The following is a 56,718-nucleotide window of genomic DNA, read 5'->3' as shown; positions in this document are numbered from 1 at the left end:
CTGCCAGCGGCGCTGCCCAGAACAGCCACAACTGATCGAGCGCCCAATCGCCGACGAAGAGCGCCGGCCCCGTCGAACGCGCGGGATTGAGCGACGCGTTGGTCACAGGTGTAGCGACGATGTAGCTCAACGTCAGCCACACGCCTGTTACCAGTGGACCAAGCAATCTCGCCGATCTGCCGTCTGATGTCAGCATGCGCGCCATGACGAACGCGAAGGACATCGCCAGTTCAACGGCCAAAGCCGAGTGGAATTGAAAGTCGGCGGGAGAGTGATCGCCATATCCGTTGGCGCCAAATTCGCTAGCCGCAAGCGCGAAGCCGGGTCGGCCGCTTGCGATATAAGCAAGCAACGCAGCGCCAGCGATCGCGCCGAGAACCTGCGCGGCAATATACGGAGCGAGATCGCGAACGGGAAAACGCTGAGCCGTCACGAAGCCGACAGTGACGGCGGGATTGAAGTGAGCGCCTGAAAAACGCCCGAACACATAGATCGCCGTAGCCAGCGCAAATCCGAATGCCAGCGGCACGACCAGCACGCTGCTGCCTTGCAAACCCGCATTGAGCACAGCCGTGCCGCAACCCACGAATACGAGCCACGCCGTTCCGGCACCCTCGACGATCAACCGCTTCCCCAGCCCTGACATGCACCCTCCCGTAACTGCGCCACCCGATAAGTCCACGGGCTGGTTTCATTGATGCGCTCGGTGTCGATTGATTTGCATGGCGAATCAATGGCATGGCGCCACGCCCCGCGAATCGGGGACAACAGAGAATTGTTTGCCTGGCTGAAAAAAGGTGGAATCAGACAAGTCCGAAAAGCGGCGACACATTCAAGGGCCACTTGAGGCTCGCGATATGCGCTCACGTGAGCCCGATCTGGCAGGCGTAATCGATGACGTCGGCTTCCGTTTCCAGCCCCAACTTACGCATCGCGTTGCGCTTTTGTGTGCTGATCGTCTTGGCGCTGCGGTTGAGCCTGACGGCAATCTGACCGATCGTCATACCGCTTACGTACATCGTGAACACTTTCCACTCGCCTGCACTTATGACACCCACCCTGGGCTGAGGCGCGCCCGCCTGCGCGATTGCGGTGCGGGCGTGATCGGACAGATAGCCCTGCCCGGTCAGTGCAGCGTCGATTGCATGAACGAGCGACGACGTGATGTCGCGCTTGTCGACGACGGCCGCAACGCCGTGCTGCAGCAGGCCCACCAGGATGGACGCCTGATGGATCATGGTTAGCACCACGATGGGCAACTGTGGCGCGTGATACAACAAACGCCTCAGAAACTGGATCGCATTGCTCTCGCCGTCGATACCCGGCATGCCGATATCCGACACGACGACGTCACACGCGCACGAATCGAGCAAATCGGCGAGTCCTTGCGTATCGGACGCTTCGCCGACAATCGACACATGCGTGATCTGATTGAGCAAAAACCGGATGCCATCGCGCACACAGGCGTGGTCATCGGCCATGATGACGCGAATCTTGTTTTCCATCTTTTTGTATTCTTGTTAGTCGACCGCCGTCGCATATCGCGCTTCCCCTCGGACGGTCGCCTTGCCCACGTTCGCAATGCCAGTGCGTCAGGCTCTTGCGGCCATCCGTCCTTCGGCGCCTGATTGGTCGCCAGGCACGAGACCATGCTCGACTGCGAACCTGAACAGATCGGCATCGCTTTGCAGCGACAGCTTGCGCATCGCCGTGCATTTCTGCGCGCTGATTGTCTTGACGCTTCGTCCGAGCCTCAGTGCGATCTCGGTCACGCCGCGTCCCGACGCATAGTGCGTCAGCACTTCGAGTTCACGTCTCGATAGAACCTGTCGTACGTAGTCGATGCGGCGCGACAGCGTGGCTTCGGCCAGCAGCGCACGAATCGCTGGACCGATATAGCATTCGCGCGCCAGCGCTGTAACGATCGCCACGTGAATGAGATCGATGCGATCGCGCTTGCTGATCACGGCACCCACGCCAAGTCCAATCGCTTTTTGCAGCACCTCGGCCGCGACCTCCATGGTCAATACAACCACAACCACATCGGGATGACGCTCCCTGAAACGACGGACCATTTCGACACCGTCGCCATGCGTGCCACCCGGCATATACAGATCCATGACGACGAGATCACATTCGACGCGCTGTGCCTCGGCGAACAGTTCGGATGAGTCTGTTGCTTTACCCACCAGCTCGATGTTCGGAAAGCCCGACATCAGGTTCTCCATCGCGAGCAGGACGAGCGGATGATCGTCGGCAATGATGGTGCGGATCGGCAGTGTCACGTCCTTTCTGATGTTCACGTCGTGGGTCCCTCCTGTGCTCTAGCTTGGTATCGATGTAGTGGGCGCGATGCCCGCGAGAATCAGACATTCAACTGCACGCAGACATAAGAGTTCTCTGAAATTGACGAATCGGATAATTAGTTAGCAATCCGCTATATGTCTCTGTACAAGACCGTATGCGCGCACGAACGCGAAGAGTCCAGGGTCGTTGCTGACGCCGAGCTTCGCCATCGCGTCGCGCTTCTGCCGGCTGACCGTCCTGACATCGCGCCCGAGTTCGCGAGCAATCTCCGAGATCGACTTGCCGCGCACGAACATCCGGATGACTTCGGCCTGACGCGGCGACAGATGGCGCATGGGTGACATGCCAAGCGGCTCGCCGCTTGCGTCCGCCAGGGTTTGCAGGATCGACCGGCTGACGTATGAGCGACTCATGCCCGCTGAGCGGATGGCCGACGCGAGTTCGTCCATCGATTCGCTCTTGTTGAGCATGCCTATCACGCCGTCCGACATGATCGAGCGGAGAATGGCGGCGTTGGTCAGACTCGTCAGCACGACGATGCGTACTTCCGGCCAACGCGTGCGAATGCGCCGAATGAGTCGCAGACCGTCGTCGGAGTCGCCCGACGAATCGGGCATGGTCAGGTCCGTTACGAGCACGTCGCATGGCGTCTTCTCCATCAATTGCACGAGTGACGAAGGACTCGTCGCCTCACCGACGACAGTGAAGCCTCCTTGCGCCATCAGAGTGGCCCGGATACCGAGCAGAACAAACGGGTGATCGTCTGCCAGCATGACTCGAAGGTTCACTGTTGCCGCCTTGCCTGTTATTGGTTTATCTCTGTCAGCGCCGAAACGCCCTTTTCAAAGTAACGTCGAAACGGGCCCGCTTTACGGCTACGCTTGCGACATATAACGAATCGTGTTCCGACCAACAGAATCAAAACATCCGCCGGGAAAATGGAATATCAGAGAGTTCCGAATCAATGTCTGATTCAAAGATAATTTGAAAATTTCGTTGAGAATTACCGCTTTCAAACGATTTCGTGCTGAATACGCTTATCCATTTTCAGCGAATGTTTTCCGAAATTTCAAAACGGCCGTTAGGAAGCAGCCGCACGAACACGGCCGACGCGCGGAGCCGTAACGCTTGGCGCACCTCATTCATGGCGTCCTGCCTATGCACGCTTGGATTCGATATTGAAAAATAGGCAACTCGCATCTTCACGGCCGCCAAATATACGCGCGAAAGAGAAAGCCCCTGGAAGCACGAATCAGAAAAACCGACTTCTAAAATAAATCTGACTTTCATGACAGACAATTCAGACTTGACGGAAGGCTTTTCGGTCACCAGATTAATTCGACGAATCGCGCATAAATCAATAACCGAAAAAATAAAAAAACGTTCAGCACGTGGCTGAACGCCTAAACCAAAATCCTGTAAATACGACCCGACGATCACGCCCTGACACGCGATCCATACCCTGCAGCACGCGACGGGCGCGGAAACACCGGCAACGCGAGCAACGCGCAGGCGCTCGCAATCGCCCACACGGCCGGCCACGACATTGCGGCGAGCAGCGGAGGAATCGCGAGCGGCGTAACAAACAGCGTCATGAACGCGCAGGTATTGCCCATCGCGAGAGCCGTGCCCGCGCGGCGCGTCCCGGCGAGCGTCGCGAGTTCGGTGTAGGCCACGCCATGCCAGGCCGAGGCGCTCACGCCACCGAGCACGATCATCACCGCGAGCGCGACGGTCGTCCATCCGTGCCTGCCGCCCACACCCGCAGCGATCAGCGCAAGCAATGCGAAGAGCAGTGCCGTGAGCACACTGCAAGCGCGCATGTACTGGCGCCTGTTGCCGTGCTGGTCGGTCCATCGGCCGCTCCACACGCGCGCGACGGCCGCGCCCGTCTGCACGGCGGCCATCGTCGCGCTGATCGCGAACACGCCTGCGTGGCCGAAGTCGTGCAGAAAGACCGTCGCGAACGTGACGACGGCGAGTTGCGGCACGCACAACACACCGATACCCAGCGCCACGCGCCACACGCCGATGTCGCGCAGCGGCGAAACAGTCTGTGGCTGTGAAGCGGCGTTTTCGTCGTCGATGGTCGCTTGATGGGTTGCGGGCGCAGCCGCGACGGGCGGCTCATGCAGCCAGCGCCACGCGAACCACGCCGTCACGGCGCACAAAGCAGCAAGCACGCCGTACACAGCGACGAACCCAAGGTGCGCAGCGAGCGCCGGGAGCATGATCGCGCCGAGTCCTCCGCCTGCGGGCACGGCCGTTTGCCGGATGCTCATCGCGAGTCCGCGCTCGCCTTCGCGAAACCATGCCATCACCGCGCGTCCGCTCGACCCGTTGACGCTTCCGCCGAGCAGCCCGACAGCAAGCAGTCCAAGAGCGAGCGGCACGATACCCGGCGCACGGGTGCCGTGAGGCACGACGAAGCCCGCCATCGCGGCGAGCGCCGCTGCCGTCGTCAGCAGGCCGAGCAGCAACACACGCCGATCGCCCCACCGGTCGGTGAGCAGTCCCCACGGCAGTTCGCTGACCGCGATCCCCAGGCCCAGCATGCCTAGCACGAGGCCCAGCCCGCCATTGCCGATGTGATATCCGTGGCGCAGAAACACGGCCGTCGTCGGAATGCCCGAGAACGCTGCCGAAAAACTCGCGTTCGCCGCAAAGCCGACACCGAGCACCTTCCATCGATGATTGGCGCGCACGCCGCCTGAACTTCCAGTTTCGTCAACCACTTGCCCCACGATCGCCTCCGCATCCGTTCCGTTGACGGCTATCGTAGGGTTGGACGATCAATCGGAAAAGCGGGAAAATGAGATGCCATCCATCGGAGAATCCGAAACATGAACCAGCGTGCGTTCGACCTCGCGCAATTGCGCACCTTCGTCGCCGTCGCGGAAGCGGGCAGCGTGTCGGCGGGTGCGGAACGCGTGTTCCTGTCGCAATCGTCGGTGAGCGAGCAATTGAAGAAGCTCGAAGAGCGCGCGGGTCAGCCTCTGTTCCTGCGCGGCAAGCAAGGCGTCACCGCGACGCCGGCGGGCGCGAAGCTGCTCGATCACGCGCGCCGTATTCTGGCGATGAGCGAAGCGGCGTTCGAAGACCTGCAAGGCCGGTCGCTCGACGGCGAGTTGCGCATCGCGATCACCGACTACTATCGTCCGCACGATGTCGCGCGCGTGCTGAAGATGTTCTCCGAACAGCATCCGCGCCTGCGTCTGCATGTGACCGTGCTGCCGAGTGCGGTAATCGACAGCAGCGTCGAAGACGACACCACGTTCGATATCGGCCTGTCGCTGCGCATCATGATGCCAGGTACGAAGCGCGCTACGGGTACCAACGCGCGCGCATCGAGCACCGTCGTGCGGCGCGAGAAGCTCGTATGGGCGATGTCGGCCGACGCCGATCCGCAGCATCTCGCCGCCCCTTTTCATCTTGTGCTGCTGCCTTCGACATGCCAGTTGCAGCGCTTCGTCGTCAGATTGCTCGACGAACGCAATGTGCCGTACCTCGTGTCGCATTCGGCCTCTGGCATGGCCGGGCTTCAACTCGCGCTGAAGGCAGGTCTCGGCATCTCGTGTCTGAATGAATCGTCGATCGGTTCGGGCATGGTGCCGTGTCCGGCGACCATCGGCCTGCCTCAGTTGCCTTCCGTCGAATTCCATCTGTTGCCGGCGCGTCCGGGCGAAAGCGCACTGGTCACCAATGCGCGCGCAGCGTTCATGCGGCTGCTTGCATGAACGCAACGGACATGTCCGCAAACGGGACAACGACCGCATTTCGTGCGGCATTCCTTTTGGCATTCGTTGAAAGCACGCAGATTGCCTCCTATGATGGTTGCAATGCCAGCGTCATCGCGATGCTCTAGCTTGTCGGTTCTGCGGCAAGCCTGGTCGTGTGCTCAGTCAAAGCCGCTTCGCAGCCGCACGAGGCAGCGGACGGGTAAAACATCGTAAAGGCTGGCAAAACCGTCCCCTATTCTGCATGTTTTTGCGAACTTGAATACACTGTCGGCGCCGCGCGTCGGACGGACAAGAGCAGCAGCCATTCGATTGACATAGATCACATACGTGACTGAGGCGACCAAGCAGTATTGAAGAGAGCGACCCGCCTCTTCAAAGGGTGTTCAAACAACGAATCTAGAAACCCATTTCTCTACGAGGCCACTCGTGCATCGCAGAACCGTCGGCTCTTCGATCCTGTTGCTGATTTGCGCCATCTGCACCCTGAGTGCGCGGCCTTCGATTGCGGCCTCGAACGACGTACCGCCGCCGTCGGCCATGGACGAAAAAATGCACGCCTGCACGACCTGCCACGGCGTGCAGGGCCAGGGGCGCAACAACGACTACTTCCCCCGCATCGCCGGCAAGCCCGCGGACTATCTGTTCAACCAGCTCACTGCATTCCGCGACGGCGGCCGCACGTATCCGCCGATGGGCTATCTGCTCGCGTTCCTGCCCGACGACTATCTGCGCAAGATCAGCCAGTACTTTGCCGATCGCCAGCCGCCTTATCCGAATCCCGATACCAATCCGTTGCCGCAAGCGACGCTCGACTACGGCAAGCAGCTCGTCATGCAAGGCGATACCAAACGCGGCATCCCCGCGTGCGCCGCGTGCCACGGCGAGCGCCTGACGGGACAGCAGCCCGGCATCCCCGGTCTGCTCGGTCTGCACGCGAGCTATATCGCCGGACAGATGGGCACATGGCGCTCCGGCACCCGTCATGCGCTCGCGCCCGACTGCATGCACTCGATCGCCGTCAAACTGAACGACAAGGACATCACCGCGGTCTCGAGCTGGCTCGCGCGCCAGCCGCGTCCCGCCGATCCGCGTCCCGTGCCGCGACTGCCCGGCAAGCTGCCATTGGCATGTGGGAGCCAACCGGAATGAAGACTCTCTCCTCTCGCTCCGTGAATCGCATGCAACGTGCGGCTCGCCTCACGCACCGCGCGACGATGTCACTGCTCGCAGGCACCGCGCTTGCACTCGCCGCCATCGCCGCGCAATCTCCGTTCGTCACAGCTGCCTATGGAGCGGGTGCAGCCGCGCCCACGGCCGCAGGCGCCCGTCCCGAACAGGTCGTGCGCGGCGAGTATCTTGCGCGTGCGGGCGATTGCGTCGCGTGTCATACCGCGCCGCGAGGCAAGACGTTCGGCGGTGGCCTCGCGATGGAAACGCCGTTCGGCACGCTCTACACGCCGAACATCAGCCCCGACAACGAGTACGGCATCGGCAAGTGGACGGCCGACGACTTCTTCAAGATGATGCGCACGGGCAAGAGCCCGGACGGCAAGCTGATCTATCCCGCGATGCCGATCGCGCAATACACGAAGGTCACGCGAGAAGACTCCGATGCGATCTTCGCGTACCTGAAGTCGGTCGAGCCCGTGCATCAGGCGAACCGCAAGCATGAGCTGCGCTTTCCGTTCAACCAGCGCGAGCTGCTGATCGGGTGGCGTTCGCTGTACTTCCGCGAAGGCGAGTTCCAGCCGAACCCGACGCGCTCTGTCGAATGGAATCGCGGCGCGTATCTCGTCGAAGGGCTCGGCCACTGCACGATGTGCCACACGAAGATCAATCTGCTCGGCGGCTCGTCGAAGAGCGAGCAGTTCGCGGGCGGCCTGATCCCGGTGCAGAACTGGTACGCGCCGTCGCTCACTTCCGACAAGGACGGCGGCCTCGGCGACTGGAGCATCAAGGACATCGTCGATCTGCTGCAGGCAGGCATTTCGGATCGCGGCGCAGTCTATGGCCCGATGGCGGAAGTGACGTACCACAGCCTGCAATACATGACCGACGACGACGCTAAGGCGATGGCCGTCTATCTGAAGACGCTGCCCGACAACGATCCGGGCCGCAAGACGGGTCCGTCGGCGACCGTCAAGCCCGCCGTGTTCGAATCCGGCCAGCACATCTACATGACGAAGTGCGCGATGTGCCACGGCGACAACGGCGAAGGCAAGCTCCAGCATTACCCGCCGCTCGCGCGCAACCAGTCCATTGAAATGGATTCGGCCGTCAACCCGATCCGCATCGTGCTCAACGGCGGCTTCCCGCCGGGCACTCGGCGCAATCCGGAGCCCTATGGCATGCCGCCGTTCGCGCAGGAACTGAACGACGTCGACGCCGCCGCTGTCGTCACCTACATCCGCACGGCCTGGGGCAATCACGGCCAGCCCGTGACGGCGAAACAGGTCAACGAGTTGCGCAAGGCGCCGCTGCACTGATCACGCTTCACTGACACCAACCCTGTCCTCGGAGACTTCGCAGATGGACCCTAACGATCACTCCGGCGACCACTACGCCAACGCTTCGGACGACGAAGTCGAACGCATCGTCGCGCAAGGACCGAACGGCGCGATCGCGGTCGCGGGCGTCGCCGCCGTGGTCGTCCTCGCGATCTGGATCGGCTTCTACTTTCTCGTGTTTCTGCCGCGTGGCGTCATTCACTGATCATGTCGACCCAACCTTCCCATTCTCCAGACAGCGGTCATGCCGTCTCCGTGCGTTCGGAGCGGCGCTGGGCGTACTTCGTCATCGCGATCATCGTGTTCATGCTCGTCCTCGTCGTGTACTCGGGGCTGCACTGGGCCATGATGCCGCCGTCGCGCGTCGAGACCGTCGATCCATCGCGGCTGCAGATGTCGGGTGAATTCGTCGAGAGCAATCTCGGCAGCGCTGTCGAGCCCGACGGCTCCGTCATCGTGCGTTTCATCGCGCAGCAGTACTCGTTCACGCCGCAATGCCTGCTGGTGCCCGCCGACACCGACATCACGTTCCGCACGACGAGCGCCGACGTCGTGCATGGCCTGCTCGTCACCGACACGAACATCAACACGATGGTCATGCCCGGCTATGTCGCGACGTTTTCCTCCTCCTTCGACAAACCCGCCGATCATCTGATGCCGTGCCATGAGTTCTGCGGCTTCGGTCATCAAACGATGTGGGCGCACGTGAAGGTCATCGACAAGGCTGCCTTCTTCGAACAGGCAAAACAACATCGGAGGCTCAGCTGTGTTTCACGCTAAGCGACTCGTTCTCGCGCACTTCTGGCTCGCGTTCATCTCGTTCGGTGTTGCGCTGCTGCTGGGCGCATGGCAGATGCTCGTGCGCAGTCCGCTGCATCCGTGGATCGGCGAACCGGAGCTTTATTACCGTTCAGTGACGGCGCACGGCACGGTGATGGCCTATGTGCTGCCCACGCTCGTCGCGATGGGCTTCGGCTACGCGATCGTCGAACTCGCGCTGCAACAGGCGCTCGTCGGCTTGAAGTGGGCATGGGCCGCGCTGATCATGCTCGCGATCGGCGCGGTGATGGCGATGGTGCCCGTCGCGGCCGGCCAGGCGTCGGTGCTCTTCACGTTCTATCCGCCGATGATCGGCAGCCCGTTCTATTACCTCGGCGTCGTGCTCGTCGTCGTGGGCTCGTGGATCTGGGTCGCGCTGATGGGCATCAACCTGCGCATCTGGAAGCGCGCGAATCCCGGCAAGCCAGTGCCGCTCGCGATGTATGCGAACGTCGCGGGCGCGTATCTGTGGGCGTGGACGGCCGTCGGCGCGGCACTCGAAATCCTCTTCCAGATCCTGCCCGTCGCGCTCGGCCTCAAGACGACCATCGACGCCGGCCTCGCGCGCGTACTGTTCTCGTGGACGCTGCACGCGATCGTCTACTTCTGGCTGATTCCGTCGTATATCGCGTACTACACGCTGGTGCCGCGCGCGATCGGCGGACGGCTGTACAGCGACTCGATGGCGCGCGTCTCGTTCGTCCTGTTCCTCGTGTTCGCAATGCCGATCGGCATTCACCATCTGTTCGCCGATCCGCAAGTGGGCGCGGGCTTCAAGTTCGTGCATGCCGTGTTCACGGGCATGGTGTCGGTGCCGACATTGCTCACCGTGTTCACGATCTGCGCATCGGTGGAAATCGCCGGGCGGCTGCGCGGCGGCAAGGGCGCGTTCGGCTGGCTTAAGGCTCTGCCGTGGGACAACCCGATGATGCTCGTCATCACGTTCTCGTTCATCATGCTCGGCTTCGGCGGCGCGGGCGGACTCATCAACATGAGCTATCAGCTCAACGAGACGGTTCACAACACGCAGTGGATCACGGGCCACTTTCACCTGATCTTCGGCGGCGCAATCGTCATCATGTACTTCGCGATTGCGTATGAACTGTGGCCGCAACTGACGGGCCGCGCGATCGGCTCGCTGAGCCTGATCCGCTGGCAACTGTGGCTGTGGTTCGTCGGCATGATGGTGGTCACGCTGCCCTGGCACTACGTCGGCCTGCTCGGCGCGCCGCGCCGGATGGCCTATTACGACTACAGCAATCCCGCGATTGCGCCGCAAGGGATCTGGGTTGCGGTTTCGGCATTCGGCGGACTGATACTCGTGATCTCCGGTCTGCTGTTCCTCTACATCCTCGCGAAAGCGCAGTTCGGCGCGATAGAGCAGCCGAAGCAGTTCCGCTTCAGCGCGCCCGTGCATCCCGTCGAGCGCGTGCCGGCCGCGCTGAACAGCTTCGGCCTGTGGGTCGCGCTGATGATCGGCCTGACGGTCGTGAACTACAGCGTGCCGATCGCGCAATTGCTCGGCTTGCAACAGACGTCCGTGCCGGCCGTCTCAGTGGGAGCACGGTGATGAGCGATGACCGCGTATTCAGCTTCAGCAACCGATGGTTCACGTCGAGCGTCGGCGGCGTGATTGCGATTGCTGTCGTGTCGATTCTGATCGGCTTCATCTGGCTGCCGTCGAAGCATCCCGACTTCACGCAACGCGGACTCTGGGCGACGATTTGCAGCGCGGCGGGCGCGCCGTCGTCGTGGTACTCGCAGAACGAGAACATCGCGGGCCCGGCGCCGAGCAACGTGATCGTGCTGCCGCCCGCGCCGCCGTTGAGCCGCCCGAGTCCCGATGCCGTTTCGGTCGGGCGCGGCGCGACGCTCGCGCAGAACTGCTCGATGTGCCACGGCGTGGAGAGCCTGATTCAGGTCACGGCACCCGTGCTCGCCGGACAATACGCAGACGTGGTCTACAAGCAGCTGCGCGACTATCAGAGCGGCCAGCGCATGAACTCGATCATGCCGCCTATCATCCGCAACCTGAACGACCGCGATCTGCACGATCTCGCGAACTACTACTCGACGCTGCCGCGCCCGCCCGCCGTCGAAAAGGGTACTGTCGACGACGCGAGCATCCGCAAGCTCGTCAACGAAGGCTCGCCGATGCGCAACATCGCGCCGTGCGCCGCGTGTCACGGCGAGCGCGACCGCAAAGGGTCCGCGCCGTGGCTGGGCGGGCAGTCGTCGGTGTATATGGCGGCGCAGTTGCGCGCATTCGCCAACGGCGATCGTCATAACGACGTCAACGAGCAGATGCGCAACGTCGCGCGCAACATGACGCCGGAGGAAATCGACGGCGTGGCGAAGTACTACGCGGTGCGGCCTTAAGGCACTAAGGCCTCAATGCCCTAAGCCGCCGCGCACATTGCGCTAGAAAAACAAACGGCCGTGCAAGCGTTGAAGGCTTGCACGGCCGTTTTGTTTTGTCCGGTGATGAAGCGCGAATTATTGGCGCTTCTCCTCCTTCTCCTCTTCTTCACGCGCCTTCATCCACAGGCGATGCAAAGACATGAACTGCGTCTTCGCAATTCCATTCGCCAGCGTGCCTAGACCGCTTCGGCCGTCTCCAGCGATACGTCCAGATCCGGCTTCTGCGCGACCGCGCGACGCGCAACGGCAGGCGACGAGGCCCGCGCGCTATCGGTGCGGAACACGGAAACGGCCTCAGTGAGATGCCGCGCCTGCTCTTCGAGCGAACTCGCGGCTGCTGCGGCCTGCTCGACGAGCGCGGCATTCTGCTGCGTCACCTCATCCATCTGCGCGACGGCGACGTTCACCTGATCGATACCCGTGCTCTGCTCGTTTGCCGCTTCGGCGATCTCGCTCATGATCGCGCTGACACGCGCAATCGCATCGACGATCTCCGTCATCGTCGAGCCCGAACGCTGGACGAGATCGGCGCCCGCCGTCACACGGTCATTCGACGCGCCGATCAAGCCCTTGATCTCCTTCGCCGCTGCCGCGCTGCGCTGCGCAAGCGAACGGACTTCGCTCGCGACGACGGCAAAGCCGCGCCCCTGTTCGCCTGCGCGCGCGGCTTCGACGGCAGCGTTCAGCGCGAGGATATTCGTCTGGAACGCAATGCCCTCGATCACGCCGACGATATCGGCGATACGCCGCGAGTCGTCGACGATCTGCTGCATCGTACCGACTACCTGCTGCGTAAGTTCGCCGCCTTGCGCCGCGAGCGTCGATGCGCCTTGCGCAAGCGAGCTGGCCTGCTTCGCGTTGTCGGCTGTCTGCTTGACGGTCGACGTGAGTTCCTCGATGCTCGCCGCCGTTTCTTCGAGCGAGGCCGCCTGCTCTTCCGTGCGCTGCGACAGATTCGTATTGCCCGCCGCGATTTCGCTCACGCCTGTGTCGATCGAATCGGTGCTGTGGCGCACCGTGTTCACCGTCGCGATGAGTGACTCCTGCATCCTGCGCAGTGCCGCGGCGAGACGGCCCATTTCGTTGTCGCCCGTGTTTTCGATGCGGCCCGTCAGGTCGCCGTGCGCGATGCGCTGGAACTGCTCGATGGTGGCATCGACGGGATGCACGATCGCGCGAACCATCACGATGCGTCCGATCCACGAGAAGATCAGCGTGCCCGCCATGCCGATTGCGACTGCGATAGTCACGGCATAGAAGAGCTGCTGCGCATCCTGATAGCGCTTTTCGGCGTGATCCAGTTGCACCTTTTCGAGCGTCAGCATCGGCTTTTCATAGGCGCTATAGAGCGGCGACAGTTTGTGCCCCTGCAACTGGTGGAACGTCGCCTTGTCTCCTGCCTTGAGCGCCGCCATTGCAGGTTCGACGCCTTCGTGCAGGAACGTGTCGCGCTTTTCCTGCATCTCCTTGATGAGCCGCTGCTCGTCGGCATCATTGCTCGCATTGCGAAGGAAATTGGCGAGACGTTCGTTGGACACCTTCAGATACGTATCGAACCGCTTGAGTACGGCGTCGGCGCCTTCCTGATCATTCAGTTCGTTGAGCGATGAATACGTCGCGAGCGAGAGACGCAGGCGAAGCAGCTGACCCGCGCTGCCTTCGAGATCCGCAACGGCGGGCGTGTCGACCGTATACATCCGCTGCAACGACGCATTGCTCGCACGCAGCGATAGCAGCCCCGCCGCCGCGCCGATCAGCAATACGATGCCGAACAGCACAATCATCAACGTGAGGTACGTGCGAATCGAAAGACCTTTCAACATGAAGCATGTCTCCTATGGCCGCCTGACGGGAATCTCCAGAGTTCCGTGGCAGAATCGCTGCGCCCAGGCCGCCAGGCAAGGTCCGCAACCCGATTGAACATTAAGCAGATGCACCACACTGCCAGTTACGGCTGATTTGCCGAAAACTTTATGGCCTGTCGGGAGGCTCTCTGTCGGAAGGCCGCCGGACTTGATCTCCCGCAACCTCGCCCGGAAACGTCGGGCGTGTCGTGGATCAGCCGACCTTGAGTCCGCCCGCAGCGTCGAAGATCTCGCGCAGCCATTGCGTGAACGCGCGCACGCGCGACGACAACTGGCGGCTTTGCGGATAGAGCACCGTGACGGGCATCGGCGGCGGCGGAAACTGCGGCAGCACGACGACGAGACTGCCTGTGGCGAGCTCGTTCAGCACCCGATAACGCGGCACCTGTACGAGACCGAGTCCGGTAACAGCGGCGCCCGTGTACAGATCGGCGCCTGTCACCGACACGATCGCCTCGAGATTCACTTCGACCACACGTTCGTCGACGGTGAATTCGAGCGGCATTGCACTGCCCGTCGCACTCGATATGTAGTTGACGGCGCGATGCGTCGCGAGCGCGGCGAGATCCGCCGGCAGGCCATGCCGCTCCACATACGTGGGGCTCGCGAGCGTCACCTGTTCGAGCCGCGCGACGCGCCGACCGACCATCGACGAATCCTGCAGGTTGCCCGCCCGCAGCACGCAATCGACGCCCTCGCGCACGAGATCGACGAGCCGGTCGTCCTCGCCGATATGCAGCTCGATGCCCGGATAGCGTTCGAGAAAGTCCGGCAGCGCCGGGACGATGAAATGCCGCGCGAGCGTGCCCTGTAAGTTCACGCGCAACAGTCCCTTTGGCGCAGCATTGCGGAACGAGCCTTCGGCCTCTTCCATGTCGGCGAGCAGACGCACGCACCGCCGGTAATACGCTTCGCCGTCGGGCGTGAGTCGCACGGTGCGCGTCGTGCGCTCGAGCAGCCGCGCGCCGAGCCGCTGCTCCATCCGCTTCATCAGATTCGTGACGGTGGCACGTGGAATCTGCAGATCGTCGGCGGCACGCGTGAAGCTCTGCCGTTCGGCGATGCGGACAAATACCTGCATTTCCTGGAATCGGTCCATGGCGGCTTGCTCCGCAGTCTGGCGTGAATTGTTGAAGCAAATGGAATGATGATAGCAAGTATCGGCCGATTATCTCTTCCACGAAATATCCGATCATTCTTTCACCGAATCACTACTTCGAGGAACGGGATCATGAACAACGTGAAGAATGCCAAGGTGGCTATCGTGACGGGCGCATCGCGCGGCATCGGCGCGGCCCTCGCACGGCGGCTCGCCAGCGATGGATTTGCCGTCGTCGTCAACTACGCGGCGAGTTCGAAGGAAGCGGACGCTCTCGTCGAGGAACTGAAGGCGCAAGGCGCGGCTGCGATCGCAGTGAAAGCGGACGTGTCGAACGCCGACGACGTGCGCAACATGTTCGAAACGACCGAGCAGCAACTGGGCAAGGTCGACGTGCTCGTCAACAACGCGGGCATCATGAAGGTGCTGCCGCTCGCCGACACCAGCGATGCGCTCTACACGCAGACCCTCGACATCAACATGCGCGGCACTTTCAATACGTTGCGCGAAGCGGCGGCACGAATGAACAACGGCGGACGCATCGTCAACTTTTCTAGCACGACGCTCGCGCTGAACATGCCGGGCTACGCGATCTACAACGCGACGAAGGCGGCCGTCGAAGCGTTCACGCATGTCTTCGCCAAGGAACTGCGCGGCCGCGATATCACCGTGAATGCGGTCGCGCCGGGGCCCGTCGCGACGGCGCTGTTCCTCGACGGCAAGACGGAAGAACAGATCCAGAACTTCGCGAAGATGCCGCCGCTGCAACGCCTGGGACAGCCGGAGGATATTGCGTCCGTGGTTTCGTTTCTGGCAGGGTCGGATAGCGGGTGGGTCAACGGACAGATTCTGCGGGCGAATGGGGGGGCGGCTTGAGGCGTGGAGCCGGGCTTCGGTTGACCCTGCCCTTGTCCTTGCTCTCGCAACAGTCGCAACGGGCGTGCGCATAAAGAAACACCCCGCTCGAAGGCGGGGTGTTTTCCTGTTCACTCGACGCGCGATGTTTCGCTGCGTCGGACTGTATGTGTGCGGGACGCGTCTAGAACGGAATATCGTCGTCCATCTCGTCGAAGCCGCCGCCAGCCGGCGCGCTCGGACGGCTCTGACCACCGCCGCCACCACCGCCCGACACACGGCCACCGCCGCCACCGCCCGACATGCGGCCGCCACCACCGCCGCGCTCCATCGACTCGCCACGGCTATAGCCGCCGTCGTCGCCACCGCCGCCCGAACCGCCGCGGCCGCCGAGCATCTGCATCTGATCAGCGACGATTTCCGTCGAGTAACGGTCGGTGCCGTCCTGCGCCTGATACTTGCGCGTGCGGATACGGCCTTCGATATACACCGACGAGCCCTTCTTGAGGTACTCCGACACGATCTCCGCGAGTCGCCCAAAGAACGACACGCGATGCCACTCAGTCATTTCCTTGAATTCGCCCGACTGCTTGTCCTTGTAGCGATCGGTCGTGGCAAGGCGGATGTTCGCCACTGCGTCACCGCTCGGAAGGTAACGGACTTCCGGATCGGCGCCGAGATTGCCGACGAGAATGACCTTGTTCACGGATGCCATGAGTTTCTCCTGTTGATTCCGTTTCCGGCGACGCGGCACCGATGGCTTTCTACGCCATGGCCGCCTGTGTCAATGACCGGAAAGCGCGCCCCCGCGCCCCGTTTGACCGCCGCCTTTAAATTCGTGCCGTAAAAGATTTATGCTCTGCGCGGCGGCTGCTTCATGCTCGCGGCGATTATAAGCCAGCAAGCTACGAGCCCCGAGCATGCAAAAAACACGGCGCTTTGTCCATCCACTTTCAGCAGCCAGCCGCCGATCACGCCGCCCATTGCAAGGCCGATCGATTGCGTCGTGTTGTAGACGCCCGCCGCCGCGCCCTTGCGGTTGCCCGGCGCCAGTTTCGACACCAGCGAAGGCTGCGATGCTTCGAGAATGTTGAAGCCGAGAAAGTAGATAAACAGGATCGCCGCCACAGCCATAATGGTATGCGCTGCGACGCCGAGAAGTAACTGGCCGATCAGGATAAGACCAATCGCACCCAGCAGCACCGCTTTCATCTTGCCGCGCTTTTCGGCGGCGATGATCGCAGGGACCATCATCACGAACGCCAGGCCCATCACGGGCAGGTAAATCTTCCAGTGCGACGCGACGGGCAGACCGCCCGCTTCGAGAATGCGCGGCACGACGAGGAAGAGCGCCGTTTGGGTCGCGTGCAGCACGAGCACGCCGAAATTGAGGCGCAACAGCTCACGGTTGTGCAGCACTTCGTGGAACGGCGCGGGCACGTGAACGGGCTTCGGCGCATCCGGCACGACCCACAGCACGACGCCGATCGCCAGGATCGAAAACACGCCGACGAGCGCGAACAGGCCGCTCATGCCGACCCAATGGAATACGATCGGCGCGCCGACGATCGCGACCGCAAACGACACGCCGATCGATCCGCCCACCATCGCCATCGCCTTGGTGCGATGCTCTTCCGTCGTCAGGTCCGCGATGAACGCGATCACCGCCGACGACACCGCGCCCATCCCCTGAATCACCCGCCCGACGATAATCCACGTCATGTCGTGCGCGAACGCCGCGACGAAGCTGCCGAGCGCGAAGATCAGCAGGCCCGTCGCGATGACGGGCTTGCGACCGACCTTGTCCGAGATCCAGCCGTAGAAAATATAGAGCAGCGATTGCGTGACGCCATACGCACCGAGCGCAATGCCGACGAGCAGCACGTTGTCGCCGCCGGGAATCGTCTTCGCGTAGATCGAGAAGACGGGCATGATCATGAAGAGCCCCAGCATGCGCAGCGCGAAGATCGCGGCAAGCGACACGGTCGCGCGCAGTTCATGCGCGCTCATGCGTGAAGAGGTGGCGGACGGATTGGACATCGGGAGCGATATTCGAATGAACGGACGGCGAACCGCGTAGGCCCGCATGCGCAGCTTCTGACGCGTGCAGCGCTCGCGCCGGCCACCTGTTGCCTTGCAGACGACGGAAAACGCCCCACATACAGGTCTCACACAGGCAGTTCACCGCGACGCTCGACCGCAAAAAAACGACGGTTTCGTATCTGTCAGCACGCCGTTTGCGGGCTGTCAGGAAGCCGTAACGGCGGTCTGGAAAAGTCGCTATAGTAGCAGGTTTAGCCTTCTCCTCTTCCCGCCGGTTCATGGAACAAATCCGTATCCGTGGGGCTCGGACCCACAACCTGAAGAACGTCAATCTCGACTTGCCGCGTCACAAGCTGGTCGTGATTACCGGCCTGTCCGGCTCGGGCAAATCGTCGCTGGCCTTCGACACGCTTTACGCCGAAGGCCAGCGCCGTTATGTGGAGAGCCTGTCCGCATACGCCCGTCAATTCCTGCAACTGATGGAAAAGCCCGACGTCGATCTGATCGAGGGCCTGTCGCCCGCCATTTCGATCGAGCAGAAAGCGACGTCGCACAACCCGCGCTCGACGGTCGGCACCGTCACCGAAATCCACGACTACCTGCGGCTTCTTTACGCGCGTGTCGGCACGCCGTACTGCCCGGACCACGAAATTCCGCTCGAGGCGCAAAGCGTCTCGCAGATGGTGGACGCCGCGCTCGCGCTGCCCGAAGACACCAGGCTGATGATCCTCGCGCCCGTCGTCGCGAATCGCAAGGGTGAGCACACCGAGCTGTTCGAAGACATGCAGGCGCAGGGTTTCATCCGCTTTCGCGTGCGCTCGGGCGGCGGCACCGCGAACGAGGGCGCCGCGAAGATCTACGAGGTCGACTCACTGCCGCAACTGAAGAAGAACGACAAGCACACGATCGACGTGGTCGTCGACCGTCTGAAGGTGCGGCCCGACGCGAAGCAGCGTCTCGCGGAATCGTTCGAAACGGCGCTGCGTCTCGCCGACGGCCGCGCGATCGCGCTCGAAATGGATACGGACAACGAGCATCTTTTCAGCTCGAAGTTCGCGTGCCCGATCTGCTCGTACTCGCTGCAGGAACTGGAGCCGCGCCTCTTCTCGTTCAACAACCCGATGGGCGCGTGTCCGGAATGCGACGGCTTGGGCCAGATCACGTTCTTCGATCCGAAGCGGGTAGTCGCGCACCCGTCGCTGTCGCTCGCGGCGGGCGCCGTGAAGGGCTGGGACCGGCGCAACCAGTTCTATTTCCAGATGCTGCAAAGCCTCGCGGCGTTCTACGAGTTCGATATCGACACCGCGTTCGAAGACCTGCCCGAAAAGGTGCGGCAGATTCTGCTGTACGGCTCCGGCAAGCAGACCGTGCCGTTCTCGTACATCAACGAGCGCGGGCGCACTTCGGTGCGCGAGCATGTGTTCGAAGGGATCATTCCGAATCTGGAGCGGCGTTATCGCGAGACGGATTCCGTCGCGGTTCGCGAAGAACTCGCGAAATATCAGAACAACCAGGCGTGCCCGTCGTGCGAAGGCACGCGTCTGCGGCGCGAAGCGCGTTTCGTGCGCATCGGCGCGGATGGCGACGCGCGCGCGATCTACGAAGTGAGCGGCTGGCCGCTGCGCGACTCGCTCGGCTATTTCCAGACGCTGCGGCTCGAAGGCTCGAAGCGCGAAATCGCCGACAAGGTCATCAAGGAAATCGTCGCGCGCCTGATGTTCCTGAACAACGTCGGGCTCGATTATCTGTCGCTGGAGCGCAGCGCCGAAACGCTGTCGGGCGGCGAAGCGCAGCGCATCCGGCTCGCGTCGCAGATCGGCTCGGGGCTGACGGGCGTGATGTACGTGCTCGACGAGCCGTCGATCGGCCTGCATCAGCGCGACAACGACCGCCTCATTTCGACGCTCAAGCATCTGCGCGATCTCGGCAACTCGGTGATCGTCGTCGAGCACGACGAGGACATGATCCGGATGGCCGACTATGTCGTCGATATGGGGCCGGGCGCGGGGGAGCACGGCGGCATGGTGATCGCCGAAGGCACGCCCGTCGAAGTGCAGGCGGACCCCGCTTCGATGACGGGCCAGTATCTCGCGGGCACGCGCCGCATCGAATTCCCCGACGACCGCAAGCAGCCCGACGAGCGGCATTTGCGAATCGTCGAGGCTTACGGTAACAACCTGAAGCGCGTGACGCTCGATCTGCCCGTCGGTCTCCTGACTTGCGTGACGGGCGTTTCAGGCTCGGGCAAGTCGACGCTGATCAACGACACGCTCTATCACGCCGTCGCGCAGCACCTGTACGGCTCTTCGACGGAGCCATCACCGTTCGAGGCGATCGAAGGCCTCGAGCATTTCGACAAGGTCATCAACGTCGACCAGTCGCCGATCGGCCGCACGCCGCGCTCGAATCCCGCGACGTACACGGGCGTCTTCACGCCGATCCGCGAACTGTTCGCGGGCGTGCCTGCCGCGAAGGAACGCGGCTACGATCCGGGTCGCTTTTCGTTCAACGTGAAGGGCGGACGCTGCGAATCATGTCAGGGCGACGGCGTGCTGAAGGTCGAGATGCACTTCCTGCCGGACGTGTACGTGCCGTGCGACGTGTGTCACGGCAAGCGCTACAACCGCGAGACGCTCGACATCCAGTACAAGGGCAAGAACATCAGCGAAGTGCTGGAGATGACCGTCGAGCACGCGCACGAATTCTTCCGTGCGGTGCCCGTCGTCGCGCGCAAGCTGAAGACGCTGCTCGACGTCGGCCTCGGCTATATCCGGCTGGGCCAATCGGCGACCACGCTGTCGGGCGGCGAGGCGCAGCGCGTCAAGCTCTCGCTGGAACTGAGCAAGCGCGATACAGGTCGCACGCTTTATATCCTCGATGAACCGACCACGGGCCTCCATTTCCACGATATCGCGCTGCTGCTCGAAGTGATTCATCGGTTGCGCGATCAAGGAAATACGGTTGTCATCATCGAGCATAATCTCGATGTGATAAAAACAGCCGACTGGGTGATCGATCTCGGTCCCGAAGGCGGCGCCGGCGGCGGTCAGATCATCGCGCAGGGCACGCCGGAGCAGATCGCGAAGTCGAAGGCAAGTTTTACCGGCCGGTATCTCGCGCCGCTGCTGCTGCGAGGCGCCGCGGCCGACGTATCGGCACCGGAAGCACAGGCCGAACCGGTTGAACGGGCGAACGCGGAAGCAGGCGAACAGTCCGACGATGAAACCGGCGAAGCCGAGGCGACCGTGAGCAACTCCGCTGCAGAATCCGCAAAAACAGCCGTAAAACCGGCGAGGGCAAAGAAGGCCGTCGCCGCCGACGCACCAAAACGGGCTTCGAAATCGACAGCGAAGCCAGCGGCAGGAGCGGCAAAAGCGACAGCAAAAGCCGGCAAGCCGAGCGTAAAAACCTGAAGTTGGAGACGATAGAAAGCCATGGCCAAGCGAAATCCGGCCCGCGACGACGGGCAGGTGCAGGATCTGCGCCCTCGCCCGGTCAGGCTGACCAGCGATATGAGCCTGCCGAAACTGTCGGCGGTCGAAATCGGCAGCTATGTCGTGGCGCTGCTCGCGATGTGGGCGGTGCTCGAACTGAGGCTGCTGGGGGCGCTGCTCGCCGGCATGCTCGTGTTCCAGCTCGTCCATACGCTCGCGCCACGCATCGAAAAGCACATGTCGAGCTACCGCGCGCGCTGGTTCGCGGTGGTGATTCTGTCCGCCGTGATCGTCGGCGTGCTGACGGGCTTTACCGTCGCCATCATCGAGCACTTCGAGAGTGACGTGCCGAGCGTCCAGAAGCTGCTCGACCAGGCGATGTCGCTAATCGACCAGGCGCGTGGCCGCCTGCCGCAGTTCATCGCGCAGAACCTGCCCGTTTCCACCGAGCAGATGAAGGAAAGGGCCGCCGTGCTGATGCAGACGCATGCGGGCACGCTCTCGCAAGGCGGCAAGAACGCGGCGCGCATCTTCACGCATGTGCTGATCGGCATGATCATCGGCGCGATCGTCGCGGTCGGCGCGCAGAAGCACATTCAACGGCTGCCGTTGTCGACGGCTTTTATCACGCGGCTCAGCCGTTTCGCCGATGCGTTCCGCCGCATTGTGTTCGCGCAGATGAAAATCTCCGCGATCAATACGGTCTTCACGGGCATATTCCTGCTGTTGCTGCTGCCGCTCTTCCATGCGCCGCTGCCGATGGCGAAGACGCTCGTCATCATCACGTTCATCGTCGGCCTGCTGCCCGTGATCGGCAATCTGATTTCGAACACGCTGATCGTCGCAGTCGCGCTGTCGGTGAGCTTTCCGGCGGCCGTGACGGCGCTCGTGTTCCTGATCCTGATCCACAAGCTCGAATATTTCCTCAACGCGCGCATCATCGGCGGACAGATCGAGGCGCGCGCATGGGAACTGCTCATCGCGATGCTCGTGATGGAGGCGGCGTTCGGTATCCCCGGAGTGATCGCCGCGCCGATCTTCTATGCGTACATCAAGCGCGAACTGATCTATCTGCGGCTCGTGTAGCGCGTCGCAACGGGTGCATCGACGCAAAAGGGCGACCGCGAGGCCGCCCTTTTTCATGTGCGTGTCGATGTCCGCATCGATGTCCGCATCGCGCGGCAATCAGAAGTCGATGCGCGCGTTGAGCGACAGCGTGCGCGGATCGCCCGGCGAAATGTAGTCCGCGTACTGGTATTCCCAGTAACGCTTGTTCGTGATGTTGTCGATCGCGGCGCGGAAGGTCACGCCATAGCCGCCGATACGGGTCGCATACGACGCGCCGACATTGAACAGCGTATAACCGCCCGCTTTCAGGTCGCCGGCAGGACGCACGCTCGTGTTGCCCGTGAACTTCGCGTCGGCTCCGATTCTGAGCCCGGGGACGTACGGCACGTTGTACGTCACATGGCCCGCGGCGACGAAACCGGGCGCGCCCGCGACGCGGTTGCCATCGAATGACGAGCCGCGCTCATACTTCGTATGCAGCCACATCAGGTCGCCGCCGACCGTCCAGTTCGCGCCGAGCCGCACGTCGGCGCCCGCTTCGACGCCTTCGAAAATCGACTCGCCATCCTGAACATAGACGTTCGCGCTGTTCGCGTACTCGGCGCCGCGCTCGATGCGGAACAGCGCCGTGCTCGCGCTCCAGCGCGCATGCTCGCTCTTGATGCCGACTTCGTACTGCTTGCTGCGCAGCGGCTTGAGCATCCGGCCGGCGTTCGCATAGGTGAAGTCGACGATCGAGCCGGGTTCGAGCGATTCGACATAGCTCGTGTAGAGCGTAGTTGTCGGCGCGAGCTTGAACATCAGCGCGACGGTCGGCGTGAGCACGCCGCTCTGGCTGTAATGCGAACTGGTCGTGCCCGTCAGCGTGTAGCCGTTCTGCTCGTAGTACGTATAACGGACGCCGCCGAGCACCGACCAGCGTTCGGTCAACCGGATCGTATCGCTGGCGAAGAGCGCCTTTTGCGTGATGTCGCCGGCGCGATAGGTTGCAAGCCCTTCGGGGCTGTAGAACAGGTTCGTGTTCGGCGAATAGAGATTGCCCGTGCCGATCTGCTCGTAGACGCTGTTCGCTTCGTACTCGTTCACCTGTTTCTGCCACGCGGCGCCCAATACCAGCTGATGCTCGAACGGCCCCGTCTTCACGTCCCCTTCGACCAACGCCTGCCAGAGGCTCAGCCGATGTCCTTCCTTGCCGGCGAAACGGAAGTCCGTATAGTCGCCGGCAGGGTTTTCCAGGAAGAACGTGCTTTCGTTGCGATCGCGAAAGCTCTTGCTGAAGCTATACGTCAAATGCGCGGTCCAGTTGGGACTCAGGTTGTAGTGAACGCCCGCCGTGTAAAGCTGGAGATTCGTATTCAGGTGCTGTGACGGATTACCGAGGTTGTCGGTCGAGCCGCTGAGTGCCGCCGGGAGCGACGTGCCGACGTATTGCGCCGTCGAGATCGAGCCGCCCTGCCCTGTCGTGTGCTGGTCCTGATACAGCGCGCCGAACGTCGCGCTCAGGTCGCGCGTGATGCGGGCATCGAGCGCGAGCGAGAATGCGTTGCGGCGAATCGTGCCGTCGTTGTACGTCTGCCCTTCTTCGTGCGTCGCATTGAAGCGATAGCCGAACATGCCGTTCGGGCCGACGCGACCACCGAGGTCCGCGTGCTCGGCCCATACGCCGTCCGTCAGATAACCCACATCGACGCTGCGAATGGGCGTGCCCGAAAGCGGCGGCTTCTTCGTCACGTAGTTGACGACGCCGCCCGGCGCGCCAAAGCCATACATGAAACCGGACAGCCCCTTGAGCAGTTCGACGCTCTCGAGCTGTTCGTACGGCATCGTGATGCCGTAGCTGTTGAACGGCAAACCGTCGATCTTGAAGCCGTTCTGCCAGTCGAGCTGCATGCCGCGCACACTCAGATACGTGGCCCATGCGCTGTACGGATTGCCGTTGTCGGAGACGGATGCGTCGCGCGCGAATACGTCCCCGAGCTTTTGCGGCTGCATGTCTTGCAGTTCCTCGCTCGTCACGACCGTCGTCGAGAACGGCGTGTCGAGCTGCGTGCGCGTGCCGAGCGCGCCGCTGCCGACATCGGCGTTCAGATGCTGCGGCGAGTCCTGCGCGGCCGTCACGTTGACGGCGGGCAATGACTTCTCAGCGGCTGCGTCGTTCGCTGCGCCGGCGGATGCCGCCGCGGCATTCGACGCATTGACCGGCGCGTCCGTCTGCGCGTAAGCGTTTTGGCTGGCAGCAAACGCCAGCATCACGGCGATATGCGCGACGCCGATCGTCGGCGCTTTCGTCTTTCCGCGTTGTTTCTTACCCACCCCTTGTTCAGCAGCGCTTTTCATTGTTGTTCCAGACAGTCAGTCTACCTATTTTTACGAATACGAATCATTCACATTTACGAGAAGGCGAATGATGCCCGGAACCGCGGAATTTCTGTAAGCGTTTAGGCGCGACATTCTGTCGCATGCGCATCTAACGAGGGCCGACGATGGGTCATCCGTTCGCCTCCAAGGTCGCCGGTGACGAAGGAATACGCGCCGCTAGCGCTTACGAAACTCTTGCGACATCGACGCTTGCCCCATAAGATGCGAATAATTCTTATTTGCAAGGACAAGACGCGGTCATGTCTGTCACTTTTTCGCCGTCGATGGCCGTCGCTTTCGACGGAAACTGCGCATGAGATCCGCGCTCGTTCGACTGCATCGCTGGTTCGGCATCGGGACTGCGCTGTTTCTGTTCGTCGCGGGACTGACAGGTGCGTTGATCGCGTGGGATCACGAACTCGACGCGGCGCTCAATCCGTCGTTCTTCGACGCGCGCACCAATGCCGCGCCGTTGCCGTCGCTGGAACTCGCGCGCCGCGTCGAGTCGGGCGACCCTCGGCTGCAAGTGACCTATCTGCCGCTCGCTGCCGAAAAAGGACACACGCTGCAAATGATGGTGATGGCGCGCGTCGATCCGAAAACGAACCAGCCGTATCCGCTCGACTTCAATCAGATCGCCGTCGATCCCGCCACGGGCGAAATTCAGGGTCGGCGCGAATGGGGCGCGTTATCGGTCGCGCGGATCAATCTGCTGCCGTTCATCTACAAGCTGCACTACACGCTGTTTCTGCCGTTCACGCATGGCGTCGACATCGGCACATGGCTGATGGGCATCGTCGGCATCGTGTGGATTTTCGATAGCGTGATTGCGCTCGTGCTCGCGTTTCCCAGCGCGAAGGCATGGAAAAAGTCGTTTGCATTCCGTGTGCGGCGCGGCGGCTACGCGCTCACGTTCGATCTGCACCGCTCGGGCGGCGTATGGATCTGGGGACTGCTGCTGATCGTCGCGGTGACGTCGGTGTCGATGAATCTGTCGACGCCCGTCGTGCAGCCGATCGTCAAGCTGTTCTCGACGCTCACGCCGACGCCGTTCACCGATCCGTCGATGCTGCCCAACGCAAAACCCAATGACGAGCCGCTGCCGCGCGAGCAGATCTTGAAGGCGGCGAAACAGGCGCGCATCGAAAAGCATATCGATGCGCCGCCTGGCGCGATCTATTACGCGCCGGCGTTCCACGTGTACGGCGTCGGCTATTTCGGAGCCAGCGACGATCATGGCGACGGCGGCCTCGGCAACGCATGGACATACTGGAATGCGCAGACAGGCCGATCACTCGGCGCGCAGATTCCCGGCCAAGGCACGGCGGGCGACCTCTTCATGCAGGCGCAATTCCCGCTGCATTCGGGGCGCATCCTCGGCATCGGCGGACGCATTCTGGTCAGCTTCGTCGGCGTGATGGTGGCGGTGCTGAGCGCGACGGGCCTGTTGATCTGGCTAAAGAAGACGAACGCGCGCCGTCATGCGACGATCACGCGCGACGCAAAGTCACGCGCCGTTCGCACGCAAACCGAAAGCGCAACGTCGCAATAAAAAACCGGCGCGGTCGATCACGATCCGCGCCGGTTTTAGCGAAAAGAAAAGCGAATCAGCGGAACACGACCGTCTTGCTGCCGTTCAGCACGATACGGTGCTCGACGTGCCACTTCACTGCGCGCGCGAGCGTCACGCATTCGACATCGCGGCCGATGCCCGTCAGCTGATCCGGCGTCATGCTGTGATCGACGCGCTCCACTTCCTGCTCGATGATCGGGCCTTCGTCGAGATCCGTCGTCACGTAGTGCGCCGTTGCGCCGATCAGCTTCACGCCGCGATCGAACGCCTGGTAGTACGGCTTCGCGCCCTTGAAGCTCGGCAGGAACGAATGATGGATGTTGATCGCGCGCCCCGCCAACCGCTCGCACAATTCAGGCGAGAGAATCTGCATGTAGCGCGCGAGCACGACGAGATCCGCCTTGCATTCGTCGATCACTTCAAGCACGCGCGCTTCCTGCTGCGCCTTCGCGTCCTTCGACGTCAACGGGAAGTGATGAAACGGAATGTCGTAGCTCGCGGCAAGCTGATAGAACTCCTTGTGGTTCGAGATGATCGCGGGAATCTCGATGTTCAGTTGCCCGGTGCGATACCGAAACAGCAGATCGTTCAGACAGTGGCCGATCTTCGACACCATGATCACGACACGCGGCTTCACGTTCGCGTCGTGCAATTCCCAGCGCATGCCGAACTGCGCGGCGAGCGTCGCGAATGCTTCGCGCAGCGCTTCGAGGCCGGGATCGCCGCCCACCTGCTGAAAGTGGACGCGCATGAAGAACTCGCCCGTGTGGCTGTCGCCGAATTGCGCGGAGTCGAGGATGTTGCTGCCGCGCTCGAACAGAAAGCCTGACACGGCGTGAACGATGCCGGGCCGATCGGCGCACGACAGTTTGAGAATAAAGCTGTGTTCGGTCGACATGACCTCGGTGACTCCCTTCTTCAGTGCGTGTTTCGTAGAGTGTATGCAGTGCTTCGGATGCGCGTGCGCGTTCGTCCGTCAGTGTCAGTCGGAGACGGGCGGCTCGAACAGCGCGTCGATGCCGGCACACGCGTCTTCGTCGATCCAGCGGCGGCGCAGCAGGCAATCGAGCGTCGCGAGGCTCGCATCGACCGTCATTGCGCCTTCTTCGATCGACTGCGCGACATCTTCGATGCGCGCCAGCCGATGCTCGCCCACTTCGCCGTCCTGATTGCGCGGCGCGAAGTCTGCCGGCAATGCGAGGTCGTAGATGAAGATCTGCTCGGCCTGCGTGCCTTCGGGCAGCGATTGCAGCACGTGTGCCGTGCGTCCCGCGACCGCGCGCGCGGCGATCTCTTGCGGAATGCCCGCTTCTTCCCAGCATTCCTTGACGATCGTCTCAGTGAGACTAAAGCCCCAGCCGATGCCACCCGCGACGACGTTGTCGAGCATGCCCGGATCGGTCGCCTTCGTGTCGCTGCGGCGCGCGATCCACAACTGCGGCGCGCGATCTTCATATTCTACGACGCCGTTCAGATGCACCGCGTACGTCATCGTGCCGAAAAAGCGAGACGCCGCGCGCTCGATATACGCGAGCGGCGGCGCATCGAACGCATTGCGGATCGCGTAGGTTTCGTCGCGCCAGCCGGGAATGCAGCCGTCGGCGGCGAGCGCGCCGATCACCGAACCCAGCGCGGCGCTACGCAGTGCGACGGTGCTGAATTGCGGCGCCAACGTAACGCTCTTCGCATCGATGTCGAACACATCCGGCCAGCGCACGAGCAGCGGCACGTCGGTCGCGCGAATCCAGCCGACGCGCTCCCCGTCGATCACGAACGGAAGATGTTGCGAAGGATCGAAGCGACGCGCGGCGGCAATGCAAGGCAAAGACATGAAAGCTCCAGACAGCGTGCTACGTGATGACGAACCAACCGACAACTCAGACGACTCAAGCGGCAAACAACGAATCAATCAAATCAATCGCGCAGCGCGACGCGGATACCGATCGCGATGAACGTCGCGCCCGCGAGCCGGTCAAGCCACACGCCCACGCGCGGACGACGCCGCAGCCATCCGCCGATCACACCCGCGCACACGCCGAACAGCGAGAACACGACGACGGTTTGCATCATGAACAGCGCGCCCAGTTCGAGCATCTGCAACGTGGCGCTCTGCGCGCCATGCGGGTCGACGAATTGCGGCAGGAACACGACGAAGAACAGCGTCACCTTCGGGTTCATCATGTTGCCGACCACGCTCTGCCTGAAGATCGACGAAAGCGGCTGCGGCGGGCGCTCGTGCGCCGTCGCGAGACCGTTGCTGCGCAATGCCTTGATGCCGATCCACACGAGATACGCAGCGCCCGCGAGCTTGATGATCTGAAACGCGACAGGCGACGAGCGCAGCACGGCGGCGACGCCGAGCGCCGCGAGCGTCGTGTGAAACGAAATGCCCGCGGCGAAACCGAGCGCGGCGACGAAGCCCGCCGCCCGTCCTTGCGAAATGCCGCGCGCGAGCACTTGCAGATTGTCGGGGCCGGGCGCGAACGTGATCGCTATCGACGTCGCGAGAAAGAGCAGGAAATTGGGCATTGCTCGGAAGCTCCGTTGGAAAGACTCAATGACCGCCGAATCCCGTCACGGTGAAAAGCGGCAGCCCGGCATCGCGCAGCAGCTTCGAGCCGCCGAGGTCGGGCAGATCGATGATCGCCGCCCCTTCGACCACCGTCGCGCCAAGACGCTCGAGCAGCTTCTTTCCCGCCATCATCGTGCCGCCCGTCGCGATCAGATCGTCGACGATCACGATGCGGTCGCCGGGCTTGCACGCGTCCTCATGAATCTCGACGGTCGCCGTGCCGTATTCGAGCGCATACGATTCGGACACCGTTCTATACGGCAGCTTGCCGATCTTGCGGATCGGGATGAAGCCGAGGTTCAGCTCGTACGCGAGAATCGGCCCGATGATGAAGCCGCGCGCGTCGAGCCCCGCGATGTAGTCGAGCTTCTGATCGATATAGCGCTGCACGAACATATCGATCAGCACGCGCAGCGTTTTCGGGTTTTGCAGCAACGGCGTGATGTCGCGAAACTGCACGCCGGCCTGCGGCCAGTCGGGCACCGTGCGGATCTGGCTGTTGATGTATTCGGCCGGATCGAATGGCTTGTTCGCAGGCGCGTTGGACATGATGACTCCAGACGGGTCGTCGAAGACCCCGATGTTTCCAGTGAGTTGCTTGAATACGGCGCGCGTTCGTCGAGCGCCGCCGCGTGATCGATGTCGATGGACGGCAGCAAACGTCAGGCCGCCGCCGCGCCCGCGCGCCGATGCCTCGACAGACGCTCCTCCGCTTCCGCCAGTGCTTCAGGCAGGCCGCGCAGCACGACGATGTCGCTTGCGCGAAGTTTAGTCGATGGATCGGGCTCGACGCCGCGAATGCCGTGCCGCCGGATCGCCGTCACTTCGACGCCGAGATCGAAGAGGCCAAGCTCTTCGAGCGTACGCCCGACGGCATCCGCCTTCTCGTCGACGGGGACCGATTGTAGCCGCACCTGCTCGTGGCCGTCGTCGTCATCGACGTCGTCCGCGCCGTGGAAATAGCCGCGCAGCAGACTATAGCGTTCGTCGCGCAACTCCTCGACGCGCCGCACGACGCGCCGCATCGGCACGCCCATTACGACGAGCGTGTGCGACGCGAGCATCAGACTGCCTTCGACGATTTCCGGAATCACTTCCGTCGCTCCCGCGGCAAGCAGCTTTTCGAGGTCGCTGTCGTCGACGGTGCGCACAATGACGGGCAGCGTCGGCTCGAGTTCGTGGATGTTGTGCAGCACGCGCAGCGCCGACGGCGTATTCGCGTACGTGATGGCGACGGTCGCCGCGCGATGGATACCCGCCGCGAGCAGCGACTCGCGCCGCCCGGCGTCGCCGAACACGACCGATTCGCCCGCCGCCGCGGCCGCCGCCACGCGATCGGGATCGAGGTCGAGGGCGACATACGAGAGCCCTTCGTGCTCCAGCATCCGCGCGAGATTCTGCCCGGCGCGGCCGTAGCCGCAGATGATCACGTGGCCCGTTTGCTTCAGGCTTTGCGTCGCGATGCGCGTCATCTGCAACGACTGCATCATCCATTCGGTCGACGACAGCCGCAGCACGATGCGATCCGCGTTCTGAATGAGGAACGGCGCGGCGAGCATCGACAGCAGCATCGCGGCGAGAATCGCCTGCAGGAACGTCGCGTCGACCAGGTGCTTATCGAGGATCAGATTGAGCAGCACAAAGCCGAACTCGCCCGCCTGTGCGAGCCCGATACCCGTGCGCATCGCCACGCCGGGCGTCGCGCCGAACAGTCGCGCGAGCCCCGTGATCATCACGGCTTTCAGCAGCAGCGGACCAATCAGAAACGCGAGCACGACGAGCGGATGCGTCCAGATCACGCGCGGATTCAGCAGCATGCCCGTGGTCACGAAGAAGAGACCGAGCAGCACGTCGCGAAACGGCTTGATGTCCTCTTCCACCTGATGCCGATACGGCGTCTCGGCGATCAGCATGCCAGCGATGAACGCGCCCAGCGCGAGCGACAGGCCGAACCTGTCGGTGATGAACGCCGCGCCCAGTGTGACGAGCAGCAGGTTCAGGACGAACAGTTCCTGCGAACGGCGGCGCGCCACGACGTTGAACCAGCGCGTCATGAATTTCTGCCCGACGATCAGCAGCAGCGACAGCGCGATCACGATCTTGATCGACGCGATGCCGAGCGCTTTCATCAGATCGTCCGAATTGCCGCCCAGCGCGGAGATGATGATCAGAAGCGGCACGACGGCGAGATCCTGGAACAGCAGCACGCCGAAGATATTGCGGCCATGCTCGGTCTCGATCTCGAGCCGCTCCGCGAGCATCTTGCTGACGATGGCCGTCGACGACATCGCGAGCGCGCCGCCCAGCGCGACGCTGCCCTGCCACGAGATATGCACCCAGCGCTCCAGCACCAGACCGACCGATACCGCAACGGCCACCGTGCCGAGCACCTGCAGCAGCCCGAGGCCGAACACGAGCCGGCGCATCGAGCGCAGTTTCGCGAGCGAAAACTCCAGGCCGATCGAGAACATCAGGAACACGACGCCGAATTCAGCGAGATTCTGCGCGCCGACGGAATCGGGCACGATGCCGAACGCGTGCGGCCCGACGACGATCCCCACCGTCAGATAACCCAGCATCGGCGGCAGGTTCAGATAACGGAACACGACGACGCCCACCACTGAAGCCAGCAGCAGAAACAGCGTCATTTCGAGCGGGGAAATCATCGGCAAAAGCGCATCGGAGAGAGCGTCCTGGTTCGTCAGCGAAGCCACGCGCAAACGCCCGCGCAGCAAGGTCGAAGGGCCGGTGAAGGCAATGTCCGGAACGGTCGGTCCCGGCGCGGCGAACATACGCCTTTGCTATACTCCCCGGATGATAGCGAAAATCAATGGCGATCGGGCACTTGCGCTCGCTCGTGACGTGCTCGACATCGAAGCGGACGCCGTGCGCTCCCTTCGCGATCATCTCGACGACTCTTTCGTCGAAGCGATCGATTTCATTCTCGGCTGCCGTGGACGCGTGGTCGTCTCAGGCATTGGCAAATCCGGTCATATCGCGCGCAAGCTGGCGGCGACGCTCGCCAGCACGGGCACGCCCGCGTTCTTCGTGCACCCCGCCGAAGCGAGCCACGGCGACCTCGGCATGGTCACGGCCGAAGACGTGTTCATCGGTATGTCGAATTCCGGCGAATCCGAGGAACTGGTCTCGATCCTGCCGCTGATCAAGCGCCTCGGCGCAAAACTGATCGCGATGACGGGCCGCCCGACTTCGAGTCTCGCCAGGCTCGCCGACGTCCATCTATATTGCGGCGTCGAAAAAGAAGCGTGTCCTCTGAATCTCGCGCCGACGGCGAGCACGACGGCAGCACTCGCGCTCGGCGACGCGCTCGCGGTGGCCGTGCTCGAAGCGCGTGGCTTCGGAGAAGACGATTTCGCGCGCTCGCATCCGGGCGGCGCGCTCGGCCGGCGCCTGCTCACGTATGTGCGCGACGTGATGCGCACGGGCGATCAGATGCCGATGGTCCTGTCCGGATCGACCGTGCGCGACGCGCTGTTCCAGTTGACGGCGAAGCGCATGGGCATGACGGCCATCGTCGACGAAAACGAGCGCGTCAAGGGCATTTTCACCGACGGCGACCTGCGCCGCGTGCTCGAACGCGACGGCGATTTCCGCGCGCTGCCCATCGAATCCGTCATGACACATGGCCCGCGTACGATCGGTCCCGACCGGCTCGCCGTCGAGGCCGTGGAACTGATGGAGCGTCATCGCATCAATCAGATGCTCGTCGTCGATGAAACGGGCAAGCTCATCGGCGCGCTCAACATGCACGACCTGTTCTCGAAGAAGGTGATCTGATGGCCTCTTCCGCCCTGACCGCGGCCGAACGCGCGAGCCGCGTGAAGCTGATGATTTTCGACGTCGACGGCGTGCTCACCGACGGCGGCCTGCTGTTTACGGCCGAAGGCGACACGATGAAGGCGTTCAATTCGATGGACGGCCACGGCGCAAAACTGCTGCGCGAAGCCGGCATCGACACGGCGATCATCACGGGGCGCAAGTCGGGCATCGTCGCGGTGCGCGCGCGGGAATTGCGCATCACGCACCTTTATCAAGGCGTCGAGCACAAGCTCGACGCGTTCGCGCAGCTGCTGAACGAAACAGGCCGCACGCCCGAAGAATGCGGCTACATGGGCGACGACTGGGTCGATCTGGCCGTCATGCTGAAAGTCGGCTTCGCGGCCGCGCCGGCGAACTCGCATCCCGAAGTGATCGCCCGTGCACACTGGGTCAGCGAAGCGCACGGCGGCCACGGCGCCGTGCGCGAAGTATGCGATGCGCTGCTGCGCGCGCAAGGCCGCTATGACGCGCTGCTCGCGGCGGCGTGCAGCGGCGAGATGCCGCGAGGCCTCGTCGGATGAACCGGTTTCGCTGGACTTCGCTGATACCGCTCGTCGCGATGGCGGCGCTCGCAGGAATCACATATTGGCTGCTGCAAGCGACGCTGCCGCGCCAGAACGAAGGCGCGGTCAAGCCGAAGCAGCACACGCCCGATTATTTCGCCGACAGCTTCTCGGTGTCCGAGCTCGATCAGTCGGGCGCGACGCAATACCGCCTCACCGCGGCGAAGCTCGTTCACTACGAGGACACCGAAGTGAGCGACCTGACGAAGCCCGCGATCCGCGCGTTTCAGCCCGCCAAGCCCGTCGTCACCGCGACGGGCGATCGCGGCACGGTGAACGCGGACGCGTCGATCGTCGATCTGTACGACAACGCGCGCATCCTGCGCGACGCAGGCTACGGCGATCCGCAAATGCAGGCCGATTCCTCGCATTTCCGCGTGCTCGTCAACGACGATGTGATCGAGACAGAAAAGCCGGTTAAACTTCAGCGCGGCCAGTCGATCATGACGGCCAGCGGCATGAAATACAACAATGTCACCCGGGTCATGCAGCTATTCGGCAACGTGCGCGGCGCCATCGCCCCCGTCGACTCCGGCGGCTCCCAGAAGCAACCCGGGTAATCCAATTCCAGGCGTGACTGCATGAACGAATCGTTCCCCCGTTTTGAGTCCGGCCGCATGCGCGCGCTGTGCGCGAGCCGCGCCGGATTTGCGGCACTGTTGCTCGCATTACCGCTCGCCGGTTTTGCGCCGCTCGCGCACGCAGAGCGTGCCGACAAGGACAAGCCGCTCAACATCGAAGCGGACAACATGACGTACGACGACCTCAAGCAGGTCAACATTTTCACCGGCCACGTGGTCGCGACAAAAGGCACGATCGTCATCAAGGCGGACCGCGTCGAAGTTTCGCAGGACCCGCAGGGCTATCAGTATGCAACGGGCACGTCGACGGGCAAGAATCTCGCGTATTTCCGCCAGAAGCGCGACGGCGTCAACGAATACATCGACGGCGATGCCGAACGCATCGACTACGACGGCAAGCAGGACCTCACCACGCTGACGACGCGTGCAACGGTGCGCCGTCTGCAAGGCCTCACGACGCTGATGGACGAAGTGCATGGCAGCGTCATCACGTATGACGGCCAGAACGATTTCTACACGGCGAAGGCCGGCAAGGACGTCGCGGGTCCGGGCAATCCCAATGGCCGCGTGCGCGCGATGCTGTCGCCGCGCAACGGCGGCGCGCAACCGATCAGCGGCCCGTCCGCGACGCTGCAACCGACCAACCAATTCCAAGGACAAGGAACGACGAAGCCGTGAGCGCCCCTGCCCTTCCCAACCGAAAGCCCGCCGGCACCAGCAGTTCGCTCGTCGTACGCAATCTGAAGAAGCGCTATGGCTCGCGCACGGTCGTCAAGGACGTGTCGCTCGACGTGAAAAGCGGTGAAGTGGTCGGACTGCTCGGGCCGAACGGCGCGGGCAAGACCACATCATTCTATATGATCGTCGGCCTCGTGCCGCTCGATGCCGGCGAGATCGACCTCGACGGCAAGTCGATCAGTCTCCTGCCGATTCACAAGCGCGCGTCGCTCGGACTGTCGTATCTGCCGCAGGAAGCTTCCGTTTTCCGCAAGCTCTCGGTCGAGGAAAACATCCGCGCCGTGCTCGAACTGCAGATCGACGACGACGGCAAGCGGCTGTCGAAAGATGCGATCGCGTCGCGCACGGAAGCTTTGCTCGACGAACTGCAGATTGCCCATCTGCGTGAAAATCCTGCGCTGTCGCTGTCGGGTGGCGAGCGCCGCCGTGTCGAAATTGCACGAGCGCTCGCGACGAACCCGAGCTTCATTCTGCTCGACGAGCCGTTCGCGGGCGTCGACCCGATCGCCGTGCTGGAAATCCAGAAGATCGTGAAGTTCCTGAAGCAGCGCAACATCGGCGTGCTCATCACCGATCACAACGTCCGGGAGACCCTCGGTATCTGCGATCACGCATACATCATCAGCGACGGCAGCGTGCTCGCGGCCGGCGCCCCCGGCGACATCATCGAAAACGAGAGCGTGCGCCGCGTCTATCTGGGCGAACACTTCCGCATGTAAAGCGCGCCCGCGCCGGGCGGCGGCCGCGTTCGGCGTGCCCTTCTTCGCCCAACCCTGCGGCCGTTTCAGGAACGGGTCCAGTATTTTTGACGCCGGACTGGCTTGTTTCGGCCGTCCGCGCCAAAATCTCATGCACGCGCGTTTTTGCGGGTGTCGCAATGTATCGCGGTCGTGGCAAACTCTCTACAATGATTCACAACTTGCCATGAAAGCCAGCCTCCAACTCCGCCTGTCGCAGCATCTTGCGCTGACACCTCAACTGCAGCAGTCCATCCGGCTGCTGCAGCTGTCTACGCTTGAGCTGCAACAGGAAGTCTCGATGGCGATCGCTCAGAATCCGCTGCTCGAAGCGGAGGACGACTGGATCGCGAGTCCGTTGCGCGTCGCCGCCGACGGAACCGTGATCGCGCAGACGCCGCAGGGCGCCGCGCCGGAGGAAATGTCGAGCGCGCCGCCGTCGAGTTCGTCGACGTCGACCAGCGAGAGCGCCGATGGCGGCGAACCGCAGAGCGTCGACGAGTACAACGGCCTGGGATCGGATGCGAACGCCGATTCGAGCCAGTGGAACCTCGACGACTACGGCCGTTCAGGCAACGCATCGGACGACGACGATCTGCCGCCGCTGCAAATCCACGAATCGACTACGACGCTGCGCGATCATCTGACCGCGCAATTGCGCGTGACGCAAGCAAGTCCGCGCGACCGCGCGCTCGTCACGTTCCTGATCGAATCGCTCGATGACGACGGCTATCTGACGGCTACCTTCGACGAAATTCTCGCAGACCTCCCCGAAGAACTGGAAGTCGATACCGACGAACTGAACGCGGCGCTGGCGTTGCTGCACAGCTTCGATCCGGCGGGTGTCGGCGCGCGTTCGGCTTCGGAGTGCCTGCGTCTGCAATTGTGCCGGCTCGGGCCATCGCCGACGCGCACGCTCGCGCTCGACATCGTCGCGCATCATCTGGAACTGCTCGCCGCGCGCGATTTCACGAGGCTGCGCAAGTACCTGAAGGCCGGCGACGACGACCTGCGCGAAGCCCACGCGCTGATCCGCTCACTCGAACCTTTCCCGGGCGCCGCTTACGGCAAGGCAGAAGCGGACTACGTCGTGCCCGACATCATGGTGCGCAAAACGGCACAGGGATGGCTGGCCGAACTGAACCCTGAAGTCGTGCCGAAGCTGCGTATCAACCATCTGTACGCGAATATCCTGCGCAACAATCGCGGCGATCCGGGCAGCGGTTCGCTGCGGCAACAACTACAGGAAGCGCGTTGGCTGATAAAAAATATTCAGCAGCGTTTCGAGACGATTCTGCGTGTCGCCCAAGCGATTGTCGAACGTCAAAAGAACTTTTTTGCCCACGGCGAAATTGCCATGCGCCCCTTGGTTTTGCGGGAAATAGCTGATACGCTGGGTTTACACGAGTCGACGGTCTCGCGTGTGACAACCGGCAAGTACATGCTCACCCCGTTCGGGACGCTTGAATTTAAGTACTTCTTCGGATCGCACGTTTCCACCGACACGGGGGGCGCGGCCTCTTCCACGGCCATTCGCGCACTCATCAAGCAACTGATAGGAGCAGAAGACACCAAATCTCCTCTTTCAGACAGCCGCATTGCCGAACTGCTGGCAGAACAGGGCTTCGTGGTCGCGCGCCGTACCGTTGCGAAGTATCGCGAAGCACTGAAAATCCCAGCAGTCAATCTGCGCAAGTCTCTGTAGCCCGCTGCCTCCTGTGGCGGGTATTTTCCGGCCGCGCCGCTGTTTGGCGGAGCAGGCTGGCCGATGCGACCTGCCAGTAGCCTGTCAACGGGGGACGGCGTGGCAGTCGAGGGAATCGACCGGCGCTCGCGCGATTCATGCGGACCAGGCGGCCACTAGCTTGGAGAAGCACTATGAATCTGAAGATCAGTGGACACCATCTCGAAGTAACGCCAGCGTTGCGAGAATACGTGATCACCAAACTAGACAGGGTGCTAAGACATTTCGATCAGGTGATCGATGGCAATGTGGTCCTCTCGGTCGACAACCACAAGGAAAAGGAAAAGAGACAAAAGGTTGAAATCAACCTGCATCTGAAAGGCAAGGATATTTTCGTCGAAAGCTGCGATGGCGACCTTTACGCCGCGATCGACCTGATGATCGACAAGCTGGATCGGCAAGTCATTCGTCACAAGGATCGCCTGCAGGGCCATCAGCATGATGCGATCAAGTATCAGCCGGTGGCGGCGCAACCCGAAGTGCCACCGCAATAAGCAGATCCGGAAGTTGCTTTCCCTTCCCCGCGAAACCGCCCGACATCGGGCGGTTTTTCGTTGAGAAGCACTTCGCGGTCGATTGATTACCAGTGCGCCACGTTCATGCGAACGTTCGGCCCGCACACGCGATACGGGACGACTCGTCTTTTCACTCATGGCGCGGCGCACCATATGTTGCAACCCTGTTCTATAATGAATCGGTTGCCTTTCGGGGTTTTGTCCAGCCCGAGTCCTGCACAAAGGGGTCGTTGCGGATCTCAGGGGCGGGGCTCATTGCGCATCGTTGTGTCCGCTATGAGCAGTTGCCGCGCATGGAACGCTTTTCAAACGCCACAGCGAGGAGAATCCAGGCGACCTTTGCGCCTGCCAACATGAATCGTTTAGCCAAATATCTTCCCCTCGAAAACGTCGTCGTCGGTCTTTCGGTTACCAGCAAGAAGCGCGTATTCGAGCAAGCGGGCCTGATCTTCGAAAACCAGAACGGTATCGCCCGCAGCACAGTGACTGACAATCTGTTCGCGCGCGAGCGTCTCGGTTCGACGGGACTCGGCGAAGGCGTCGCAATCCCGCACGGCCGCATCAAGGGCCTCAAGCAGCCGCTCGCCGCCTTCGTGCGCGTGTCCGAACCGATCCCGTTCGAATCGCCCGACGGCCAGCCCGTTTCGCTGCTCATCTTCCTGCTGGTCCCCGAACAGGCGACGCAGCAACATCTCGAGATCCTGTCGGAGATCGCCCAACTGTTGTCGGATCGCGAAGCGCGCGAACGGCTGCACACGGAACAAGACCGGGAGGCATTGCATCGCCTGCTCACTCAGTGGCAACCTTGACGTATCGGCGTCGCGCAGCGTCCGTGAGTAGAGCACGAGACCGCGTCCGGGGCACGCGGCGACCGTCGTGTGAACAGGGCGTCGCGGCGAGCCGAACACATCCCGCGCGAAGCGTGGCGGAATGCGCGACAAGCGGGTAACGAGCAGGCAAACAGGCGGGGCAACGGCCAGAGCGCACCGAAGCGGCACTACGGCAGCACCAGGGCGGCACCACAGCGGCACATATGAAGTCAGGGAGTCAGGGATTCATGGATACGTCCAGCATCAACGCCCAAAGCATTTTCGACGACAACGCCGCCGCGCTGAAGCTCAGCTGGCTGACGGGGCATGAGGGCTGGGAGCGTGGCTTCTCGGCGGAAACGGTTGCGACTGCAACGTCCAGTGCCGACCTCGTCGGCCACCTCAACCTGATCCACCCCAACCGGATCCAGGTGCTCGGCGATGCCGAAACCAATTACTACCAGCGTCAATCCGACGAAGACCGTTCGCGCCACATGGCCGAGCTGATCGCGCTCGAACCGCCGTTCCTCGTGGTCGCGGGCGGCGTCGCCGCGCCGCCGGAACTGGTCCTGCGCTGCACGCGTTCATCGACGCCGCTCTTCACGACACCGATGTCGCCCGCTGCCGTGATCGACAGCCTGCGCCTCTACATGTCGCGTATTCTCGCGCCGCGTGCAACGTTACACGGCGTGTTCCTCGACATCCTGGGCATGGGTGTGCTGCTCACGGGTGACTCCGGCCTCGGCAAGAGCGAGCTCGGCCTCGAACTGATCAGCCGCGGCCACGGTCTCGTCGCCGACGATGCCGTCGACTTCGTACGCCTCGGCCCGGATTTCGTCGAAGGACGCTGCCCGCCCCTGCTTCAGAATCTTCTGGAAGTACGCGGCCTGGGGCTGCTCGACATCAAGACGATCTTCGGTGAAACGGCCGTGCGCCGGAAAATGAAACTGAAGCTGATCGTGCAACTGGTGCGTCGACCGGACGGCGAATTCCAGCGCCTGCCGCTCGAGAGCCAGACCGTCGACGTGCTCGGCTTGCCGATCAGCAAGGTCACGATCCAGGTGGCGGCCGGCCGAAACCTCGCGGTGCTGGTCGAGGCAGCCGTGCGCAACACGATCCTGCAACTGCGCGGCATCGATACCTTGCGCGACTTCATGGACCGCCAGCGTCTCGCGATGCAGGACCCCGACAGCCAGTTTCCCGGCAAGCTGATCTGACGCGATGGACGAGAAGCCGCAGCGGCACAGCAGGCGGCACCGGATGCTATGATGAACTCAACGGATTCCTCGACTCCATGCGCATTATCCTGATCACCGGCATCTCCGGCTCCGGCAAATCTGTTGCGTTGAACGCGCTTGAAGACGCGGGCTACTACTGCGTCGACAATCTGCCGCCGCGCTTTCTGCCCGAACTCGCCGGCTACATCGCAAGCGACGGCCAGGACAAGCTCGCGGTCGCGATCGACGCACGCTCGGGCGCCTCGCTCGAAGACATGCCGCAGATGATCCGCGATCTCGCCGGCCAGCACGATGTGCGCGTGCTGTTCCTGAACGCCAGCACGCAAGCCCTGATCCAACGCTTTTCCGAAACGCGCCGCCGTCATCCGCTGTCGGGCTCGCCCGCGCACGATGCCGACGTCGGCGTGCTGACATCGCTTGCGGAAGCGATCGAACGCGAGCGAGAACTCGTCGCAGGTCTCGCGGAGTTCGGCCATCAGATCGACACCAGCAACCTGCGGGCAAACGTCTTGCGCGCGTGGGTCAAGCGTTTCATCGAGCAGGAGCACACGGGTCTTGCGCTGATGTTCGAGTCGTTCGGCTTCAAGCGCGGCGTGCCGCTCGATGCCGACTTCGTGTTCGATGTGCGCGCGCTGCCGAACCCATACTACGACCGCGAGCTGCGTCCGTTGACGGGGCTCGACAAGCCCGTCATCGATTTCCTCGATGCATTGCCGATCGTCCAGCAGATGATGGCCGACATCGAGTCGTTCCTGCAGAAGTGGCTACCGCATTTCCGCGACGACAATCGCAGTTACCTGACCGTCGCAATCGGTTGCACGGGCGGACAGCACCGCTCGGTATTCATCGCCGAAACGCTTGCCGCGCGTTTCGCGAGCGAAGCGAACGTGATAGTGCGGCATCGCGATGCGCCGATCGACGTCGACGACTCATCGAAACTGGTCGCCTGAGGTCTCCGATGGTGGCTTGACCGGCCGCTCGAGGCGGCCCTAACCGAAGCGTTGCGCCATGTCCTCTACACCGTCCGTGCTTGCCGATGTGCCTCTGTTCCCATTGCACACCGTCCTCTTTCCCGATGGACTGCTGCCTCTGAAAATCTTCGAGGCCCGCTACCTCGATATGGCGCGCGACTGTCTGCGCGACAAGACGCCGTTCGGCGTGTGTCTGCTGAAAAGCGGCGCTGAGGTCGCGCAGCCCAACGAACCTGCTGTGCCGGAAGCGATCGGCTGCCTCGCGGAGATCGACGTGTGCGATGTCGACGAATTCGGCATGCTGCTGATTCGCGCGCGCGGCACAGAACGGTTTCGCCTGCTGTCGCATCGCGTCGAACCGGGTGGCTTGCTGGTCGGCATGGCGGAGCTGATCGGCGGCGACATGCCGCTCGAAGGCACTGGCCATATGGAGAAATTCGGCGCGTGCGCGGAAGTGCTCGAACGCATTATCGCGACCATACGCGAGCGCGACCCGGAAAGTCTTCCGTTCATCGAGCCGTTCAGGCTCGACGATCCCACTTGGGTATCGAACCGCTTGTCAGAAGTGCTGCCGATCGCATTGAAGGCGCGGCAAAAACTGATGGAGTTGCAAGACGCCGGCGCGCGCATCGACGTCGTGCATCACTACATGCAGCAACATCAGCTGCTGTAGCTCGCGGCCATTCAGATCAGCGAGCCCTGCAGGCCTTCGAGCAGCTTGCGCACGGGAGCAGGCACGCCATACGCGTCGAGTTCGTTCAGCGACATCCACACAGTATCGGCATCGCGTGCGTTCGAGGCGTTCGAAGTGCCATCGAGCTCGGCAAGACGCGGCTCGATATCCAGCCTGAAGTGCGTGAACACATGCGTGAGCGGCGCGAGCGGCGACACATCGGCACTCGCGCCGAAGTCGCGCGCGAGTTGCGCGAGCGCCGCTTCATCCGCTGCTTCCGGCAGACTCCACAAGCCGCCCCAAATGCCCGATGGCGGACGCTTTTCGAGCATCACGGTATCGCGGTCGCGCAGCAGCAGCATCCATATGCGACGCGTCGGCACGGTCTTTTTCGGACGCGCCGCCGGCAATTCGCGCTGACGGCCCGTCACCTTCGCCACGCAGTCCACCGCGAACGGACAGCGCGCGCAATCGGGCTTGCCGCGCACACACAGCGTGGCGCCAAGGTCCATCAGGCCTTGCGTGTACGCGCTCACGTCATCGTCGGTTGCGTTCACGGGCAGCAGCGATTCCGCGAGCAGCCACATGCCGTTCTCGACTTTCTTCTCACCCGGAAACCCTTCGACGCCGAATACGCGCGCAAGCACGCGCTTCACGTTGCCATCGAGAATCGTCGCGCGCGCGCCGAATGCGAACGATGCAATCGCAGCCGCCGTCGATCGTCCAATGCCAGGCAATTCCGCGAGCGCTTCCACCGACTCCGGGAACTGGCCGCCGTGCTGTTCGACAACCGCCTGCGCGCAGCGATGCAGATTGCGCGCGCGCGTGTAATAGCCGAGGCCGGCCCACAGCGTCATCACATCGTCGGCGGGCGCGCAGGCTAGCGCGGCCACATCGGGAAAACGCGCGAGAAAACGCGCGTAGTACGGAATCACCGTCGACACCTGCGTCTGCTGCAACATGATCTCGGACAGCCAGATCCGGTATGGATCGCGCGTGTTCTGCCACGGCAGGTCATGACGGCCATGTTCGCGCTGCCATGCGATCAGGCGCACAGAGAAATCGGACAAAGCGGGTATCGTGGCTGTCGAAGAGTCGCTCGCGGATGCAATCGCGGATGTGCTCATAGACGCAGCCGCAGAAGCGGTCGAGGAAACGGAAGCGGACATGAATGATTCAGCGCTGACAGGTCGGACAGTAGTAAGTGGAGCGTTGCCCCTGCACGATCTGTTTGATCGGCGTGCCGCACACGCGGCATGGCAGACCTGCGCGATCATAGACGAAATAGTCGAGCTGGAAGTAGCCGCTCTCGCCGTTGCTGCCGACGAAATCGCGCAGCGTGCTGCCGCCCTTTTCGATCGCGGACGCGAGTGTGGCGCGCACGGAGTCTGCAAGCAGATCGTAACGAACGAGCGAGATGCGTCCGGCGGGGGTGGTCGGTCGGATGCCCGCACGGAACAGGCATTCGGACGCGTAAATGTTGCCCACGCCAACGACGATTTCACCCGCGAGCAGCACCTGCTTCACCGATACCTTGCGTCCGCGCGTCCGACGATGCAGCAGCGCACCGGAAAAAGACGGTGCGAACGGCTCGACGCCGAGCGCTGCCAGCAAGGGATGATCAAGAATGTCGCCTGCCGAGCGCGGGTGCCATAACACAGCGCCGAAGCGGCGCGGATCACGAAAGCGCAAAATGAAGTCGTCGAAGACCCAGTCGACGTGATCGTGCTTCGCGGCTGCCGGCGGATGCGGCACGTTGCGCAGCACTCTGAGCGTCCCCGTCATGCCGAGATGCACGATGAACCAGCCCTCGTCGATCTCGAACAGCAGATATTTGCCGCGCCGTTCCACTTTGTGGACCAGCCGGCCATGCAGCAGGCGCGCGAAACCGGCCGGAATCGGCCAGCGCAGCGTGGGCGTGCGTACATCGACGCGCTCGACGCGCCGCCCGGCGACAAACGGCTCGATCCCGCGTCGCGTAACTTCAACTTCTGGCAACTCTGGCATGTCTAACTGGTCTGCAACTTGCGTCCGTGGTTATGCGCTTATTGTAGCGAGCGCGTTACAATCGTCCGAAACATTGAACGGATCTGTATGAACCTGTCCTTCGTTACGCAGTTTTTTAAGCGCCGGACTGGTGTGAACAGCGTGCCGCACGCTGTTTCCCCGCGCCGGTTGCTCGGCGTGGCCGCTCTGGCTGTCTGGGCGCTCGCCGCATCGCCCGCGCATGCTCAGGATCCGTCTCCCGATACGGATGACAATGCCGTCTCCGTGCAAGACGCCTTCGGCCCTGAATCCGCCGAGGAAAAGAACAATCTGCCGAACGTTGCGCTGACGAGCCAGATCGTCTTCCAGGTGCTCGCAGCGGAAGTCGCGCTCCAGCGCAATCAGCCCGCGCCCGCGTATCAGACCTATCTCTCGCTCGCTCGCGACACGCACGATCCGCGCATGGCGCAGCGCGCGACTGAAATCGCGCTCGCTGCGCAGAGCCCGTCGGATGCGCTGACGGCCGCGCAACTGTGGCAACAATATGCGCCGACGTCCGAGCGCGCCGCACAACTTGATGCATCGCTGCTCGTGCTGTCGGGCAAGCCCGATGACGCAAAGCCGATGCTCGCGAAAGAACTCGCGAAGATCGCGCCGGAAAATCGCGGCAACGGCATTCTCGCGCTGCAGTTGCTGATTTCGCGCGGGCCGAATCGTGTGGGCGGATTGCACGTGCTGCAGGATCTGCTCGCGAACGACATGAACCGCCCGGAAGCGCAGTTCGCGATGGCGCGTCAGCAGCTTCTCGCCGACGATGCGCCCGGCGCGCGCAAGTCGCTCGAACAGGCGCTCAAGCTCAAGCCGGATTATCTGCCCGCTGCGCTGCTGCTCTCGCAGATGGGACCGGAAGAACGTAAGGAAGGCATCGAGTCGCTGGAAAAGTACGTCAAGGCCAATCCGAAGTCGCATGAAGCACGGCTCGCGCTCGCGCAAATGTACCTCGCGAGCGATCGCCTGGAAGACGCGCAGAAACAGTTCGAGTACATGCAGAAGGACAACCCGAACGATCTGACGCCGCTGATGGCGCTTGCGCTCATCAAGATCCAGCAAAAGAATCTGCCCGAAGCGCAGCACTATCTGCAGCAGTACGCGCAGAGAGCCGAAAAAATGCCGGGCGCGGATGCCGGTCAGGCGTATATCTATCTCGCGCAACTGTCGCTCGAACAGAAGGACAACGACGCAGCCGGCCGCTGGCTGGACAAGATTTCGCCGACCAGCACACAGTACGTGCCCGCGCAGATCACGCGCGCGCAGCTGCTGGAAAAGCAGGGCAAAGTCGATGACGCGCGCAAGCTGCTTGCGGGCATTCATCCGCAGGACCCGCGCGATCAGGCGCTGATCGCGCGCACCGACGCCGCCATTCTCTTCGACGCGAAGCGCTATTCGGAAGCCGAAACGCGGCTCGCGCAAGCCTCGAGCGATTTTCCGGAGGACCCCGATCTCACCTACGACTACGCAATGGCTGCGGAAAAGAACAGCCATTTCGACGTGATGGAAACGCAGTTGCGCAAGCTGATGCGCACGCAACCGGATAACGCGCAGGCCTACAACGCGCTCGGCTATTCGCTCGCGGATCGCAACCAGCGTCTGCAGGAAGCGGACAAGCTCGTCGAAAAGGCGCTGTCGCTGGCGCCGAACGATGCGTTCATCATGGATAGCGTCGGCTGGGTCAAGTACCGGCTGGGCGAGACGACGGATGCGATCAATCTGCTGCGCAGGGCCTACGATCTGCAGCCGAATGCCGAAATCGGCGCGCATCTGGGTGAAGTGCTGTGGAAGAGCGGCGATCAGGACCAGGCGCGCGCGGCATGGCGCGATGCGCGCAAGCTCGAACCCGACAACGACACACTCGTAAAAACGCTCAAACGTTTTCAGGTGAACGATCTCTGATGCATTTTTCCCGTCTCTTGTTTTCAACTCCGGCGCCGCGCCGCGCGACGCTGGGTCTCGCAGCCGCAGCCGTCGTCGCCTTGGCGGGCTGTGCTTCCGTCAAGCCGCAGGGCCCATCAACGTCGAATGCCGCAACGGCTGTCACCGCGCAAACGGCCCGCGCGTATCACGGCCGTTTCGCCGTTCAGTACGTCGATCAGAACGGCCAGCAGCGCAATGCATATGGCAATTTCGACTGGCAGGAACACGGCGATACCGTCACGGTGCAATTGCGCAATCCGCTCGGACAGACCATGGCGATCGTGACGTCATCGCCGGCGACCGCCACGCTCGAACTGCCGAACCGTCAGCCGATGACGGCCGATAACGTCTCCACGCTGATGCAAAATGCGCTGGGCTTCACGCTGCCCGTCGAAGGGCTGCGTTACTGGCTGCAGCCGTCCGTCGCGCCGACGTCGAAGGCGACGACCGAAAGCGATCCGCAGCAGCAATCGCATCTGAAGCAGATTCAACAGGACGGCTGGACGATCGACTATCTCGCCTATGCCGATGCGCCTGCAACCGGCGTGAAGCGCGTCAATCTCGAACGTTCCGAACCGCCGCTCGACATCAAGCTCGTGCTCGACCAGTAATTGCGCGCGCGCTCCTTGCAAAGACTCATGATCGAAACGAACGACTCGCTGCGCGACTGTCTCGCTCCGGCGAAGCTGAATCTCTTCCTGCATATCACCCGACGTCTGCCGAACGGTTATCACGCGTTGCAGACAGTGTTCCAGTTGCTCGATTGGGGCGACACCCTGCACTTCACGCTTCGCGACGACGGCGCGATCACGCGTGACACAGAGATCGCCGATGTTCCCGCCGACACCGACCTCACCGTGCGCGCCGCTAAGCTGCTGAAGCAGCACACGGGCACGCGCCTCGGTGTGAACATCGAGATCGACAAGCGCCTGCCGATGGGCGCGGGCCTGGGCGGCGGCAGCTCCGACGCGGCGACGACACTGCTTGCGTTAAACCGCCTGTGGAAGCTCGATCTGCCGCGCGCTGAATTGCAGGCACTCGCGGTCAAACTGGGCGCCGACGTGCCGTTTTTTATCTTCGGAAAAAATGCATTCGCAGAGGGTATCGGAGAGGAACTCGAGCAGGTACAATTGCCGCCGCGCCACTTTCTGGTGGTGACACCGAGGGTTCACGTTCCAACCTCAGCGATTTTTTCCGAAAAAACGTTGACAAGAGATACAAAAGCCCTCACAATAGCAGACTTTCTTGCACAGCATAGCTGCAACGCAGAATGGCCAGACAGCTTCGGCCGGAATGACATGCAGCAGGTTGTCGCAGGAAAATACGCGGAAGTCGCGCAGGTGCTTCGATGGTTTGACGACATCGCGCCAGCGCGGATGACAGGATCCGGCGCAAGTGTTTTTGCAGCGTTCCGTAGCAAAGATGAAGCAGTCGCGGCGCAAGCCAAACTGCCCGTCGGATGGAGCAGTGCAGTTGCGGCAAGTCTGGATACGCATCCACTCTTCGCTTTCGCGACATAAGTTTCGCGGCGCTGAATGGCCTACACATTCAGCGAAGCTCAAAGTTAGTGTAGGGGAGTCGCCAAGTTGGTTAAGGCACCGGATTTTGATTCCGGCATTCGAGGGTTCGAGTCCTTCCTCCCCTGCCAAAAATTCTCGCAGTTCCTCGCCTCCCACAGCCTGAAGCAGGTGCATGATGAGCAGCCATGACGGCCTGATGGTTTTTACTGGCAACGCAAATCCGGCGCTTGCACAGGAAGTCGTCAAGATCCTCGGTATTCCACTCGGTAAAGCAATGGTCTCCCGTTTCTCGGACGGCGAGATCCAGGTCGAGATTCAGGAAAACGTTCGTGGCAAGGACGTCTTCGTCCTGCAGTCCACGTGCGCGCCGACCAACGACAATCTGATGGAACTGATGATCATGGTCGATGCGCTCAAGCGCGCATCCGCCGGCCGGATCACGGCAGCCATCCCCTACTTCGGCTATGCGCGTCAGGATCGCCGCCCGCGTTCGGCGCGCGTCGCGATCTCGGCGAAGGTCGTGGCGAATATGCTTGAAATCGCTGGCGTCGAGCGGATCATCACGATGGATCTGCACGCTGACCAGATTCAAGGCTTCTTCGACATCCCCGTCGACAACATCTACGCAACGCCCGTGCTGCTCGGCGATCTGCGCAAGCAGAATCACGAGAACCTGCTGGTCGTGTCGCCCGACGTCGGCGGCGTGGTCCGCGCCCGTGCGCTGGCGAAGCAGTTGAACTGCGATCTGGCCATCATCGACAAGCGTCGTCCGAAGGCCAACGTCGCTGAAGTGATGAACATCATCGGTGAAGTCGAAGGCCGCACCTGCGTGATCATGGATGACATGGTCGATACGGCCGGCACGCTCTGCAAGGCGGCCCAAGTGCTGAAGGAACGCGGCGCGACGAAGGTTTTCGCGTATGCGACGCACCCGGTTCTGTCGGGCGGTGCTGGCGCGCGTATTGCGGCATCGGCGCTCGACGAAGTCGTCGTTACCGACACGATCCCGCTGGGCGAAGAAGCCCGCTCGTGCCCGAAGATCCGCTCGCTGACGAGCGCAGGTCTGCTGGCCGAAACGTTCTCGCGCATCCGTCGCGGCGACTCGGTGATGTCGCTGTTTGCGGAAAGCTAAAGTATTCGCGAAAGCGCCGCATGACGAATGCGGCGCTTTTGCATTTCGGCGTGAACGGACGAAGGTTCACGCCGTCGTGTCTGGGGCCGCTAACCCGGTTGTGGGTATGAAGGCCCCGTTTTACTGCCTGGTCGCGGGCAGATAATGGAGAATCAAATGAAAGTCATCGCTTTCGAGCGTAATCTGCAAGGTACGGGTGCGAGCCGCCGCCTGCGTAACTCGGGCAAGACCCCGGGTATCGTGTACGGCGCCGGCGAACCGCAACTGATCGAACTCGATCACAACGCGCTGTTTCACGCACTGAAGAAGGAAGCATTCCACTCGTCGATCCTCGATCTGGAAGTGGCAGGCAAGTCGCAACAGGTTCTGCTGCGCGACGTGCAATACCACCCGTTCCGTCAGCTCATTCTGCACGTGGACTTCCAGCGCGTCGACGCGAACAAGAAGATTCACACGAAGGTGCCGCTGCACTTCCTGAACCAGGAAACCAATCCGGCTGTGAAGCTGGGTGGCGCGGTGATCTCGCACGTCATCAACGAAATCGAAGTCGAATGCCTGCCGGCCGCTCTGCCGGAGTTCATCGAAGTCGATCTGGCGAAGATCGAAGCGGGTCAATCGCTGCACGCAACGGACATCGTTCTGCCGGCTGGCGTTGCACTCGTTGCGCACCTCGCAGCAGAAAACCCGGTGATCGTGTCGGCACCGATTCCTGCTGGTACCGTGTCGGAAGAAGCATCGGCTGAAGGCGAAACGCCGGCTGCCGAATAAGGCCGCTATCCTCTCGATCCGTTTCAATGGAACGGTCGACGTAACCCGCCGCGGTTTGCCCGGCGGGTTTTTTTTCGATTTTTTCCAGGCCGCGTGCGTGCCGCGCGGCTCACTCGAACATGATCAAGCTGATCGTCGGGCTCGGCAATCCGGGCGCCGAATACACCGCGACCCGCCACAACGCCGGCTTCTGGCTCGTCGACCAACTCGCGCGCGAAGCAGGCGCGACGTTACGCGACGAACGGCGCTTTCACGGCTTCTATGCGAAAGTGCGTCTGTATGGCGAAGAAGTGCATCTGCTGGAGCCGCAGACGTATATGAACCGTTCGGGTCAATCGGTCGTCGCGCTCGCGCATTTCTTCAAGATCCTGCCGGATCAGATTCTCGTCGCGCACGACGAACTCGATCTGCCGCCCGGCACCGTCAAGCTGAAACTCGGCGGGGGCAGCGGCGGACATAATGGACTGAAGGACATTTCCGCGCATCTGTCGACGCAGCAATACTGGCGACTTCGTATCGGCATCGGCCACCCGCGCGACCTGATTCCCGAGAGCGCCCGCGCGGGCGCGAAACCGGACGTCGCGAACTTCGTGCTGAAGCCGCCGCGCAAGGAAGAGCAGGACGTAATCGATGCGTCGATCGAGCGCGCGCTTGCCGTGATGCCGACCGTCGTCAAGGGTGAACTCGAACGCGCGATGATGCAGCTGCATCGCAATCCTTGACGCGAACGTCAAAAAAGGAGAGAAGCTTGAGCCGCTACTGGAGCGATATCGTTCATCGGCTGACGCCGTACGTGCCGGGTGAGCAGCCCGCGCTTGCACATCCCGTGAAGCTGAACACCAACGAGAATCCGTATCCGCCGTCCCCCGCCGTAGTGAGCGCGATCCGCAACGAACTGGGCGAGCATGCCGAGTCCTTGCGCCGCTATCCCGATCCGACTGCGCGCGCGCTGCGCGAAACGGTGGCCGCGCATCATCATCTGAACGCCGATCAGGTGTTTGCGGGCAACGGCTCGGATGAAGTGCTCGCGACCGTGTTTCAGGCGCTTCTGAAGCACGATAAGCCGATTCTCTTTCCCGACATCACGTACAGCTTCTATCCGACGTACGCGCGTCTCTACGATGTCGCGTATCGGACGATTGCACTCGACGACGCCTTTAAGATTCGCATCGACGACTACACGCAGTCGAACGGCGGCATCCTCTTTCCGAATCCGAATGCGCCGACGGGCCACGCGCTGCCGCTATCGGACATCAAACGTGTGGTCGCATCGAATCCCGATTCGGTCGTCGTCGTCGATGAAGCGTATGTGGACTTTGGCGCGCAGTCTGCGATTTCGCTGATCGGCCAGTATCCGAATCTGCTCGTCGTGCATACGACGTCGAAGTCGCGCTCGCTCGCCGGCATGCGCGTCGGCTTTGCATTCGGCGACGCCGCATTGATCGACGCGTTGAATCGCGTGAAGGACAGCTTCAACTCGTATCCGCTCGACCGTCTTGCACAAGCCGCCGCGACCGCTGCATACATGGACGACGCATGGTTCGGCGATTGCACCGAAAAAGTGATCGCGAGCCGCGAACGGCTCACTGCACAATTGACAGCGCTCGGCTTCGACGTCGTGCCGTCGTCGGCGAATTTCTTGTTCGCGCGTCACGCGGGATACGACGCCGCGACGCTCGCAGCGCGGCTCAAGGAAAAGGAAATCTTCGTGCGGCACTTCAAGGCGCCGCGCATCGATCAGCATCTGCGCATTTCGATCGGCACCGATGCCGAGTGCGATACGCTCGTGAACGCGTTGAAGGAGATCGTCGGCTGATAACGCCGGGAGAAAGATAGGCGGCGCGCCCCGTGCACCGCTTTTGGTGAGATCACGCGCTCTTTGCAGCCTGCAGCGCGTTGTACTTCGTCATCAACTGTTCCGGCGTCTCGAGATGCTCAGGATTGCGCGGGATACATTCGACGGGACACACCTGCACGCATTGCGGCTCGTCGAAATGGCCGACGCATTCGGTGCACTTCTTCGGGTCGATCACATAGATTTCCGGGCCCATCGAAATTGCGTCGTTCGGGCACTCGGGCTCGCAAACGTCGCAATTGATGCACTCGTCGGTAATCATCAGGGCCATGCTGTTCTCACTTCATGCCGGCGCGCGTCGCGCGCATGCCGGCTGACATTCCGTAATCTACAATTTTACGCCTGCCGGAGAGACCGCGCTCCGCGTCCGGTTATCGGGCTACGAAGGCTACGAGGACGCAGCGCTCCGTCAGGCGCCGGGATCACGGTCGCGCTGCCGCCCGCGCCTGCTCCATCTCTACGACCTTGTCCTGCAGCCGCTTTTCCACTGATGGGAAGACGAACTTGCTCACGTCGCCGCCCAGCTGGGCGATCTCGCGGACAATCGTGCCCGAGATGAACTGATACTGATCGGATGGCGTCATGAACATCGTCTCGACGTCCGGCAGCAGATAGCGGTTCATGCCCGCCATCTGAAACTCGTACTCGAAGTCCGATACGGCGCGCAGACCGCGCACGATCACGCGCGCGTTGTTGATGCGGACGAAATCCTTCAATAGCCCCTTGAAGCTCATCACCTGTACGTTCGGATAGTGGCCGAGCACCTCGTTGGCGATGTCGAGCCGCTCTTCCAGCGAAAAGAACGGCCTCTTGTTGCGGCTATCCGCCACTCCCACCACCAGCGTGTCGAAAATGCTCGATGCGCGACGCACGAGGTCCTCGTGACCACGCGTGAGCGGATCGAACGTACCCGGATACACGGCGACTACCATGGGATTTCTCCTCTCTACAGACCAGAAGCGTGCCGGAACGCCCCGCAGGACCTGTCCGGCAACGACACCGCGCGTTCAGCGGCAAGCCGCCCGGCGCTTGTTATGAACGCGCATTATTCCTCATTTTCGCGTTGCAGCAAATGATAGCGGACGGCGCCCGCCTTTCCCTCGCGGATCACCGACCAGCCGGCGAGCGCCGCGTTTCCCGCCGGGTCGAGCGATTCTCCGGACTCGACATAAAGAAAGCCATCCGCGCTTACCAGCGGTGCGGCGACCTGGATAGCGCGGCCGAGCAAGTCCTCGCCGAACGGCGGATCGAGAAAGACGACGTTGAACGAACCGGGCGCGAGGCTTGCGGCGAGACGCAGCGCATCGGCCTCGGCAATTTCGATAGCGCTCGCCGACAGCTTTGCCTGATTGGCTCGCAATTGCGCCGCCGCGCGCGCGTTGCGCTCAACCATCAGCACACGCGCTGCGCCGCGCGACGCGGCCTCGAAGCCGAGCGCGCCGCTGCCGGCGAAAAGGTCCAGACAGCGTTGGCCGTCGAGCCGCTGGCCGAGCCAGTTGAACAGCGTTTCGCGGACGCGGTCGGGCGTCGGACGCAGCCCGTCGATGTCGATCACGGGCAGCGGCGTGCGTTTCCAGTCGCCGCCGATGATACGAATGGTATGCGCCTGGCCATGGCCGGACGGCGCGTTTCTTGCGCGTGCAGGGGAAGTACGGGACATGCGGTTCGTTTGTTGAGCGTGCGCCTGCCTGTCGCGGATGAGTTGATGCGCGTCGGGATCTGTTGATCGCGCTGGTTTCGTCGACGGGCGGGCCGGAGCGCCCACGTTACCACACGCGCGCGGCGGCCTTCGCCGAAGTTCACCGGGGCGGTGCGCAATGTCGCCCGTCGCGGTGCCCAATGACGCGCCATCACGACGGCGCCGGAAGCGCCTGATAAAATGTCGGGCTTCCAGCGCCTCGCATCCGCACTGCCATGCCCCGCCGCCAGAACCGACGCGTCGACATTCGTCACCACGCGCCATCGGGCCAATAGCGGGAATCCAGCGCACTCTCACGCAGCTCAGACCATGTTCAGCTTTTTCAAACGATTCAAGGGTTCGAAGACGCCCGACGGCACGCCTGAGGCGTCGCAGACCGATTCCGGCAGCGACGTCGATACCCAGGACGTAGTCGCGCCCGCCGCGCCTGGTACTCCCAGCTCTTCGTCGAAGCCCGCGCGCGACACGCAACCGGCGCCCGACTCAGCCGACGCGCCCGAATTCGACCCCGACTACGTGCCCAGCGCCGCCGACTTCGAAGACGCGGACGAGGAAGTCGAAATCATTCCCCCGCCGCAACCCGAGGCAGCAGCGAAGCGCACATGGCTCACGCGTCTGCGGAGTGGCCTGTCGAAGACCAGTTCGAGCATTACGGGCATTTTCGTCGGCACGAAGATCGACGAAGAACTGTACGAAGAACTGGAGACGGCGCTGCTGATGTCTGACGCGGGCGTCGACGCGACCGAGTATCTGCTCGAAGCGCTGCGTGAAAAAGTGCGCACCGAGCGCCTTACCGATCCGCAGCAAGTCAAGGGCGCGCTGCGCGCGCTGCTCGTCGACCTGCTGAAGCCATTGGAAAAGTCGCTGACGCTCGGTCACTACCAGCCGACCGTGATGATGATCGCGGGCGTGAACGGCGCTGGCAAGACGACGAGCATCGGCAAGCTGGCGAAGCATATGCAGAACTTCAACCAGTCGGTGCTGCTCGCCGCAGGTGACACGTTCCGCGCCGCCGCGCGCGAACAGCTCGCGATCTGGGGCGAGCGCAACAACGTGACGGTCGTGCAGCAGGAAAGCGGCGATCCCGCAGCCGTGATTTTCGACGCGGTCGGCGCGGCGCGCGCTCGCAAAATCAACGTGGTGATGGCGGACACGGCCGGCCGCCTGCCGACGCAGCTTCATCTGATGGAAGAACTGCGCAAGGTGAAGCGCGTGATCGGTAAGGCAATGGACGGAGCACCGCATGAACTGCTGCTCGTCATCGACGCGAACACGGGTCAGAACGCGCTCGCGCAAGTCAAGGCATTCGACGATGCGCTAAAGCTCACCGGCCTGATCGTGACGAAGCTGGACGGCACCGCGAAGGGCGGCATTCTCGCGGCGATCGCGCGGCAGCGTCCGGTGCCCGTGTATTTCATCGGTGTCGGCGAAAAGGTCGAGGATCTGCAGCCGTTCAGCGCCGAAGAGTTCTCGGATGCGTTGCTCGGCTGATTCGTCGGGCCGCTAAGGCTGGCCAGGCACCGGGTACAAAGGGCGTCATGTGTTTGCATGACGCCCTTTTTGTTGCCGTCACCCTTTGAGCATCGCGATAGGCGGCTGCTCGAAGGCCGCGACCTTACTCGGCGTCGGGCTGCACGCCGGGCTCTGCGCGCGCGAACGCATCGAGCGTATTCGCGTAGTCGCAGATGCGCTGGATGGTCGGATACGGACTCATATCGACGTTGAAGCGCGTCGCGTTGAACACCTGCGGCACGAGACAGATATCCGCCAGAGTCGGCGTATCGCCGAAGCACAGCTTGCCCGCGCGCCCATCCGCGACCAGATATTCTTCGAGCGCCGCAAAGCCCGAACTGATCCAGTGGCGATACCACGCGTCCTTCGCCTCGTCGTTCACGCCGACGGTGCGCTTCAGATACTTCAGCACGCGCAGATTGTTCAACGGGTGAATCTCGCACGCGAGTTGCAGCGCGATGGAGCGGACATACGCGCGGTCCGCAGGTGTCGACGGCAGCAGCGCCGGTTCGGGATGCGTCTCTTCCAGATATTCGACGATCGCGATCGACTGTGTCAGTACGGTGCCGTCGTCGACCAGCGTGGGCACGACGGCGTCGTGATTGAGCTTGCGATACTCGGGCTTGAACTGCTCGCCGCCATCGCGCAGCATGTGCACCGGCAAGTACTCATACGGCAGGTTCTTCAGATTCAGCGCAATGCGCACGCGATACGACGCGGAACTACGAAAGTAGCTGTACAGCTTCATTGTGTTGTCCTCCCCTACTCACTTCTACATCATCAAACGACGCGCACGCTGAACTCGCCCAGCCCGTCCACGCCGCCTTTCATCAGATCGCCTTGCACGACCGCGCCGACGCCTTCCGGCGTGCCTGTGAAAATCAGGTCGCCCGGTTGCAGTTCGAAGAAAGTCGACAGATACGCGATCGTCTCCGCCACCGACCAGATCAGTTGCGACACATCCGAACGCTGCTTCTCCTCGCCGTTGACGGTGAGCCAGATCGCGCCCTTGCCCACGTGACCGACTTTCGACACGGGATGAATCGGGCCGAGCGGCGCCGACTGGTCGAAGCCCTTTGCCGTGTCCCACGGACGGCCCAGCTTTTTCGCCTCGGCCTGCAGGTCGCGGCGCGTCATGTCGAGCCCGAGCGCGTAACCGTAGACGTGGTCGAGCGCGTTGTCGGCGGAAATGTTCTTGCCGGCCTTGCCGATTGCCGCGACGAGTTCCATCTCATAGTGCACGTTCTTCGACTGCGCCGGATAAGTGAATTCGCCCGTCGCGCCCGGCGCCACGTACAGCACGGCGTCGGCGGGCTTTGCGAAGAAGAACGGCGGTTCGCGATCGGGATCGTGGCCCATTTCGCGTGCGTGCGCCTCGTAGTTCCGGCCGACACAGTAAATGCGGCGCACCGCGAATTGATCGTCCGATCCGACGACGGGCACTGCCGTCACTCGCGCTGGCGCAAACACGTAACCCATTCCGTTCTCCGTCTTCTATTGATTGAGCCGCCCGACGCGGCGAAGCATTGAGTGTAACGCGACGCCGTCACGCGTGTAGCCTGGCCGAACGGCCAGGTGGCGAGCCTCGCAGCCATGCCTTAACCTTCGATGCAGGCTAACAATTCGCTCGAATTCTGAAGGCATGCGCAGCGTGCGATACTGAACAGAATCAAGACCAAACGGCCGTCGCCACATAGCCTGCGCCTGGCTCGCTCGCCGAGCCAGTGCGAAGTCTAGTTGTCCGCTGTCCCCACAAAACCGATTTGCCCGATGACCGATTTCACCGACACTGCCGCTCCTTTCCCCTGCGCCCGCTTCATCAAGGAAATCGGGCGCGGCCCCAATGGCGCGCGCGCGCTCACGCCCGACGACACGCATGCGCTCTACGCCGCGATGCTCGACGGCCGCGTGTCCGACCTGGAACTGGGCGCGATCCTGCTCGCGTATCGCGTGAAAGGGGAATCCGCTGATGAACTGGCCGCGATGCTGGCGGCGGCCCATGCGTCGTTCGCACCCGTCAACGTGACGCACGACGCGCACCAGGCCGTATCGATCCCGAGCTACAACGGCGCGCGCAAGCAGCCGAACCTCGTTCCGCTGCTCGCGTTGCTGCTCGCGCGCGAGGGCGTGCCCGTGCTGGTTCATGGCGTCACGGAAGACCCCGGCCGCGTGACGAGCGCGGAAATCTTCGCCCATCTAAACGTCGCGCCGGCACAAACGCACGCCGATATCGAAGCGGGCCTTGCGAACCGGCGCATCGCGTTCGCGCCCATCGAAACGCTCGCGCCGAAGCTCGCGCGGCTGCTGTCGCTGCGTCGGCGGATGGGGGTGCGCAATTCGACGCACACGCTCGTGAAGATCCTCCAGCCGTTCGCGCCCGCAGGTCTGCGGCTCGTGAACTACACGCACCCGCCGTACCGCGAAAGCCTGACGCAGCTGTTCGTCTCGCATCCGGACGCGGCCATTGGCGACGCACTGCTCGCGCGCGGCACGGAAGGCGAAGCGGTCGCCGATACGCGCCGCCAGGTGCAGATCGACTGGCTGCACGACGGCATTTGCGAAACGCGCGTCGCCGCCGAGCGCTCGTCGCCGGATGCGCCCGAAGTCGAACTGCCCGAAGGACGCGACGCGCCGACGACGGCGGCCTGGATCGAGTCCGTTCTGCGCGGCGAAGCGCCTGTGCCGGCCGCGATCACGCGTCAGGTCGAGCTGATCGTCGACATCGCCAGGAAGGCCGCCTGATGAAGGCATACAGCTGCTTCACAAACGTTGTGAACCGCCGCGAATGGCCGCGGCGAGCACGGTCAGAAGAGCATCGCGAAGCCGCGGCGTGTTGACAGCCACGCATGGCCTCGCTTATCTTCTGCGAATGCGTTCTTACCCGAACACCCTCCGAATTACCCTCGGCCGCCTAGCGCGGCCCCTATCGCTACGTCTAGCGTAAGCCAGGCGTAGCGCCGCGCGCAGTTGCCACAGCGGCTCACGCGGTCCTCCCAAGCAGTTCCTGTTGTTCCTGATTCACCCCAGTCCGTAGTTCCTTCAAAACCTGTAGTCGTCTGTATTCGTCCGTTTACCGCTCGGACGAATCGCGAGGGTCAAATGCACGTTGCATGGGCTTCAGTACCGATCGTTGCCTGCGTCGTCGTCCCGACGATGTTCTTCGTCCGCGCCCGCTCGTTGCTCCCGCTAGCGCCCGGCTTGCGGG

At 62.6% G+C, this 56,718-nt stretch carries 54 protein-coding genes and 1 tRNA gene (1 of these 55 running past the window's edge); 32 read left to right on the top strand and 23 right to left on the bottom strand.

What is annotated here, in order from left to right; genetic code table 11:
• The 6 genes from BMW76_RS04535 to BMW76_RS04515 all read right to left on the bottom strand — a co-directional run.
• On the bottom strand, positions 1-646 hold the 5' portion of the coding sequence (locus tag BMW76_RS04535; RefSeq protein ID WP_090863485.1) for an aquaporin. The gene continues 101 nt to the left of window position 1, outside the view; the window shows 646 of its 747 coding nt (coding positions 1-646); it begins with the start codon at positions 644-646; the stop codon falls past the left edge of the window.
• A 217-nt stretch (positions 647-863) separates the two neighbouring features.
• On the bottom strand, positions 864-1,505 hold the full coding sequence (locus BMW76_RS04530) for a response regulator transcription factor (RefSeq protein ID WP_090863482.1): 642 nt from the start codon (positions 1,503-1,505) through the stop codon (positions 864-866).
• An 87-nt stretch (positions 1,506-1,592) separates the two neighbouring features.
• Positions 1,593-2,303, bottom strand: a complete 711-nt coding sequence (locus BMW76_RS04525; protein ID WP_090863479.1) for a response regulator transcription factor — start codon at positions 2,301-2,303, stop codon at positions 1,593-1,595.
• A 123-nt stretch (positions 2,304-2,426) separates the two neighbouring features.
• Complete coding sequence (locus BMW76_RS04520) at positions 2,427-3,080, bottom strand: response regulator transcription factor (RefSeq protein ID WP_090863476.1); 654 nt, start codon at positions 3,078-3,080, stop codon at positions 2,427-2,429.
• A gap of 274 nt (positions 3,081-3,354) precedes the next feature.
• Positions 3,355-3,747 carry a hypothetical protein gene (locus BMW76_RS40160; RefSeq protein ID WP_143062203.1) on the bottom strand — a complete coding sequence of 131 codons (393 nt, stop codon included), beginning with the start codon at positions 3,745-3,747 and terminating at the stop codon, positions 3,355-3,357.
• Positions 3,744-5,051: an MFS transporter gene (locus tag BMW76_RS04515; RefSeq protein ID WP_245763114.1), complete on the bottom strand. Its 1,308-nt coding sequence runs from the start codon at positions 5,049-5,051 to the stop codon at positions 3,744-3,746. The genes BMW76_RS40160 and BMW76_RS04515 overlap by 4 nt, the downstream gene beginning before the upstream one ends.
• Positions 5,052-5,150: 99 nt before the next feature.
• Between BMW76_RS04515 and BMW76_RS04510 the strand changes: the two genes are divergently transcribed.
• The 7 genes from BMW76_RS04510 to BMW76_RS04480 all read left to right on the top strand — a co-directional run bounded on the left by BMW76_RS04510 (position 5,151) and on the right by BMW76_RS04480 (position 11,752).
• Positions 5,151-6,044, top strand: a complete 894-nt coding sequence (locus tag BMW76_RS04510) for a LysR family transcriptional regulator (protein ID WP_090863470.1) — start codon at positions 5,151-5,153, stop codon at positions 6,042-6,044.
• 429 nt (positions 6,045-6,473) lie between these two features.
• A complete protein-coding gene (locus BMW76_RS04505) occupies positions 6,474-7,196 on the top strand; it encodes a c-type cytochrome (RefSeq protein ID WP_090863467.1) in 723 nt (240 codons plus the stop codon).
• Positions 7,193-8,533, top strand: coding sequence for a c-type cytochrome (locus tag BMW76_RS04500; protein ID WP_090863464.1), 1,341 nt, complete (start codon positions 7,193-7,195; stop codon positions 8,531-8,533). The genes BMW76_RS04505 and BMW76_RS04500 overlap by 4 nt, the downstream gene beginning before the upstream one ends.
• 43 nt (positions 8,534-8,576) lie before the next feature.
• Positions 8,577-8,759, top strand: coding sequence for a hypothetical protein (locus BMW76_RS04495; RefSeq protein ID WP_090863461.1), 183 nt, complete (start codon positions 8,577-8,579; stop codon positions 8,757-8,759).
• A 2-nt stretch (positions 8,760-8,761) separates the two neighbouring features.
• Positions 8,762-9,334 (top strand): cupredoxin domain-containing protein, encoded by a 573-nt coding sequence (locus tag BMW76_RS04490; RefSeq protein WP_090863458.1) that lies wholly within the window; start codon positions 8,762-8,764, stop codon positions 9,332-9,334.
• Positions 9,321-10,943 carry a b(o/a)3-type cytochrome-c oxidase subunit 1 gene (locus BMW76_RS04485; protein WP_090863455.1) on the top strand — a complete coding sequence of 541 codons (1,623 nt, stop codon included), beginning with the start codon at positions 9,321-9,323 and terminating at the stop codon, positions 10,941-10,943. Before BMW76_RS04490 ends, BMW76_RS04485 begins: the two co-directional genes overlap by 14 nt.
• Positions 10,943-11,752: a c-type cytochrome gene (locus tag BMW76_RS04480; protein ID WP_090863452.1), complete on the top strand. Its 810-nt coding sequence runs from the start codon at positions 10,943-10,945 to the stop codon at positions 11,750-11,752. Before BMW76_RS04485 ends, BMW76_RS04480 begins: the two co-directional genes overlap by 1 nt.
• 218 nt (positions 11,753-11,970) lie before the next feature.
• Here the strand turns inward: BMW76_RS04480 and BMW76_RS04475 are convergent, their stop codons facing one another.
• Together BMW76_RS04475 and BMW76_RS04470 are read right to left on the bottom strand one after the other, a co-directional pair.
• Positions 11,971-13,617: a methyl-accepting chemotaxis protein gene (locus BMW76_RS04475; RefSeq protein ID WP_090863449.1), complete on the bottom strand. Its 1,647-nt coding sequence runs from the start codon at positions 13,615-13,617 to the stop codon at positions 11,971-11,973.
• A gap of 235 nt (positions 13,618-13,852) precedes the next feature.
• On the bottom strand, positions 13,853-14,758 hold the full coding sequence (locus tag BMW76_RS04470; protein ID WP_090863446.1) for a LysR family transcriptional regulator: 906 nt from the start codon (positions 14,756-14,758) through the stop codon (positions 13,853-13,855).
• 132 nt (positions 14,759-14,890) lie between these two features.
• On the opposite strand from BMW76_RS04470, the gene BMW76_RS04465 reads away from it, so the two are divergent.
• Positions 14,891-15,634: an SDR family oxidoreductase gene (locus tag BMW76_RS04465; protein ID WP_090863443.1), complete on the top strand. Its 744-nt coding sequence runs from the start codon at positions 14,891-14,893 to the stop codon at positions 15,632-15,634.
• A 163-nt stretch (positions 15,635-15,797) separates the two neighbouring features.
• Here the strand turns inward: BMW76_RS04465 and BMW76_RS04460 are convergent, their stop codons facing one another.
• Positions 15,798-16,328, bottom strand: coding sequence for a single-stranded DNA-binding protein (locus tag BMW76_RS04460; protein ID WP_090863441.1), 531 nt, complete (start codon positions 16,326-16,328; stop codon positions 15,798-15,800).
• 137 nt (positions 16,329-16,465) lie between these two features.
• The gene (locus BMW76_RS04455; RefSeq protein WP_090863438.1) at positions 16,466-17,653 is read right to left on the bottom strand and encodes an MFS transporter; all 1,188 of its coding nucleotides are present in this window, start codon (positions 17,651-17,653) and stop codon (positions 16,466-16,468) included.
• Between the two features lie 281 nt (positions 17,654-17,934).
• On the opposite strand from BMW76_RS04455, the gene uvrA reads away from it, so the two are divergent.
• Together uvrA and BMW76_RS04445 are read left to right on the top strand one after the other, a co-directional pair.
• Entirely contained in the window at positions 17,935-21,069 is a 3,135-nt protein-coding gene (uvrA, locus tag BMW76_RS04450; protein WP_090863435.1) for an excinuclease ABC subunit UvrA, read from the top strand.
• A gap of 21 nt (positions 21,070-21,090) precedes the next feature.
• Positions 21,091-22,176, top strand: a complete 1,086-nt coding sequence (locus tag BMW76_RS04445; RefSeq protein ID WP_090863432.1) for an AI-2E family transporter — start codon at positions 21,091-21,093, stop codon at positions 22,174-22,176.
• Positions 22,177-22,275: 99 nt separating this feature from the next.
• Here BMW76_RS04445 and BMW76_RS04440 read toward each other — a convergent pair whose 3' ends face one another.
• Complete coding sequence (locus BMW76_RS04440) at positions 22,276-24,408, bottom strand: TonB-dependent siderophore receptor (RefSeq protein WP_090863618.1); 2,133 nt, start codon at positions 24,406-24,408, stop codon at positions 22,276-22,278.
• A gap of 421 nt (positions 24,409-24,829) precedes the next feature.
• On the opposite strand from BMW76_RS04440, the gene BMW76_RS04435 reads away from it, so the two are divergent.
• Positions 24,830-26,068: a PepSY-associated TM helix domain-containing protein gene (locus BMW76_RS04435; protein ID WP_090863428.1), complete on the top strand. Its 1,239-nt coding sequence runs from the start codon at positions 24,830-24,832 to the stop codon at positions 26,066-26,068.
• Between the two features lie 55 nt (positions 26,069-26,123).
• Here the strand turns inward: BMW76_RS04435 and purU are convergent, their stop codons facing one another.
• From purU to BMW76_RS04410, 5 genes are all read right to left on the bottom strand, one after another.
• Positions 26,124-26,987 (bottom strand): formyltetrahydrofolate deformylase, encoded by an 864-nt coding sequence (purU, locus tag BMW76_RS04430; protein WP_090863425.1) that lies wholly within the window; start codon positions 26,985-26,987, stop codon positions 26,124-26,126.
• Between the two features lie 84 nt (positions 26,988-27,071).
• On the bottom strand, positions 27,072-27,920 hold the full coding sequence (locus tag BMW76_RS04425) for an NUDIX hydrolase (RefSeq protein WP_090863421.1): 849 nt from the start codon (positions 27,918-27,920) through the stop codon (positions 27,072-27,074).
• Positions 27,921-28,003: 83 nt separating this feature from the next.
• On the bottom strand, positions 28,004-28,618 hold the full coding sequence (locus BMW76_RS04420) for a LysE family translocator (RefSeq protein ID WP_090863418.1): 615 nt from the start codon (positions 28,616-28,618) through the stop codon (positions 28,004-28,006).
• A gap of 25 nt (positions 28,619-28,643) precedes the next feature.
• Positions 28,644-29,210 (bottom strand): adenine phosphoribosyltransferase, encoded by a 567-nt coding sequence (locus tag BMW76_RS04415; RefSeq protein WP_090863416.1) that lies wholly within the window; start codon positions 29,208-29,210, stop codon positions 28,644-28,646.
• A 113-nt stretch (positions 29,211-29,323) separates the two neighbouring features.
• Entirely contained in the window at positions 29,324-31,327 is a 2,004-nt protein-coding gene (locus tag BMW76_RS04410) for a monovalent cation:proton antiporter family protein (RefSeq protein WP_090863616.1), read from the bottom strand.
• Positions 31,328-31,475: 148 nt separating this feature from the next.
• On the opposite strand from BMW76_RS04410, the gene kdsD reads away from it, so the two are divergent.
• The 11 genes from kdsD (at position 31,476) to BMW76_RS04355 (ending at position 41,070) form a co-directional block, all read left to right on the top strand.
• The gene (gene kdsD, locus BMW76_RS04405) at positions 31,476-32,459 is read left to right on the top strand and encodes an arabinose 5-phosphate isomerase KdsD (RefSeq protein ID WP_090863413.1); all 984 of its coding nucleotides are present in this window, start codon (positions 31,476-31,478) and stop codon (positions 32,457-32,459) included.
• Positions 32,459-33,022, top strand: a complete 564-nt coding sequence (locus BMW76_RS04400; protein ID WP_090863411.1) for a KdsC family phosphatase — start codon at positions 32,459-32,461, stop codon at positions 33,020-33,022. The genes kdsD and BMW76_RS04400 overlap by 1 nt, the downstream gene beginning before the upstream one ends.
• Positions 33,019-33,624, top strand: coding sequence for an LPS export ABC transporter periplasmic protein LptC (lptC, locus tag BMW76_RS04395; protein WP_090863408.1), 606 nt, complete (start codon positions 33,019-33,021; stop codon positions 33,622-33,624). The genes BMW76_RS04400 and lptC overlap by 4 nt, the downstream gene beginning before the upstream one ends.
• Before the next feature lie 21 nt (positions 33,625-33,645).
• Positions 33,646-34,323, top strand: a complete 678-nt coding sequence (gene lptA, locus BMW76_RS04390) for a lipopolysaccharide transport periplasmic protein LptA (protein WP_090863405.1) — start codon at positions 33,646-33,648, stop codon at positions 34,321-34,323.
• Positions 34,320-35,102, top strand: coding sequence for an LPS export ABC transporter ATP-binding protein (gene lptB / locus BMW76_RS04385; RefSeq protein WP_090863402.1), 783 nt, complete (start codon positions 34,320-34,322; stop codon positions 35,100-35,102). Before lptA ends, lptB begins: the two co-directional genes overlap by 4 nt.
• Positions 35,103-35,307: 205 nt before the next feature.
• A complete protein-coding gene (locus BMW76_RS04380; protein WP_090863399.1) occupies positions 35,308-36,825 on the top strand; it encodes an RNA polymerase factor sigma-54 in 1,518 nt (505 codons plus the stop codon).
• Positions 36,826-36,998: 173 nt separating this feature from the next.
• Positions 36,999-37,358 carry a ribosome hibernation-promoting factor, HPF/YfiA family gene (gene hpf, locus BMW76_RS04375; protein WP_090863397.1) on the top strand — a complete coding sequence of 120 codons (360 nt, stop codon included), beginning with the start codon at positions 36,999-37,001 and terminating at the stop codon, positions 37,356-37,358.
• A gap of 314 nt (positions 37,359-37,672) precedes the next feature.
• On the top strand, positions 37,673-38,188 hold the full coding sequence (gene ptsN, locus BMW76_RS04370; RefSeq protein WP_090863395.1) for a PTS IIA-like nitrogen regulatory protein PtsN: 516 nt from the start codon (positions 37,673-37,675) through the stop codon (positions 38,186-38,188).
• 248 nt (positions 38,189-38,436) lie between these two features.
• Positions 38,437-39,405, top strand: coding sequence for an HPr(Ser) kinase/phosphatase (gene hprK, locus BMW76_RS04365; protein ID WP_028365019.1), 969 nt, complete (start codon positions 38,437-38,439; stop codon positions 39,403-39,405).
• Between the two features lie 77 nt (positions 39,406-39,482).
• Positions 39,483-40,376: an RNase adapter RapZ gene (gene rapZ, locus BMW76_RS04360; RefSeq protein WP_090863392.1), complete on the top strand. Its 894-nt coding sequence runs from the start codon at positions 39,483-39,485 to the stop codon at positions 40,374-40,376.
• Positions 40,377-40,434: 58 nt separating this feature from the next.
• Positions 40,435-41,070 carry an LON peptidase substrate-binding domain-containing protein gene (locus tag BMW76_RS04355; protein ID WP_090863389.1) on the top strand — a complete coding sequence of 212 codons (636 nt, stop codon included), beginning with the start codon at positions 40,435-40,437 and terminating at the stop codon, positions 41,068-41,070.
• A gap of 11 nt (positions 41,071-41,081) precedes the next feature.
• Here the strand turns inward: BMW76_RS04355 and mutY are convergent, their stop codons facing one another.
• Positions 41,082-42,197 (bottom strand): A/G-specific adenine glycosylase, encoded by a 1,116-nt coding sequence (gene mutY, locus BMW76_RS04350; RefSeq protein ID WP_090863386.1) that lies wholly within the window; start codon positions 42,195-42,197, stop codon positions 41,082-41,084.
• 49 nt (positions 42,198-42,246) lie between these two features.
• Positions 42,247-43,077 carry a bifunctional DNA-formamidopyrimidine glycosylase/DNA-(apurinic or apyrimidinic site) lyase gene (gene mutM / locus BMW76_RS04345; RefSeq protein ID WP_090863383.1) on the bottom strand — a complete coding sequence of 277 codons (831 nt, stop codon included), beginning with the start codon at positions 43,075-43,077 and terminating at the stop codon, positions 42,247-42,249.
• Positions 43,078-43,164: 87 nt separating this feature from the next.
• Here mutM and BMW76_RS04340 point away from each other — a divergent pair, with 87 nt between their 5' ends.
• The 8 genes from BMW76_RS04340 to hisC all read left to right on the top strand — a co-directional run bounded on the left by BMW76_RS04340 (position 43,165) and on the right by hisC (position 50,263).
• Positions 43,165-45,006, top strand: coding sequence for a tetratricopeptide repeat protein (locus BMW76_RS04340; RefSeq protein WP_090863381.1), 1,842 nt, complete (start codon positions 43,165-43,167; stop codon positions 45,004-45,006).
• Complete coding sequence (gene lolB / locus BMW76_RS04335) at positions 45,006-45,638, top strand: lipoprotein insertase outer membrane protein LolB (protein WP_090863378.1); 633 nt, start codon at positions 45,006-45,008, stop codon at positions 45,636-45,638. Before BMW76_RS04340 ends, lolB begins: the two co-directional genes overlap by 1 nt.
• Before the next feature lie 27 nt (positions 45,639-45,665).
• Entirely contained in the window at positions 45,666-46,547 is an 882-nt protein-coding gene (gene ispE, locus BMW76_RS04330) for a 4-(cytidine 5'-diphospho)-2-C-methyl-D-erythritol kinase (RefSeq protein WP_090863375.1), read from the top strand.
• A 51-nt stretch (positions 46,548-46,598) separates the two neighbouring features.
• Positions 46,599-46,675 (top strand) — tRNA-Gln (locus BMW76_RS04325).
• 47 nt (positions 46,676-46,722) lie between these two features.
• The gene (locus BMW76_RS04320; protein ID WP_087734318.1) at positions 46,723-47,679 is read left to right on the top strand and encodes a ribose-phosphate pyrophosphokinase; all 957 of its coding nucleotides are present in this window, start codon (positions 46,723-46,725) and stop codon (positions 47,677-47,679) included.
• Between the two features lie 156 nt (positions 47,680-47,835).
• Positions 47,836-48,447 carry a 50S ribosomal protein L25/general stress protein Ctc gene (locus BMW76_RS04315; RefSeq protein WP_090863372.1) on the top strand — a complete coding sequence of 204 codons (612 nt, stop codon included), beginning with the start codon at positions 47,836-47,838 and terminating at the stop codon, positions 48,445-48,447.
• Between the two features lie 119 nt (positions 48,448-48,566).
• Positions 48,567-49,169 carry an aminoacyl-tRNA hydrolase gene (gene pth, locus BMW76_RS04310; RefSeq protein WP_090863369.1) on the top strand — a complete coding sequence of 201 codons (603 nt, stop codon included), beginning with the start codon at positions 48,567-48,569 and terminating at the stop codon, positions 49,167-49,169.
• A 26-nt stretch (positions 49,170-49,195) separates the two neighbouring features.
• Entirely contained in the window at positions 49,196-50,263 is a 1,068-nt protein-coding gene (gene hisC / locus BMW76_RS04305) for a histidinol-phosphate transaminase (protein ID WP_090863360.1), read from the top strand.
• A gap of 52 nt (positions 50,264-50,315) precedes the next feature.
• Here the strand turns inward: hisC and BMW76_RS04300 are convergent, their stop codons facing one another.
• From BMW76_RS04300 to rsmD, 3 genes are all read right to left on the bottom strand, one after another.
• The gene (locus BMW76_RS04300; protein WP_090863358.1) at positions 50,316-50,573 is read right to left on the bottom strand and encodes a YfhL family 4Fe-4S dicluster ferredoxin; all 258 of its coding nucleotides are present in this window, start codon (positions 50,571-50,573) and stop codon (positions 50,316-50,318) included.
• Positions 50,574-50,724: 151 nt separating this feature from the next.
• Entirely contained in the window at positions 50,725-51,234 is a 510-nt protein-coding gene (gene coaD, locus BMW76_RS04295; RefSeq protein WP_090863354.1) for a pantetheine-phosphate adenylyltransferase, read from the bottom strand.
• 113 nt (positions 51,235-51,347) lie between these two features.
• Positions 51,348-51,962, bottom strand: a complete 615-nt coding sequence (gene rsmD / locus BMW76_RS04290; protein ID WP_090863352.1) for a 16S rRNA (guanine(966)-N(2))-methyltransferase RsmD — start codon at positions 51,960-51,962, stop codon at positions 51,348-51,350.
• A gap of 348 nt (positions 51,963-52,310) precedes the next feature.
• On the opposite strand from rsmD, the gene ftsY reads away from it, so the two are divergent.
• Positions 52,311-53,492: a signal recognition particle-docking protein FtsY gene (ftsY, locus tag BMW76_RS04285; protein ID WP_090863351.1), complete on the top strand. Its 1,182-nt coding sequence runs from the start codon at positions 52,311-52,313 to the stop codon at positions 53,490-53,492.
• 124 nt (positions 53,493-53,616) lie between these two features.
• Here ftsY and maiA read toward each other — a convergent pair whose 3' ends face one another.
• Together maiA and BMW76_RS04275 are read right to left on the bottom strand one after the other, a co-directional pair.
• The gene (gene maiA / locus BMW76_RS04280; protein ID WP_090863350.1) at positions 53,617-54,261 is read right to left on the bottom strand and encodes a maleylacetoacetate isomerase; all 645 of its coding nucleotides are present in this window, start codon (positions 54,259-54,261) and stop codon (positions 53,617-53,619) included.
• Between the two features lie 32 nt (positions 54,262-54,293).
• Positions 54,294-54,992 (bottom strand): fumarylacetoacetate hydrolase family protein, encoded by a 699-nt coding sequence (locus BMW76_RS04275; RefSeq protein ID WP_090863349.1) that lies wholly within the window; start codon positions 54,990-54,992, stop codon positions 54,294-54,296.
• A gap of 291 nt (positions 54,993-55,283) precedes the next feature.
• On the opposite strand from BMW76_RS04275, the gene ybiB reads away from it, so the two are divergent.
• Positions 55,284-56,255: a DNA-binding protein YbiB gene (ybiB, locus tag BMW76_RS04270; RefSeq protein WP_090863348.1), complete on the top strand. Its 972-nt coding sequence runs from the start codon at positions 55,284-55,286 to the stop codon at positions 56,253-56,255.
• The last annotated feature ends 463 nt before the right edge of the window (positions 56,256-56,718 follow it).

This window comes from Paraburkholderia diazotrophica (genome assembly GCF_900108945.1).
Lineage (GTDB): Bacteria > Pseudomonadota > Gammaproteobacteria > Burkholderiales > Burkholderiaceae > Paraburkholderia > Paraburkholderia diazotrophica.
Note: the sequence above shows the minus strand (reverse complement) of the source record. Positions and strands in the feature narration are given on the sequence as shown.

Bases quoted from the DNA above. Each gene is read 5' to 3' on its own strand.
- BMW76_RS04420 (WP_090863418.1), bottom strand. From the start codon at position 28,618: ATGCCCAATTTCCTGCTCTTTCTCGCGACGTCGATAGCGATCACGTTC.
- rsmD (WP_090863352.1), bottom strand. From the start codon at position 51,962: ATGTCCCGTACTTCCCCTGCACGCGCAAGAAACGCGCCGTCCGGCCAT.
- BMW76_RS04445 (WP_090863432.1), top strand. From the start codon at position 21,091: ATGGCCAAGCGAAATCCGGCCCGCGACGACGGGCAGGTGCAGGATCTG.
- BMW76_RS04510 (WP_090863470.1), top strand. From the start codon at position 5,151: ATGAACCAGCGTGCGTTCGACCTCGCGCAATTGCGCACCTTCGTCGCC.
- BMW76_RS04300 (WP_090863358.1), bottom strand. From the start codon at position 50,573: ATGGCCCTGATGATTACCGACGAGTGCATCAATTGCGACGTTTGCGAG.
- ptsN (WP_090863395.1), top strand. From the start codon at position 37,673: ATGGAACGCTTTTCAAACGCCACAGCGAGGAGAATCCAGGCGACCTTT.
- BMW76_RS04470 (WP_090863446.1), bottom strand. From the start codon at position 14,758: ATGGACCGATTCCAGGAAATGCAGGTATTTGTCCGCATCGCCGAACGG.
- purU (WP_090863425.1), bottom strand. From the start codon at position 26,987: ATGTCGACCGAACACAGCTTTATTCTCAAACTGTCGTGCGCCGATCGG.
- pth (WP_090863369.1), top strand. From the start codon at position 48,567: ATGATCAAGCTGATCGTCGGGCTCGGCAATCCGGGCGCCGAATACACC.
- ispE (WP_090863375.1), top strand. From the start codon at position 45,666: ATGATCGAAACGAACGACTCGCTGCGCGACTGTCTCGCTCCGGCGAAG.
- ybiB (WP_090863348.1), top strand. From the start codon at position 55,284: ATGACCGATTTCACCGACACTGCCGCTCCTTTCCCCTGCGCCCGCTTC.
- BMW76_RS04475 (WP_090863449.1), bottom strand. From the start codon at position 13,617: ATGTTGAAAGGTCTTTCGATTCGCACGTACCTCACGTTGATGATTGTG.
- BMW76_RS04440 (WP_090863618.1), bottom strand. From the start codon at position 24,408: ATGCTGGCGTTTGCTGCCAGCCAAAACGCTTACGCGCAGACGGACGCG.
- BMW76_RS04315 (WP_090863372.1), top strand. From the start codon at position 47,836: ATGAAAGTCATCGCTTTCGAGCGTAATCTGCAAGGTACGGGTGCGAGC.
- BMW76_RS04400 (WP_090863411.1), top strand. From the start codon at position 32,459: ATGGCCTCTTCCGCCCTGACCGCGGCCGAACGCGCGAGCCGCGTGAAG.
- BMW76_RS04460 (WP_090863441.1), bottom strand. From the start codon at position 16,328: ATGGCATCCGTGAACAAGGTCATTCTCGTCGGCAATCTCGGCGCCGAT.
- BMW76_RS04520 (WP_090863476.1), bottom strand. From the start codon at position 3,080: ATGCTGGCAGACGATCACCCGTTTGTTCTGCTCGGTATCCGGGCCACT.
- coaD (WP_090863354.1), bottom strand. From the start codon at position 51,234: ATGGTAGTCGCCGTGTATCCGGGTACGTTCGATCCGCTCACGCGTGGT.
- rapZ (WP_090863392.1), top strand. From the start codon at position 39,483: ATGCGCATTATCCTGATCACCGGCATCTCCGGCTCCGGCAAATCTGTT.
- BMW76_RS04340 (WP_090863381.1), top strand. From the start codon at position 43,165: ATGAACCTGTCCTTCGTTACGCAGTTTTTTAAGCGCCGGACTGGTGTG.
- BMW76_RS04495 (WP_090863461.1), top strand. From the start codon at position 8,577: ATGGACCCTAACGATCACTCCGGCGACCACTACGCCAACGCTTCGGAC.
- mutY (WP_090863386.1), bottom strand. From the start codon at position 42,197: ATGAGCACATCCGCGATTGCATCCGCGAGCGACTCTTCGACAGCCACG.
- BMW76_RS04275 (WP_090863349.1), bottom strand. From the start codon at position 54,992: ATGGGTTACGTGTTTGCGCCAGCGCGAGTGACGGCAGTGCCCGTCGTC.
- lptC (WP_090863408.1), top strand. From the start codon at position 33,019: ATGAACCGGTTTCGCTGGACTTCGCTGATACCGCTCGTCGCGATGGCG.
- BMW76_RS04415 (WP_090863416.1), bottom strand. From the start codon at position 29,210: ATGTCCAACGCGCCTGCGAACAAGCCATTCGATCCGGCCGAATACATC.
- BMW76_RS04380 (WP_090863399.1), top strand. From the start codon at position 35,308: ATGAAAGCCAGCCTCCAACTCCGCCTGTCGCAGCATCTTGCGCTGACA.
- lptA (WP_090863405.1), top strand. From the start codon at position 33,646: ATGAACGAATCGTTCCCCCGTTTTGAGTCCGGCCGCATGCGCGCGCTG.
- BMW76_RS04490 (WP_090863458.1), top strand. From the start codon at position 8,762: ATGTCGACCCAACCTTCCCATTCTCCAGACAGCGGTCATGCCGTCTCC.
- BMW76_RS04480 (WP_090863452.1), top strand. From the start codon at position 10,943: ATGAGCGATGACCGCGTATTCAGCTTCAGCAACCGATGGTTCACGTCG.
- BMW76_RS04530 (WP_090863482.1), bottom strand. From the start codon at position 1,505: ATGGAAAACAAGATTCGCGTCATCATGGCCGATGACCACGCCTGTGTG.
- BMW76_RS04465 (WP_090863443.1), top strand. From the start codon at position 14,891: ATGAACAACGTGAAGAATGCCAAGGTGGCTATCGTGACGGGCGCATCG.
- BMW76_RS04320 (WP_087734318.1), top strand. From the start codon at position 46,723: ATGAGCAGCCATGACGGCCTGATGGTTTTTACTGGCAACGCAAATCCG.
- BMW76_RS04355 (WP_090863389.1), top strand. From the start codon at position 40,435: ATGTCCTCTACACCGTCCGTGCTTGCCGATGTGCCTCTGTTCCCATTG.
- BMW76_RS04425 (WP_090863421.1), bottom strand. From the start codon at position 27,920: ATGTCTTTGCCTTGCATTGCCGCCGCGCGTCGCTTCGATCCTTCGCAA.
- kdsD (WP_090863413.1), top strand. From the start codon at position 31,476: ATGATAGCGAAAATCAATGGCGATCGGGCACTTGCGCTCGCTCGTGAC.
- hprK (WP_028365019.1), top strand. From the start codon at position 38,437: ATGGATACGTCCAGCATCAACGCCCAAAGCATTTTCGACGACAACGCC.
- hpf (WP_090863397.1), top strand. From the start codon at position 36,999: ATGAATCTGAAGATCAGTGGACACCATCTCGAAGTAACGCCAGCGTTG.
- BMW76_RS04435 (WP_090863428.1), top strand. From the start codon at position 24,830: ATGAGATCCGCGCTCGTTCGACTGCATCGCTGGTTCGGCATCGGGACT.
- BMW76_RS04410 (WP_090863616.1), bottom strand. From the start codon at position 31,327: ATGATTTCCCCGCTCGAAATGACGCTGTTTCTGCTGCTGGCTTCAGTG.
- BMW76_RS04500 (WP_090863464.1), top strand. From the start codon at position 7,193: ATGAAGACTCTCTCCTCTCGCTCCGTGAATCGCATGCAACGTGCGGCT.
- mutM (WP_090863383.1), bottom strand. From the start codon at position 43,077: ATGCCAGAGTTGCCAGAAGTTGAAGTTACGCGACGCGGGATCGAGCCG.
- uvrA (WP_090863435.1), top strand. From the start codon at position 17,935: ATGGAACAAATCCGTATCCGTGGGGCTCGGACCCACAACCTGAAGAAC.
- lolB (WP_090863378.1), top strand. From the start codon at position 45,006: ATGCATTTTTCCCGTCTCTTGTTTTCAACTCCGGCGCCGCGCCGCGCG.
- ftsY (WP_090863351.1), top strand. From the start codon at position 52,311: ATGTTCAGCTTTTTCAAACGATTCAAGGGTTCGAAGACGCCCGACGGC.
- maiA (WP_090863350.1), bottom strand. From the start codon at position 54,261: ATGAAGCTGTACAGCTACTTTCGTAGTTCCGCGTCGTATCGCGTGCGC.
- BMW76_RS04455 (WP_090863438.1), bottom strand. From the start codon at position 17,653: ATGTCCAATCCGTCCGCCACCTCTTCACGCATGAGCGCGCATGAACTG.